Annotated in this window: 55 protein-coding genes and 1 pseudogene (2 of these 56 cut by a window edge); 31 read left to right on the top strand and 25 right to left on the bottom strand. The window is 67.4% G+C overall.

All coding sequences use genetic code 11. From position 1 onward, the window contains the following. Window positions 1–33, top strand: the 3' portion of a protein-coding gene (locus RZ1_RS19695) for a peptidase associated/transthyretin-like domain-containing protein (RefSeq protein WP_072814188.1). 939 nt of this gene lie to the left of the window's left edge; only the last 33 of its 972 coding nucleotides appear in the window; its start codon lies beyond the left edge, outside the window; the stop codon is at window positions 31–33. A gap of 29 nt (window positions 34–62) precedes the next feature. Here RZ1_RS19695 and RZ1_RS19690 read toward each other — a convergent pair whose 3' ends face one another. After that, on the bottom strand, window positions 63–1250 hold the full coding sequence (locus RZ1_RS19690; protein ID WP_072814207.1) for a serine hydrolase domain-containing protein: 1188 nt from the start codon (window positions 1248–1250) through the stop codon (window positions 63–65). A gap of 155 nt (window positions 1251–1405) precedes the next feature. Between RZ1_RS19690 and RZ1_RS19685 the strand changes: the two genes are divergently transcribed. Further along, the gene (locus RZ1_RS19685) at window positions 1406–3379 is read left to right on the top strand and encodes a M13 family metallopeptidase (protein WP_072814187.1); all 1974 of its coding nucleotides are present in this window, start codon (window positions 1406–1408) and stop codon (window positions 3377–3379) included. Between the two features lie 63 nt (window positions 3380–3442). On the opposite strand, the gene RZ1_RS19680 is transcribed toward RZ1_RS19685, so the two are convergent. Then, on the bottom strand, window positions 3443–4060 hold the full coding sequence (locus RZ1_RS19680) for a TetR/AcrR family transcriptional regulator (RefSeq protein WP_072814186.1): 618 nt from the start codon (window positions 4058–4060) through the stop codon (window positions 3443–3445). Window positions 4061–4239: 179 nt separating this feature from the next. On the opposite strand from RZ1_RS19680, the gene RZ1_RS19675 reads away from it, so the two are divergent. The 10 genes and pseudogenes from RZ1_RS19675 to RZ1_RS19630 all read left to right on the top strand — a co-directional run bounded on the left by RZ1_RS19675 (window position 4240) and on the right by RZ1_RS19630 (window position 14208). Then, on the top strand, window positions 4240–5472 hold the full coding sequence (locus RZ1_RS19675) for an AMP-binding protein (RefSeq protein ID WP_072814185.1): 1233 nt from the start codon (window positions 4240–4242) through the stop codon (window positions 5470–5472). Next, entirely contained in the window at window positions 5426–5839 is a 414-nt protein-coding gene (locus tag RZ1_RS19670) for an AMP-binding enzyme (protein ID WP_083583793.1), read from the top strand. The genes RZ1_RS19675 and RZ1_RS19670 overlap by 47 nt, the downstream gene beginning before the upstream one ends. Continuing rightward, window positions 5836–6657 carry an alpha/beta fold hydrolase gene (locus RZ1_RS19665; RefSeq protein ID WP_072814183.1) on the top strand — a complete coding sequence of 274 codons (822 nt, stop codon included), beginning with the start codon at window positions 5836–5838 and terminating at the stop codon, window positions 6655–6657. Before RZ1_RS19670 ends, RZ1_RS19665 begins: the two co-directional genes overlap by 4 nt. 29 nt (window positions 6658–6686) lie before the next feature. Continuing rightward, on the top strand, window positions 6687–7448 hold the full coding sequence (locus RZ1_RS19660; protein ID WP_072814182.1) for an SDR family NAD(P)-dependent oxidoreductase: 762 nt from the start codon (window positions 6687–6689) through the stop codon (window positions 7446–7448). Further along, complete coding sequence (locus RZ1_RS19655; protein WP_072814181.1) at window positions 7441–8823, top strand: amidase; 1383 nt, start codon at window positions 7441–7443, stop codon at window positions 8821–8823. Before RZ1_RS19660 ends, RZ1_RS19655 begins: the two co-directional genes overlap by 8 nt. Next, window positions 8820–9623 carry an enoyl-CoA hydratase/isomerase family protein gene (locus RZ1_RS19650; RefSeq protein ID WP_072814180.1) on the top strand — a complete coding sequence of 268 codons (804 nt, stop codon included), beginning with the start codon at window positions 8820–8822 and terminating at the stop codon, window positions 9621–9623. The genes RZ1_RS19655 and RZ1_RS19650 overlap by 4 nt, the downstream gene beginning before the upstream one ends. A 23-nt stretch (window positions 9624–9646) precedes the next feature. Next, window positions 9647–10814 (top strand): annotated as a pseudogene (locus RZ1_RS19645) (acyl-CoA dehydrogenase family protein). After that, window positions 10811–11608, top strand: a complete 798-nt coding sequence (locus RZ1_RS30580; protein ID WP_072814179.1) for a MaoC/PaaZ C-terminal domain-containing protein — start codon at window positions 10811–10813, stop codon at window positions 11606–11608. Before RZ1_RS19645 ends, RZ1_RS30580 begins: the two are co-directional and overlap by 4 nt. Before the next feature lie 69 nt (window positions 11609–11677). Beyond that, window positions 11678–13033, top strand: a complete 1356-nt coding sequence (locus RZ1_RS19635) for an MFS transporter (RefSeq protein WP_072814178.1) — start codon at window positions 11678–11680, stop codon at window positions 13031–13033. Between the two features lie 29 nt (window positions 13034–13062). Then, the gene (locus RZ1_RS19630) at window positions 13063–14208 is read left to right on the top strand and encodes an acyl-CoA dehydrogenase family protein (RefSeq protein ID WP_072814177.1); all 1146 of its coding nucleotides are present in this window, start codon (window positions 13063–13065) and stop codon (window positions 14206–14208) included. A gap of 86 nt (window positions 14209–14294) precedes the next feature. Here RZ1_RS19630 and RZ1_RS19625 read toward each other — a convergent pair whose 3' ends face one another. Together RZ1_RS19625 and RZ1_RS19620 are read right to left on the bottom strand one after the other, a co-directional pair. Continuing rightward, window positions 14295–15005: a M23 family metallopeptidase gene (locus RZ1_RS19625; protein WP_072814206.1), complete on the bottom strand. Its 711-nt coding sequence runs from the start codon at window positions 15003–15005 to the stop codon at window positions 14295–14297. A gap of 348 nt (window positions 15006–15353) precedes the next feature. Beyond that, entirely contained in the window at window positions 15354–16070 is a 717-nt protein-coding gene (locus RZ1_RS19620) for an enoyl-CoA hydratase/isomerase family protein (RefSeq protein WP_072814176.1), read from the bottom strand. 140 nt (window positions 16071–16210) lie between these two features. Here RZ1_RS19620 and RZ1_RS19615 point away from each other — a divergent pair, with 140 nt between their 5' ends. The 4 genes from RZ1_RS19615 to RZ1_RS19600 all read left to right on the top strand — a co-directional run bounded on the left by RZ1_RS19615 (window position 16211) and on the right by RZ1_RS19600 (window position 20786). Next, the gene (locus RZ1_RS19615) at window positions 16211–17743 is read left to right on the top strand and encodes an AMP-binding protein (RefSeq protein ID WP_072814175.1); all 1533 of its coding nucleotides are present in this window, start codon (window positions 16211–16213) and stop codon (window positions 17741–17743) included. A gap of 90 nt (window positions 17744–17833) precedes the next feature. Further along, window positions 17834–19015: an amidohydrolase family protein gene (locus tag RZ1_RS19610; protein WP_072814174.1), complete on the top strand. Its 1182-nt coding sequence runs from the start codon at window positions 17834–17836 to the stop codon at window positions 19013–19015. Continuing rightward, on the top strand, window positions 19012–20439 hold the full coding sequence (locus RZ1_RS19605) for a FadD3 family acyl-CoA ligase (RefSeq protein ID WP_072814173.1): 1428 nt from the start codon (window positions 19012–19014) through the stop codon (window positions 20437–20439). Before RZ1_RS19610 ends, RZ1_RS19605 begins: the two co-directional genes overlap by 4 nt. A gap of 116 nt (window positions 20440–20555) precedes the next feature. Further along, on the top strand, window positions 20556–20786 hold the full coding sequence (locus tag RZ1_RS19600) for a DUF3263 domain-containing protein (protein ID WP_072814172.1): 231 nt from the start codon (window positions 20556–20558) through the stop codon (window positions 20784–20786). Between the two features lie 65 nt (window positions 20787–20851). Here the strand turns inward: RZ1_RS19600 and RZ1_RS19595 are convergent, their stop codons facing one another. From RZ1_RS19595 to RZ1_RS19550, 10 genes are all read right to left on the bottom strand, one after another. After that, the gene (locus RZ1_RS19595; RefSeq protein WP_072814171.1) at window positions 20852–21670 is read right to left on the bottom strand and encodes a mycofactocin-coupled SDR family oxidoreductase; all 819 of its coding nucleotides are present in this window, start codon (window positions 21668–21670) and stop codon (window positions 20852–20854) included. After that, window positions 21667–22686, bottom strand: coding sequence for an ABC transporter ATP-binding protein (locus RZ1_RS19590; protein ID WP_072814170.1), 1020 nt, complete (start codon window positions 22684–22686; stop codon window positions 21667–21669). The genes RZ1_RS19595 and RZ1_RS19590 overlap by 4 nt, the downstream gene beginning before the upstream one ends. Beyond that, window positions 22676–23614, bottom strand: a complete 939-nt coding sequence (locus RZ1_RS19585; RefSeq protein ID WP_238071624.1) for an ABC transporter ATP-binding protein — start codon at window positions 23612–23614, stop codon at window positions 22676–22678. Before RZ1_RS19585 ends, RZ1_RS19590 begins: the two co-directional genes overlap by 11 nt. A 103-nt stretch (window positions 23615–23717) precedes the next feature. Next, window positions 23718–25280 carry an ABC transporter substrate-binding protein gene (locus RZ1_RS19580; protein ID WP_307718286.1) on the bottom strand — a complete coding sequence of 521 codons (1563 nt, stop codon included), beginning with the start codon at window positions 25278–25280 and terminating at the stop codon, window positions 23718–23720. Between the two features lie 72 nt (window positions 25281–25352). Further along, a complete protein-coding gene (locus RZ1_RS19575) occupies window positions 25353–26258 on the bottom strand; it encodes an ABC transporter permease (RefSeq protein WP_072814168.1) in 906 nt (301 codons plus the stop codon). Further along, entirely contained in the window at window positions 26255–27208 is a 954-nt protein-coding gene (locus RZ1_RS19570) for an ABC transporter permease (RefSeq protein ID WP_072814167.1), read from the bottom strand. Before RZ1_RS19570 ends, RZ1_RS19575 begins: the two co-directional genes overlap by 4 nt. A gap of 293 nt (window positions 27209–27501) precedes the next feature. Next, the gene (locus tag RZ1_RS19565; protein ID WP_072814166.1) at window positions 27502–28659 is read right to left on the bottom strand and encodes a thiolase C-terminal domain-containing protein; all 1158 of its coding nucleotides are present in this window, start codon (window positions 28657–28659) and stop codon (window positions 27502–27504) included. Then, window positions 28656–29831 (bottom strand): Zn-ribbon domain-containing OB-fold protein, encoded by a 1176-nt coding sequence (locus RZ1_RS19560; protein ID WP_072814165.1) that lies wholly within the window; start codon window positions 29829–29831, stop codon window positions 28656–28658. Before RZ1_RS19560 ends, RZ1_RS19565 begins: the two co-directional genes overlap by 4 nt. 33 nt (window positions 29832–29864) lie before the next feature. Beyond that, complete coding sequence (locus tag RZ1_RS19555; RefSeq protein WP_072814164.1) at window positions 29865–31070, bottom strand: CaiB/BaiF CoA transferase family protein; 1206 nt, start codon at window positions 31068–31070, stop codon at window positions 29865–29867. Continuing rightward, window positions 31067–32551, bottom strand: a complete 1485-nt coding sequence (locus RZ1_RS19550; RefSeq protein WP_083583789.1) for an aldehyde dehydrogenase family protein — start codon at window positions 32549–32551, stop codon at window positions 31067–31069. The genes RZ1_RS19555 and RZ1_RS19550 overlap by 4 nt, the downstream gene beginning before the upstream one ends. Before the next feature lie 197 nt (window positions 32552–32748). Here RZ1_RS19550 and RZ1_RS19545 point away from each other — a divergent pair, with 197 nt between their 5' ends. The 10 genes from RZ1_RS19545 to RZ1_RS19500 all read left to right on the top strand — a co-directional run bounded on the left by RZ1_RS19545 (window position 32749) and on the right by RZ1_RS19500 (window position 41701). Then, the gene (locus tag RZ1_RS19545; protein WP_083583788.1) at window positions 32749–33555 is read left to right on the top strand and encodes a TauD/TfdA dioxygenase family protein; all 807 of its coding nucleotides are present in this window, start codon (window positions 32749–32751) and stop codon (window positions 33553–33555) included. Continuing rightward, complete coding sequence (locus RZ1_RS19540) at window positions 33552–34274, top strand: SDR family NAD(P)-dependent oxidoreductase (protein ID WP_072814161.1); 723 nt, start codon at window positions 33552–33554, stop codon at window positions 34272–34274. The genes RZ1_RS19545 and RZ1_RS19540 overlap by 4 nt, the downstream gene beginning before the upstream one ends. Before the next feature lie 52 nt (window positions 34275–34326). Continuing rightward, complete coding sequence (locus tag RZ1_RS19535) at window positions 34327–35187, top strand: mycofactocin-coupled SDR family oxidoreductase (RefSeq protein ID WP_072814160.1); 861 nt, start codon at window positions 34327–34329, stop codon at window positions 35185–35187. Between the two features lie 79 nt (window positions 35188–35266). Continuing rightward, window positions 35267–35458 carry a ferredoxin gene (locus RZ1_RS19530; protein WP_072814159.1) on the top strand — a complete coding sequence of 64 codons (192 nt, stop codon included), beginning with the start codon at window positions 35267–35269 and terminating at the stop codon, window positions 35456–35458. 49 nt (window positions 35459–35507) lie between these two features. Beyond that, the gene (locus RZ1_RS19525; protein WP_072814158.1) at window positions 35508–36875 is read left to right on the top strand and encodes a cytochrome P450; all 1368 of its coding nucleotides are present in this window, start codon (window positions 35508–35510) and stop codon (window positions 36873–36875) included. Next, complete coding sequence (locus RZ1_RS19520; RefSeq protein WP_083583787.1) at window positions 36868–38571, top strand: thiolase C-terminal domain-containing protein; 1704 nt, start codon at window positions 36868–36870, stop codon at window positions 38569–38571. Before RZ1_RS19525 ends, RZ1_RS19520 begins: the two co-directional genes overlap by 8 nt. A gap of 20 nt (window positions 38572–38591) precedes the next feature. Then, a complete protein-coding gene (locus RZ1_RS19515) occupies window positions 38592–39443 on the top strand; it encodes an alpha/beta fold hydrolase (protein ID WP_280522833.1) in 852 nt (283 codons plus the stop codon). Between the two features lie 71 nt (window positions 39444–39514). After that, window positions 39515–40021 (top strand): DoxX family protein, encoded by a 507-nt coding sequence (locus RZ1_RS19510; RefSeq protein WP_072814156.1) that lies wholly within the window; start codon window positions 39515–39517, stop codon window positions 40019–40021. 52 nt (window positions 40022–40073) lie between these two features. Further along, window positions 40074–40892, top strand: a complete 819-nt coding sequence (locus RZ1_RS19505) for an NAD(P)-dependent oxidoreductase (protein ID WP_072814203.1) — start codon at window positions 40074–40076, stop codon at window positions 40890–40892. After that, the gene (locus RZ1_RS19500; protein ID WP_072814155.1) at window positions 40889–41701 is read left to right on the top strand and encodes an NAD(P)-dependent oxidoreductase; all 813 of its coding nucleotides are present in this window, start codon (window positions 40889–40891) and stop codon (window positions 41699–41701) included. The genes RZ1_RS19505 and RZ1_RS19500 overlap by 4 nt, the downstream gene beginning before the upstream one ends. 78 nt (window positions 41702–41779) lie before the next feature. On the opposite strand, the gene RZ1_RS19495 is transcribed toward RZ1_RS19500, so the two are convergent. The 7 genes from RZ1_RS19495 to RZ1_RS19465 are packed head-to-tail and all read right to left on the bottom strand — an operon-like array spanning window position 41780 to window position 49966. Beyond that, complete coding sequence (locus RZ1_RS19495; protein ID WP_280522832.1) at window positions 41780–43342, bottom strand: acyl-CoA synthetase; 1563 nt, start codon at window positions 43340–43342, stop codon at window positions 41780–41782. Between the two features lie 7 nt (window positions 43343–43349). Beyond that, complete coding sequence (locus RZ1_RS19490) at window positions 43350–44315, bottom strand: NAD(P)-dependent oxidoreductase (RefSeq protein WP_072814154.1); 966 nt, start codon at window positions 44313–44315, stop codon at window positions 43350–43352. Continuing rightward, window positions 44312–44752: a carboxymuconolactone decarboxylase family protein gene (locus RZ1_RS19485; protein ID WP_072814153.1), complete on the bottom strand. Its 441-nt coding sequence runs from the start codon at window positions 44750–44752 to the stop codon at window positions 44312–44314. Before RZ1_RS19485 ends, RZ1_RS19490 begins: the two co-directional genes overlap by 4 nt. A gap of 14 nt (window positions 44753–44766) precedes the next feature. Continuing rightward, window positions 44767–46203: an aldehyde dehydrogenase family protein gene (locus RZ1_RS19480; protein ID WP_072814152.1), complete on the bottom strand. Its 1437-nt coding sequence runs from the start codon at window positions 46201–46203 to the stop codon at window positions 44767–44769. 23 nt (window positions 46204–46226) lie between these two features. After that, window positions 46227–47261, bottom strand: coding sequence for an aldo/keto reductase (locus tag RZ1_RS19475; protein WP_083583785.1), 1035 nt, complete (start codon window positions 47259–47261; stop codon window positions 46227–46229). Then, on the bottom strand, window positions 47254–48663 hold the full coding sequence (locus RZ1_RS19470; protein WP_072814151.1) for an acyl-CoA reductase: 1410 nt from the start codon (window positions 48661–48663) through the stop codon (window positions 47254–47256). Before RZ1_RS19470 ends, RZ1_RS19475 begins: the two co-directional genes overlap by 8 nt. 7 nt (window positions 48664–48670) lie before the next feature. Continuing rightward, entirely contained in the window at window positions 48671–49966 is a 1296-nt protein-coding gene (locus RZ1_RS19465; protein ID WP_072814150.1) for a hypothetical protein, read from the bottom strand. A gap of 93 nt (window positions 49967–50059) precedes the next feature. Between RZ1_RS19465 and RZ1_RS19460 the strand changes: the two genes are divergently transcribed. Continuing rightward, complete coding sequence (locus RZ1_RS19460; protein ID WP_072814149.1) at window positions 50060–50734, top strand: TetR/AcrR family transcriptional regulator; 675 nt, start codon at window positions 50060–50062, stop codon at window positions 50732–50734. 21 nt (window positions 50735–50755) lie between these two features. Here the strand turns inward: RZ1_RS19460 and RZ1_RS19455 are convergent, their stop codons facing one another. Genes RZ1_RS19455 through RZ1_RS19445 form a run of 3 tightly spaced genes read right to left on the bottom strand, consistent with a single transcriptional unit; the run spans window position 50756 to window position 52650 of the window. Continuing rightward, on the bottom strand, window positions 50756–51385 hold the full coding sequence (locus tag RZ1_RS19455; RefSeq protein ID WP_072814148.1) for a TetR/AcrR family transcriptional regulator: 630 nt from the start codon (window positions 51383–51385) through the stop codon (window positions 50756–50758). A gap of 12 nt (window positions 51386–51397) precedes the next feature. Then, window positions 51398–52210 carry an SDR family oxidoreductase gene (locus tag RZ1_RS19450; protein WP_072814201.1) on the bottom strand — a complete coding sequence of 271 codons (813 nt, stop codon included), beginning with the start codon at window positions 52208–52210 and terminating at the stop codon, window positions 51398–51400. Next, window positions 52207–52650 carry a VOC family protein gene (locus tag RZ1_RS19445; RefSeq protein ID WP_072814147.1) on the bottom strand — a complete coding sequence of 148 codons (444 nt, stop codon included), beginning with the start codon at window positions 52648–52650 and terminating at the stop codon, window positions 52207–52209. Before RZ1_RS19445 ends, RZ1_RS19450 begins: the two co-directional genes overlap by 4 nt. Window positions 52651–52762: 112 nt before the next feature. Between RZ1_RS19445 and RZ1_RS19440 the strand changes: the two genes are divergently transcribed. From RZ1_RS19440 to RZ1_RS19425, 4 genes are read left to right on the top strand one after another with little or no spacing between them, the layout of a single operon-like run. Next, the gene (locus tag RZ1_RS19440; protein ID WP_072814146.1) at window positions 52763–54064 is read left to right on the top strand and encodes an acyl-CoA dehydrogenase family protein; all 1302 of its coding nucleotides are present in this window, start codon (window positions 52763–52765) and stop codon (window positions 54062–54064) included. A 26-nt stretch (window positions 54065–54090) separates the two neighbouring features. After that, window positions 54091–55083 carry a phosphotransferase family protein gene (locus RZ1_RS19435; RefSeq protein ID WP_072814200.1) on the top strand — a complete coding sequence of 331 codons (993 nt, stop codon included), beginning with the start codon at window positions 54091–54093 and terminating at the stop codon, window positions 55081–55083. Continuing rightward, entirely contained in the window at window positions 55080–55862 is a 783-nt protein-coding gene (locus RZ1_RS19430; protein ID WP_072814145.1) for an enoyl-CoA hydratase-related protein, read from the top strand. Before RZ1_RS19435 ends, RZ1_RS19430 begins: the two co-directional genes overlap by 4 nt. Window positions 55863–55865: 3 nt before the next feature. Continuing rightward, entirely contained in the window at window positions 55866–56831 is a 966-nt protein-coding gene (locus RZ1_RS19425; protein ID WP_072814144.1) for an NADPH:quinone oxidoreductase family protein, read from the top strand. Between the two features lie 63 nt (window positions 56832–56894). Here RZ1_RS19425 and RZ1_RS19420 read toward each other — a convergent pair whose 3' ends face one another. Then, window positions 56895–57265, bottom strand: partial view of a hypothetical protein gene (locus tag RZ1_RS19420; protein ID WP_371305750.1) — the 3' portion only. Its footprint extends 79 nt past the window's final position; only the last 371 of its 450 coding nucleotides appear in the window; its start codon lies off the right edge, out of view; it ends in the stop codon at window positions 56895–56897.

The raw sequence follows: 57265 nt of genomic DNA, 5'->3' as shown, positions 1-57265 counted from the left end.
CTCGCAGCCGTCAATCTCGGTATCGACGGCTGATCCGGCAGATCGGGCGGCGCGCCGGGCAGTCAGGCGGCGCGCCGCGCGATCGACACCGCATCACCACCGAGACGCGGGAATCGCGCGTCGGCGATCGTCGTCGTCAGGTTGCTCCCGAGCCGATTCGTCACGAACGCGATCGACAAACCGGTCTCGGGGTCCGCGAACGCGCCCGACCCGCCGAACCCGTAGTGTCCGATCGATCGTAACGGCTGCTCCCGCAAGGCAACCCAGCCCGGATGATAGCCGAGCCGCCAGTTCGGCCGGATTCCGAGCACGTAGTCGCGGCGCCGGGTCTGCACCTCGAGGACCTGGTCGAGGGTGTCCTCCTTCAGAAGCCGAACCCCGTCGAGCGTGCCGCCGTTCGCGAGCGCACCGTACATGCGGGCGAGCGCGCGGGCACTGAACACGCCGTTCCAGCCGGGCATCACGGCGTCGTGCGCCGACGGGCTGCGCATCAGCTCGTCGAAGCCTTCCGCCATGCCCGCTTCCGCGATGCCCCGGACCCCCGGCAACCGCGACATCACCCGCGCGGTGGCGCTCCACGACGAGGGCAGCGGGTTCACCCTGGGGAACACCGGTGCCAGTCGTCGCCTCTCGTTCTGCGGAACCCGGAACCAGAATTCGCGCAGACCCAGCGGTCCGGCGAGTTCCTGCTCGACCAGTTCCGGGAAGGTCCGGCCGGTCACTCGGCAGGCGATCTCCGCGACGAGGTTGCCGTAGGTGACCGCGTGGTATCCGGGCCCGGACAGCCTGCGCCGATCGGGTGGGGCAGCCGCGAGCGCCTTCGCGACGGCATCGGAGTCCAGCAGGTCGAGCGGACCGGGCATCAGTCCGCGCACCCGGTGCAGCCCCGCACGATGCGACATCAGTTCGCGGATCGTGATCGCTTCCTTGCCGGCGGCACCGAACTCCGGCCAGTACGCGGCGACGGGATCGTCGTATTTCACGAGGCCGCGTTCGGCGAGGCGGTGCAGCACGGTGCTGGCCACGCCCTTGCCGGTCGAGAAGGACAACGCCACCGTGTCGTGCGCCCACCGGCGGTCGCGGGTGGCCCATCCGGCCCAGATGTCGAGGACCGGCTCGCCGTACAGGTAGGCCGCCAGCGCCCCGCCGCCCTGCTGCCGTGTGCGGAACATCCGGAAGAACCGATCGGCGACCTGCAGGAATCGAGGATCGACGATCATCTGCGTCGGCGGTACTGCGTCCGCGGTCATGGCCGTGTGCTCCCGAATCTTCTCGTTCGATGCCCCGTCCACGATCGTACGACCGGTATGCAACCGCCATCGGCGCGTTCGGTACAACCAGACGAGCCACCGCTCGTGCAGCACCCGTCTGCACCGGTCTCCGTTTCGGTGTAAGGATGGTTCGCATGACCATCGCGCAGCACTCGGAGGCACGGCACTCCGGCATCGACCTCAGTCACGTCGACGAGGGCACCCGCGCCCAGGACGACCTGTTCGAGCACGTCAACGGCCGTTGGCTGGCCACGCACGAGATCCCCGCCGACCGCGCGCTCGACGGCGCGTTCCGCACGCTCGCGGACAAGGCCGAGGTCGACGTGCGGACGATCATCGAGGAGGCCGCCGCGTCCGATGCTCCGGCAGGTACCGACGCCCGGAAGATCGGTGACCTGTTCACCAGCTTCATGGACACCGAGCGGATCGAGGCGGCCGGGCTCACCCCGATTGCCGGCGAACTCGACGCGGTCGCCGATGCGGCGGACCGGGCCGAGCTGGCCACGATCCTCGGACAGTTGCAGCGGGTCGGCGCGGGCGGCGCGATCGGACACTACGTCGACACCGATTCGAAGAACTCCGAGCGCTACCTCATGCACGTCACCCAGTCGGGTATCGGGCTGCCCGACGAGTCGTACTACCGCGAGGACCGCTACGCCGAGATCCGCGACGAGTACGTCGCCCACATCGGCCGCATGTTTGCCCTGGCCGGACTGGACCACGATCCGCAGCGGGTCCTCGCGCTCGAGACGAGGCTCGCGTCCGGCCACTGGGACGTCGTCAAGCGCCGCGACGCCGACCTGTCGTACAACCTGACCACCCTCGACGCACTGCGCACCGAGCAGGCCGGGTTCGACTGGTCGGGCTGGATCGCCGGCCTCGGGTCGACGCCCGGGCAGTGGGCCGAGATCGTGGTCCGGCAGCCGAGTTTCCTGGACGTGTTCACCCGGGTGTGGACCGAGGAGTCGCTCGACGACTGGAAGATCTGGGCGGCCTGGCGTGTCCTGCGGGCTCGGGCCCCGTATCTCACCGAAGCGCTCGTGGACGAGAACTTCGCGTTCTCCGGCCGCACCATGACCGGCGCGCAGGAGAACCGCGAACGCTGGAAGCGCGGCGTCTCGCTCGTGCAGGATCTGCTCGGCGAGGCCGTCGGGAAGCTGTATGTCGAGCGGCATTTCCCGGTGGAGGCGAAGATCCGCATGCAGGTGCTCGTCGAGAATCTGCAGGAGGCGTATCGGCGCAGCATCACCGATCTCGAGTGGATGAGCCCCGAGACACGGACCGCCGCGCTGAAGAAGCTCGACAAGTTCACGCCGAAGATCGGCTACCCGGACGTCTGGCGCGACTACTCGGCCGTCATCGTCGACGCCACCGATCTCGTCGGGAACTACCGCAGCGGGTACGCCGCCGAATACGACCGGGATCTCGCGAAGCTCGGTGGTCCGGTGGACCGCAACGAATGGTTCATGACACCGCAGACCGTCAACGCGTACTACAACCCGGGCATGAACGAGATCGTGTTTCCCGCCGCGATCCTCCAGCCGCCCTTCTTCGACCTGCATGCCGACGACGCCGCCAACTACGGCGGGATCGGCGCGGTCATCGGCCACGAGATCGGCCACGGCTTCGACGACCAGGGCGCCAAGTACGACGGCGACGGCAATCTCGAGAACTGGTGGACCGATTCGGATCGCGAGGAGTTCGGGAAGCGGACCGCCGCATTGATCGCGCAGTACGACGAGTTCGAGCCGAAAGCCCTACCGGGACAGCGTGTCAACGGGAGTTTCACGATCGGCGAGAACATCGGCGATCTGGGCGGCCTGTCGATCGCACTGAAGGCCTACGAGATCGCGTTGGACGGTGAACCGGCTCCGGTGATCGACGGACTGACCGGCCTGCAGCGGGTGTTCTTCGGCTGGGCGCAGGTGTGGCGCACCAAGGTTCGCAACGAGGAGGCAACCCGCCGGCTCGCCGTCGACCCGCATTCTCCGCCGGAATTCCGGTGCAACGGTGTGGTGCGGAACATCGACTCCTTCTACGAGGCGTTCGACGTGACTCCGGGAGACGCACTGTATCTGGAACCTGAAGCGCGCGTGAAGATCTGGTGATCACCGCACACGGCGACCGTTCCCGCTGCTCGCGGGGCGGTCGCCGTTCGCAGTCGAGCCGGACTATGCCTCGGCCGTGAAGAACGTCCGAAACCAGATCCGCGTGACGACCTCCGCGGCCTGGTCGATCGGGATCGGCGACTTCTGCAGCGCGTCCTGGGCGTACCAGACATAGGCCGACTGCTCGACCATGCACGCCATCGCCTCCACGACGACCCGCACCGGCTGCCCGCCGCACTCCTCGATCCCGCACTTGAGCCGGAGCACGGTGGTGAAACGATCGATGTGCCGGTTGCGCATCTGCCACCAGAACTCGCGGAACTTCGGTTCGACGCTCGCCGCCTCCACGAGCGTCCGCATGATGTCGCGGTTTTCGTAGTAGTGCGACAGATAGCCCGTATTGGATTCGAGCAGCGTCTCGTACGGCTCGGCTTCCAGCCGGTGCTCGGTCGCCCCGCTCGCCCGGAACAGGTCGTCGTGGGTGTCGGCGATCAGCGCCGAGAACAGGTCGTCCTTGTCCTTGAAATACCGGTAGAGACCGCCGAGCGACATTCCCGCCTCCGTGGCCACCCCGCTCATCGTGGTCCCGACGTAGCCGTCGCGAGCGAATACCGAACGGGCGGCGTCGAGAAGGCGGGTCCGGGTGCGACGTCCCTTGGTGGTGTTCGGCACGTGCGTCATGACACTCCTTTTCGTTGTGGGCATCGTAACCGCTTCACAGCCCGATACGCGGAGTTTACAAAAAAGCGACGTCACTCTCTTGACTGTGGCCCGGGCAACATCCAGAATCGGTGCATCGAAGTCGCGACGCATCCACCGCCGCGCCCTCCCCACCCGACTTCTCACCGAACGGAGTCACCGTGAACTCCAGCCCATCCACCCTTGCCTGCGACACTCTCGACGAGCGTTCGACACGCGAACCCGCGAACGGAACACCCCTCGGCCTGTTCCGCGCACACCTCGACCGGGACCCCCACGCCCCAGCGGTCCGCGACGACCGGGGCAACTCGCTGAGCCGCAGGCAGCTGTGGGACCTCGCGACCGACATCGGGCGGGAGCTGTCGGACCACGGACTCGTGGCGGGCGACGTCGCCGTCCTGTGCCTGCCGAACTGGACGGAGTGGATGGCCGCATACCTGGCGGTCGTCCGCGCAGGCCTGATCCCCGGAACACTCCCGGTCACCACCGATCCGAAGTCCATCGCCTACACCGCGAATCTCGTCGGAGCTCGGGCGGTCGTGCTCCCTCGCGCACATCGCGGCCGCGACTTCGTTGCCGAATCAGATTCGCTTGCAGCGGAACTCGGAAGATTCGTCCACGTTCTGCTCATCGACGGCGACCACGAGAACCGAACCTGGCGGACGTTCGACGGCCCGCCGGCCCGGATTCCCGACTATCCGGCCGGCACTGCGCACATCCTGTTCTCGTCCAGCACCACCGGTAAGTCGAAGGCGATCGCGCACTCCGACGCGAGCCTGAGTGCCTACAACCGGTCCGTCATCGACCGGTACTCGGTTACCGGCGAACGCCCGATCTTCATGCCGTCTCCACTGGGACACAGCACCGGCTTCTGGCACGGCGCGCGGATGTCGATGATGACCGGCGCGACGCTGATCCTGCAGGACGCGTGGAACGCCCGGCAGGCCCTCGAGCTCGTGGACCGGTATGGGTGCGAAATCACCGTCGCAGCAACTCCTTTCCTCAAGGATGTGGTCGACGCCGAGTGGAATGCCGATGCACCCAAGCTGAACGGGATGCGGGTATTCCTCTGCGGCGGGGCACCGGTCGCCCCGAGCCTGATCGCATCGGCCCAGAAGCAGATGCCCGGCACCCGGATCGCGGCGATATGGGCGATGAGCGAGGGTGGAGCGACCTCCAGCCTCCCGGACGACACCGTCGAACTCGTCGCCCGGACCTGCGGACGGACCATGCCCGGAGTCGAGCTCGAGACGATCACTACCGGCGGCGAACTCGCCCCCCGCGGCACCGACGGAGAGATCGTCATGCACACCGTCGCTGTTCCTCGGATACATCGGGCAGAACGAGATGTATCGCGAATCCTTCACGGCGGACGGCTGGTTCCGGACCGGTGACACCGGAATCGTCGACGACGACGGCTACCTGCGGTTGACCGGCCGCATCAAGGACCTCATCATCCGCGGCGGGGTGAATATCTCCCCTGTCGAGATCGAGAACGCACTCGCCGGCCATCCGCAGATCGCCCGTATCGCCGTGATCGGAAGCCCCGATGACCGGCTCGGAGAGCGCATCTGCGCCGTGATCGAACCCCGTGGCACAGCACCCGAATTCGCGGAGTTGCTCGACTGGCTCGCCGACAACGGCGTACCCCGCCGGCTGTGGCCGGAATCCGTTCGCGTGATCGACGGCATGCCGGAGACGCCGGCCGGAAAGATCCGCAAGAACATTCTCAGAGAAATGATCACGGAGGAGATCGCATGACCAGCGGCATCGAGGAAGCCTTGTCCACCCACACCGCAACGCTCGGCGACATCGATGTCACCTACAGCCGTTCCGGCACCGGCCCGGCCGTGGTCCTCATCCACGGGCTCGCCGAGGATCACCTGAGCTGGCGCAAGGTGCAGGAGGCCGACCTCGGAGTCACCACCTACGCCTACGACCTGCGCGGACACGGCAGTACCACGGTAGGGACGCCCGACGGTTCGCTCGCCCAGCTGCGCGACGACCTGATCGCTTTCCTCGAGAACGTCACCGGTCCCGCGATCTGTGTCGGTTTCTCGCTCGGGGGCACGGTCGTCCTTTCCGCCGCTGCCGTCCGCCCGGACCTGCTGCCGACGGTCGTCGCCCTCGGCACGTCGAGCGTCGTCGGACGCGGCGCAGCCTCCTTCTATGCCGGCCGCATCGAACTCTTCCGTGGCACAGACCGTGCCGAACAGCGCGACGCTCTGCGCGCGGACACCGCTGCAGCGCTTCACAATCCTGCCTCCGACGTCGACGCCGTCACCGAGGCCCGGATCGCCGCGGTCGGCGACGCCGCCGGCTACATCAACGCCTCGACCGCGATGGCAGCTCTTGTCGAATCTCCCCTGACCCCTGAACTGACGAAGATCGGCTCCGACGTCGAGGTGACCATCATCGGCGCCGATCACGACAGCTTCTGCCCGAAGAAGGCCGCCGACATCATCCTCGGCGCCGTCGAACACGCCGCCTACGCCGAGATCACCGACGCCGGCCACCTGATGCTCGTCGATCAGCCCGAGCAGACGGTCGCGCTGCTCGAACGCATTATCGGTCACTGACTTCCACTGCTCCATATCCGAAAGGCCTCATGATGCAAGAACGCCCCACCGCCCTCGTCACCGCCGCCGCGGGCGCCGGTATCGGCGCAGCCATCGCGACCCGCCTCGCGGCGGACGGATTCGACGTCGTGATCACCGACATCCACGAACGCCGCCGCCAGGAACTCGCGGACAAGCTGGCCGCCGAGTTCGGCCGTGAATTCACCCACCACGCCCTCGACGTCACCGACGAGGCACAGGTGGAGTCCGTCATCGGCGAAATCGCCTCGACGAAGGGGCGGTTGGACGTCCTCGTGAACAACGCCGGCTGGAGCAAAATCGAACCCGTCGCCGAAATGTCCTCCGACACTTGGCGACGGTGCCTCGACGTCGACCTGAACGGCACGTTCTACACGATGCGTCACGCCCTGCCGATCATGCAGCAGAACAATTCCGGCGCGATCGTCAACATCAGCTCGATCGCGGCGTACGAGACCAGCACCGAGCACGGCGCCGCCTACTCGGCCGCCAAGGCGGGCGTCCTGGCACTGACACGGGTCGCGGCCGCCGAGAACGGCAAGTTCGGTATCCGTGTCAACGCCGTCACCCCCGGTCTGATCTACAACGACTTCCTCCGGAAGATCTACCCCGACGAGTTCTTCTCCGGCTACGCCGAGAATCGGTCCCTCGTGGGTCGTGTCGGCCGTCCCGAGGACGTCGCCGGTCTGGTCTCCTTCCTCGTCGGCCCGGACTCGGGCTACGTCACCGGTGAGGTGTACGGAATCAGCGGAGGGGTGCATCCGCATGGCTGACCAGCATCTGTACCTTCCGGTCCGCGACCTCACCGACGCCTTCGCCCGCGGCGACCTCAGCCCCGTCGACGTCACCGAAGAGGTCCTCGAGCGCATCGAGCGGGTCAACCCGCAGGTGCACGCGTACGTCACCGCCCTCCCGGAGCTCGCCCGCGTGCAGGCCGCCGACGCAGCCGAGCGTTACCGACGCGGCGACCGGGCCCCGCTGCTCGGAGTGCCGGTGTCGATCAAGGACGCCTTCCACCTCGCCGACACCGAGACCACCCTCGGGTCACTGACGCAGCGCGGCCGCATCGCCCGATCCGATTCCGGGGTCGTGGCGCGACTGCGTGCCGCCGGGGCGGTCATGCCCGGCAAGACGAACGTGCCGGAGTTCTGCCAGTCCGCCACGAGCGACAATCTGCTCGGGCCGGACACCGGCAACCCGTGGGACGTTTCCCGGACTCCGGGTGGCTCGAGCGGTGGCGCCGCCGCATCCGTCGGCGCCGGGCTGGCCACGATCGCGCTCGGATCGGACGGCGGCGGATCCATTCGGATCCCGGCCGCGTTCTGCGGACTCGTCGGATTCAAGCCCACCACCGGGCTGTGTGCGGACGAGCGGGGCTTCCGAGCCATGACGGACTTCGTCACCGCGGGCCCTCTGGCCTGGACCGTCGACGACGCCCGCCTCATGGTCGAGGTCCTCGCGGAGACGACGTTCGAGCGCGTGGCCGTGTCCCGTCAGCGGATCGCCTACTGCCCGCGACCGGACGGACGCCCTGTCGATCCCGCGATCGCCGACCGGCTCGCCGCAGTCGCGGCGACATTGTCCGATCTCGGGCACGAGGTCGTCGAGACCGAAATCCCGATCGAGGGCTGGAACGAGATCTTCGGACCCCTCGTCCTCGACGACGAACTGCGCGAACGTGGGCATCTGCTGGACCGGCCGGAGTTGCTCACCTCGTACGAGCACGCCAGCCTGCGTGCCGCCACGAAGCTCCGCAGCGCAGACGTCGCGGCCGCCAGGGAAGCACTGCCCGTGTTCCGCCGCCGGATCGGCGAATTCCTGCACGGCTTCGACGCGATCCTCACTCCCACCGTCGCCTTCCCGCACGGCGAGCGGCCGGCAACCATCGACGGGACCGACGTCGACTGGCTGTGGGGAGCGTTCCCGTTCACCTCGCCGTTCAACGTGGCCGGGACACCCGCGATCACTCTGCCGGCCGGACTCTCCGACGGCCTGCCGATCGGCGCGCAACTCGTCGCTGCTCGCGGTCGTGATGCCGCGCTGCTCAACTTGGCCGAATCTCTGGAAGCCTCATTGAATTTCGACTACTCGCCGGTGCGGTCCCGCTGGGACCTGGCGTACCTGCCGCAGCCGGAGCCGGTGTCGTGACCGCGCCCGGGCTCGCATTCCACCGGCAGGGCGACGACGTCCTCGAGGTCGTCCTCTCCCGGTCAGAGCTGCGAAATGCACTGTCCCGGAGTCTTCTCCGGGAGATCCGCGCGACGTTCGACGCTCTTCCGGACGGTGCTCGCGCCGTAGTGCTCACCAGTGCCGGATCGGTCTTCAGCGCCGGGGCGGACTTCGCGGACCTGACGGGCACCTCCGCCGACCTGGAGTACGACCGGGACCTCGACGCGGCGTGCACCGCGATCCGGCGCAGCGCTGTTCCGGTGATCGCCGCCGTCGACGGCCCGTGCGTCGGTGCCGGCGTCGAGCTCGCGCTCTCGTGCGATGCCCGAGTCGTCGGCGCCGGTGCCTGGTTCCGGGTTCCCGCAGTCGAACTCGGTCTGCTCTACAACCCGACATCGATCCGGCGGATCCACGCGACCCTGCCCCGCGCCACGGTCACCCGGTTGCTGGTCCTCGCGGAGAGGTTCGACGCCGACGATTCCGTGCGCAGTGGTCTCGCGACCCATCGGGCCGTCGGCGATCCCCGCGACCGGGCGATCGCTCTCGCCGGAACACTCACGCGGACACCACAGGACGCTCTCGCCGCCACCCGCGCACTGCTCCACGAACTCGACAACGGTCACTACGACGACGCCGAATGGCAGGCCACCCGAATCCGCCTGCTCGACAGCACCGCCCGCCACGATGCGGTCGCGTCCGCCGCCGAACGCCACGGCGTCACCGCCGCCGAACGCCACGGCGTCACCGCCGCCGAGCGGCACGGCGTCACCGCCCGTTGATCCCCACCGACCCAAGGACTTCCATGACCAACACGTCACTCGCCCCCGACCCCCGCGACTTCCTCGCCCTCGAACAGCTTCTCAGCGACGAGGAGCGGATGGTCGCGCAGACCGTCCGCCAGTTCGTCGACGAGAAGATCAAGCCGAACGTCGGCGAATGGTTCGAGAACCACGACTTCCCGAAGGAGATGGCCCTCGAGTTCGGCAAGCTCGGCATGCTGGGTATGCACCTCGAAGGCTACGGCTGCGCCGGCATGAGCGCCGTCGCCTACGGAACAGCATGCCTCGAGCTCGAGGCAGGAGACAGCGGCGCCCGCAGCTTCGTCTCCGTCCAGGGCTCGCTCGCGATGTTCCCGATCTGGAAGTTCGGATCCGAGGAGCAGAAGCGGGAATGGTTGCCGCGCATGGCAGCCGGGGAGGCCATCGGCTGCTTCGGACTGACCGAACCGGACTCGGGCAGCGACCCGTCCAGCATGCGCACCACCGCTCGTCGTGACGGTGACGACTGGATCCTCAACGGCACCAAGATGTGGATCACCAACGGCAGCCTCGCCGATGTCGCCGTCATCTGGGCGCAGACCGACGAAGGCATCCGCGGTTTCGAAGACCGAGGGCTACCGGGCCCGCAAGATCGAGAAGAAGCTGTCGCTGCGCGCATCGGTCACCGCGGAAATCGTGCTCGACAATGTCCGCCTGCCCGGCTCCGCGGTTCTGCCCGGCGTCACCGGGATCAAGGGCCCGCTGTCATGCCTGAACGAGGCCCGCTTCGGCATCCTGTTCGGCGCAGTGGGCGCAGCCCGCGACTGCTACGAGACGGCCCTGGACTACACGCTGAGCCGTACCCAGTTCGGCAAGCCTCTTGCCGGATTCCAGCTCACCCAGGGCAAGCTGGCGGAACTGCTGATCCGGGTCAACCGAGCGCATCTGCTGGCCATCCACCTCGGCAAGCTCAAGGACGCGGGCAACCTCACCCCTGCGCAGATCAGTTTCGGCAAGAAGGACAACGTCGCGCAGGCCCTGCACGTCGCCCGCGAGGCTCGCGGCATGCTCGGCGCCAGTGGCATCACCCTGGAGTACCCGGTGATCCGGCACATGAACAATCTCGAATCCGTCTACACCTACGAGGGCACCAACGAGGTCCATACCTTGGTCCTCGGCCAGGCCGTCACGAACATCGGAGCGTTCCGGTGAACGCCGTCGCCGCCCTGAAGGGACACGACCTCGGCACCCGGGTCGTCTCGTACGACGAGTCCGACGCGATCCTGTACGCACTGTGCGTCGGGGCCGGTCCGAACCAGTTGCCTCTGGTGTACGAACGCGACCTGCATGTTCTTCCCACGTTCGGGCTCGGGCTGGGTCTGTGGGCCGTGGAGGAAGCCGGGACTCTCGGCGCCTACGACCGCCTGAAGTCGTTGCACGCCGCCCAGCAGCTCACCGTGCACGACCCGCTGCCGCGCGCCGGGAAGCTCGAGATGCGCGCCCGCGTCGCGGAGGTCTGGGACAAGGGTTCCGCGGCGACGATCGATATCGCCGTCGAATGCGAGCAGTTCACCGCGACCTACGCGATCCACCTGCCCGGGTCGGGCGGTTGGGGTGGTGAGCGCGCTCCGTCGTCTCCGCGCGTCGACCTCGACGGCGCCGAGTTCGAGGACCGGTTCCGGATCGAACCGAACCTTCCTGCCCTGTACCGTCTCACCGGCGACCTGCACCCGGTGCACATCGACCCCGCGGTGTCCGCCGGCTACGGATTCGCCCGGCCCATCCTGCACGGCTTGTGCACTCTCGGGATTGCCGCACGGTCGGTGGCCGCTGCGTCCGGCGCACAGCCGTGGGAGTTGAGCGAACTGCGGGCCCGGTTCGCGGCGCCCGTCCTGCCCGACAACACCCTCACCGTCCGAGCGCAGGCCGGCGCCGACGGCACCGATTTCGATGCGCGTATCGATGGCACCGGCGTGATCTCCGGCGGCCACGCCCGATTCCGATAGGTCGATGTCCGGTTCTACCGAAGGAATCTCCCCCGCACCACGAGAAGTCCCCTCCGAAAGGGCACCCCCATGACCACACACTCCCCCTCCACCTTCGGGACCAAGCAACAGAAACGCGCGTTCCTGGCGAGTCTCGTCGGTACGACCGTCGAATGGTTCGACTTCTTCATCTACGCCACCGCAGCAACGCTGGTCTTCTCCAAGATCTTCTTCCCGTCCTTCGACTCCAACGTCGGGACACTCGCGTCCTTCGCCACCCTCGGCGTCGCGTTCCTCGCGCGGCCCGTCGGCGCGTTCGTCTTCGGGCACCTCGGTGACCGGCTGGGCCGGCGTGCAACCCTCATCACCACGCTCACCGTGATGGGTGTGGCCACCGGCCTGATCGGTCTGCTGCCGACCTGGAACCAGATCGGGATCTGGGCCCCGATCCTCTTGACTGCCTTGAGGTTTCTCCAGGGTGTCGCGGTCGGCGGCGAATGGGGCGGTGCCGTCCTGATGAGCGTCGAGAATGCACCCGCGTCCCGGCGCCGGTTCTACGGATCGGCACCGCAGATCGCGAGTCCGCTGGCACTGGTGCTCGCGACGGTCGTCATGTACTTCGTCGCCCGCCTGCCCGAAGAGCAGTTGATGTCGTGGGGCTGGCGCATTCCGTTCCTGGCCGGATTCGTCCTCGTCGTCATCGGCATGATCATCCGCCTCGGCGTCGAGGAATCGAGCGAGTTCACCGAGGCGAAGGAGACCGGTGACGTCACGAGCCATCCGATCCTGACCGTGCTGCGTACGATGCCGGGCAAGGTTGCCGCCGGAATCGGACTGCAGGCCAGCGTGATCGTGCTGTTCTACCTGATCACCACGTACATGCTCACGATGGCCACGAACATCCACGGATTCGCCAAGAGCGAGACCCTGATGATCCTGCTGATCGCCGCGGTGGTCGACCTGATCGCGATGGTCGGTGTCGGAATTCTCTGCGACAAGCTGTCCGCCTGGACGGTGTTCGTCGGTGGCGTCGTGTTCACCGCGGCGTTCGCCTTCCCGCTCTTCGCGCTGTTCAACACCGGCAATATCGTCCTGATGATCATCGCGTTCACCGCGGCTCTCGTCCTCGGCCACGCGACGACCTACGCGGTGGTCTCGAGCATGACGGCCGAACTGTTCCCGACCGCGATCCGCTACAGCGGTGTGGCGCTGTGCAGCGCTTTCGCCGGTGTCGTCTGGGCGGCGCCGACGCCTCTCGTCGCCGCCGCGCTCGTGCCCACGGACGGTTCGCGACACTGGTGGCCGCTCCCCGCGATCCTCGTCGTCACCGCTGTCATCTCGTTCGTGTCCGCCTACGCGACGCGTGGCAACTTCCGCTCCGGTGCGGAGTCCACGGACGAGAGCGAAACCCACGGCGTCCGGGCTCCGGTCGGCGACCTGGTCTGACCGAACCCCTTCCATTCCAGGAGAAGAAGATGACTGTGATGCTCACCGATGAACAGCTCGAGTTCCGGTCGGCGGTCCGCGAGTTCTGCCGGCGCGAAGTCGGAACCCGGGAGCAGCGGGAGAAGCTGACGGACGGGGGCCGCGAGGGCCACAGCCTCGAGATCAACCGTCGGATCGCCGAACTCGGCTGGGCCGCGATCAATGTGCCCGAAGAGTACGGTGGCGCCGGCGGCAACCATGTGGATCTGTGTGTCCTGCTTCAGGAACTCGCCCGCGGGATGGCACCGGTTCCGTGGCACGGCACCACCCTCATCACCGGTGGTATCTACACGAAGTTCGCGAGCGAGGAACTCAGGAGGTCCGTCCTCGGTCGCCTGGCAGACGGTGCGGCACTGGCGATCTCGATGTCGGAGCCGGGTGCGGGTTCCGATGTCGCCGCCCTGACGTGCCGTGCCGAGCGAACTGCCGAGGGCTGGGTGATCAACGGCCAGAAGACGTGGTGCACCAATGCCCACCTCGCCGACAGCATCCTGCTCGTGGCCCGCACCGAACGCGGCGAGAAGAAGCACCAGGGCCTGACCATGTTCCACGTGCCCGCGGACACCCCGGGGCTGTCGATCAAGAGCATCGACACGATGAACGGAACCGAGGTCAACGACCTGTACTTCACCGATTGCGAACTGCCGGCCGACGCAGTGGTCGGCGAGGTCGGACAGGGCTGGTCGCAATTGATGGCGGGTCTGGCGACCGAACGCCTGATCCTCGCCGCGCAGATGCTCGGTACCGCTGAACGCACCTTCGACGACTGCCTGAGCTTCGTCACCGAGCGCACCCAGTTCGGTCAGCCTGTGGGATCGTTCCAGGCCGTCAAGCATCGGCTCGCCGATCTCGCCACCGAGATCGAATGCGTGCGACTACTGGTCTACAGCGTCGCGAAGCAGGCCGACGATCCTGCTCGGGCCGGGGACCTGGCGCGGGCGTCGTCGATGGCGAAATTGAAGGCCACCGAGGTCGCCAAGGCGATGTCACTCGAAGGCATGCAGATGATGGGCGGCTACGGCTACTCCACCGAGTTCGACATGGTGCAGCACGTGCGTGCGTCGCTCGGAGCCACGATCTACGGCGGTACCAACGAGATTCAGCGCGAGATCATCGGCCGCTCGTTCGGTCTGTAGCTCAGCGCTCCCACGAATACGGGCGGCCTTCCCTCCTCGTGAATGTTCCGACGAGGAGGGAAGGCCGCCCGATCGTGTTCCGGCGCTCAGCCGAGATGCGCTCCCGGGATCGGGATCCCGCGTGCGGCGAGCCACGGCGCCGGGTCGATCTTGGCGCCGTTGGGCTGCCATACCTCGAAGTGCAGGTGCGGTCCGGTGGACTGGCCGCGGTTGCCCATGGTGGCGATCTGGTCTCCGGCACGGACCGGCTGCCCGGCCGAGACGAGCAGCTGGTCGACGTGGCCGTAGACGCCGATCGTGCCGTCGTCCTGCTGGACGCGCACCCACAGTCCGAATCCGGACGCCGGACCGCTCTCGATCACGGTTCCGTTGGTGACGGCCAGGATCGGGGTTCCGATCGCGTTGGCGATGTCGATGCCGTTGTGGTTGGTTCCCCACCGGGGGCCGAATCCGGACGTGAAGGTACCGGCGGCCGGGAACGCCACTGCCGGACGACGCGCCGCTTCCTCGCGGGCGAGGCGTTCCGCTTCCTCCCGCGCGAGGCGCTCCGCTTCCTCGCGGGCGATGCGTTCGGCCTCGGCCGCCTGCGCGATCCGCTCGGCTTCGCGTTGCGCTGCCTGCCCGAGCTGCTCGACGTAGACGGACAGGTCGGTGCGGGGCACGGCGAGCACCTGCGGGGCGGTGACGCTCGGCGCAGCCGTCGGACTCCAGCCCGCTGCTTCGATGGACGCAGCCTTCGGAGTTGCGTGCGCCGCGACGGTTCCGGCGCCGAGGAAGGCACCGACGGTCAGCGGTATCGCGACGAGCCCACCGGCGAGTCGGCCCTTCCTGGAACGGGTGGGGCAGGACTGGTTACTGCTCGGGTTGAAACGCAAAACAAATCCCTTGTGTCGAACGCCGATCTGGTAACAAACAGATCACAGTTTCGTCACAGGCTACAACGACTTCAAAGCTTTCGGCGTGTTGCTCTTGACACGAGACGATTGCATCGCCCGATTTTCCCGGAATTGCTTGACTCGTCGACCACACCCGTCCCCAGTTGGTCACAGAAGCAACACGAGTTCAAACGCAGCTGTGGCTGACGTCACAGGCAGCTGACGATCCGGCTTCGGGAATCCGTCTTCCCGAAGCAGGGCGGCGCTCGCTCACTTGCTCCGATTCAGAACCTTGTCGGCAGCCAACCAGTGCTCGTCCTTCACCCACAGGTGCGCAAACGCCGAGATCGCCTCCTCAGCGGACACCCCAGCCAGTACCCGCTTGATCTCCCCCGCCGGATCGTTCGCGAGCGCGCGAGCGAGTGAACGCCAGCCCTCGTCGAATGCGGCGCGCGGCAGCACCCGGTCCAGGAGACCGAAGCGCTCCGCCTCGGGAGCATCTAGCACGGTGCCCGAACCGGCCAGCATGAGCGCGCGGCCCCGGCCGACCAACGCAGAGAGCCGCTCCGCGCCACCCCACGCGGGCATGATCGCGAGCGAGACCTGGTTGAACCCGATCTTGATGTCGTCGGCGGCGATCCGAATGTCCGCGGCCACCGCGACCTCGGCGCCCCCGCCCAACGCGTGACCGTTGAGCGCAGCGACGACCGGGGCGGGGAACGCCGCGATCCGGTCGCACACCGTCCGCATCTGCCGCGCCATCTCGGCCGCCTGCTCCACGGTCCGGAGCTTGCTCAGCTCCTTGAGGTCACCACCCGAGACGAACGCGCGGTCGCCACCGCCGCGGATCACGAGAGCCTTCGCGCCCTCGGCCTCGTCCAGAGCCTTCTCCAACTGGTCCATCGTCTCCGGCGCGATCGCGTTGCGCGCCTCCGGCCGGTCGATGGTGACGACCGCCAGGCCCTGTTCAAGCTCGAGATCGACCATGCGCTGCTCTCCGTCGTGATATTGGCATTCTGATTTTTGGAGAATAACATGCTCGCACAGCTGAACATCGATCGAACCGACGCCCGGCGAGGCTCCGTGCAGCCTCGGCGCGGCCCCATCTCGGGCATTGGAGCTCACGCATGCGGCATATCCCCACCGAACTGGTCACGCGCTACGAACAGGAGGGGTGGTGGACGAACGACACGCTCGGGGACATGCTCGGCCGAGGTCTCGCGGCCGCACCCGACGTCGAGTTCCGGGTCCACTCGGCCGTGCGTCCCTGGTCCGGAACCTTCCGGGAAGTCGAACTGGTTGCTCGCCGGCTCGCCGGCGGACTCCGGGCCCGCGGCGTCGGCCCCGGTGACGTCATTGCCTTCCAGCTTCCCAACTGGATGGAGGCGGCCGCCGTCTTCTGGGCCTCGTCCCTGTTGGGCGCGACCGTGGTCCCGATCGTCCACTTCTACGGACGCAAGGAAGTCGGCTACATCCTCGAGCAGACGAACCCCCAGGTGTTCATCTCCGTCGAGCAGTTCGGGCGGGCCGAGTTCCAGCCCGACCTGTGCAAGCACGTCCCGATCGTCGGCGTCGTCGGACGCGACTTCGACGACCTGCTGAGCGACGAACCCATGGAGGGCATCGTCGCGACGGACCCGGACGCCGCCGCGCTGATCGCGTTCACCTCCGGCACCACGCGCGCCCCCAAGGGCGTCGTACACAGTCACCGCACGCTCGGCTGCGAGACACGGCAGCTCTCGGCCCGCTACCCCGCCGACCGCGGCAAGCAGCTCACCGCCGCCCCGGTCGGCCACTTCATCGGCATGGTCAACGCCTTCCTCATCCCCGTGCTCGACGGCTCGCCCATCAATCTCGCCGACGTCTGGGACCCGGGACAGGCTCTGGCACTGATGAAATCGGACGGTCTCACCGTCGGCGGCGGCGCCACATATTTCGTCACGAGCCTCATCGACCACCCCGATTTCAGCGACGAGCACCTGCCGTTCATGCGGTATGCGGGCCTGGGTGGCTCCTCCGTCCCGGCCACCGTGACCACGCGGCTCGCGAAGATGGGCATCTGTGTCTTCCGCGCCTACGGCAGCAGCGAGCACCCGTCGATCACGAGCTCGCTCTCGACCGCCCCCGAGGACAAACGCCTGTTCACCGACGGCACGCCGGCACCGGGCGTGGAGATCCGCCTGGCCGAGGACGGCGAGATCCTCAGCCGCGGACCGGACCTGTGCATCGGCTACACCGATCCCGAGCTCACCGCCGCGGCGTTCGACGACGACGGCTGGTACCACACCGGCGACGTCGGAGTGCTCGACGACGACGGCTACCTGACGATCACGGATCGCAAGTCCGACATGATCATCCGCGGCGGCGAGAACATCGCCGCACTCGAGGTCGAAGAAGTGCTGCTCTCGATCCCCGGGGTCGCCGAGGCCGCGGTGGTCGCGGTGCCGGACGACCGCCTCGGTGAGCGCGCCGCCGCCGTTCTGCGCCTGCAGCAGGGCGCAACGATGCCGACGATGGACGAGATCCGCGATCACTTCGACCGGGCCGGGATGGCCAAGCAGAAGTGGCCCGAGCAGTTGCACCGGGTCGACGACTTCCCTCGCACCGCGAGCGGGAAGGTCCAGAAGTACCTGGTGAGGCAGGGCATCAGTACCTCGTAGGTCAGGGCCTTGCCACACCACGGTGAGGCTGGGCATTGCCACACCCCAAGAATGAGAATAGGATTCTCGTACAAAGAAAGGGAGGATTCCATGGCACCGAAAGAGCTGCCGTATCAGCTGTTCGACGCTGACAACCACCTGTACGAGACCGAGGAGGCCTTGACCAAGTTCCTCCCGGACAAGTACAAGGACGCGATCAAGTACGTGCAGGTCGACGGCCGCACGAAGATCGCGATCCGCGGCCAGATCAGCGACTACATCCCCAACCCCACCTTCGAGGTGGTCGCGCGGCCGGGCGCGATGGAGGACTACTTCAAGAACGGCAATCCCGAGGGCAAGAGCAAGCGGGAGATCTTCGGCAAGTCGATGAAGTCGATCCCGGCGTTCCGCGAGCCGGCCGCGCGCCTGGAGCTGATGGACGAACTCCAGATCGAGCGCACCCTGATGTTCCCGACGCTCGCGAGCCTCGTCGAGGAGCGCATGCGTGACGATCCGGACCTGATCCACGCGGTCGTGCACTCGCTGAACCAGTGGCTGTACGAGACCTGGGGTTTCAACTACAAGGACCGTATCTTCACCGTTCCGGTCATCAGCCTCCCGATCGTCGAGAAGGCGATCGAGGAACTCGAGTGGTGTGTCGAGCGCGGCGCGAAGGCCATCCTCGTCCGCCCGGCTCCGGTCCCCGGTTTCCGTGGCCCCCGCTCGTTCGCCCTGCCCGAGTTCGACCCGTTCTGGAAGCGCGTCGTCGAGCTCGACGTTCTCGTCACCCAGCACTCCTCGGACAGCGGCTACGCACGCTACAACCAGGAGTGGGACGGCACCGGCGCCGAAATGCTCCCGTTCGTGACGAACGCATTCCGAATGGTCAGCGAGTGGCGCCCGATCCAGGACGCGGTCGCTTCGTGGGTGTGCCACGGCGCGCTGTTCCGCTTCCCGGAACTGCGAATCGCGGTCATCGAGAACGGTGCATCCTGGCTCCCGCACGTGCTGGAAACGCTCAGGGACGTCTACAAGAAGGCCCCCGAGGGCTTCGGCATGCAGGATCCGGTCGAGGCCATCAAGCGCAGCATCCACGTCAGCCCGTTCTGGGAAGAGGACTTCAGCAAGCTCACAGCGCTGATCGGTGCTGAGCGCGTGCTGTTCGGCTCCGACTACCCGCACCCGGAGGGTCTGGCCGAGCCGACCACGTACATCGACCACATCCAGCACCTCCCCTTCGAGGATCAGAAGCTGGTCATGGGCGGTAATCTCGCGAGGCTCCTCAAGGTATGACCTTCAGGACCATCCCCGAGATGGTCCTGAGCGTGGGCGACCGCTTCGGTGATGCCGAAGCGGTCGTCGACGGGGACCTCCGGATCACCTTCACCGAACTCGTGGACCTGGTTCGGCGCGCCGCCGGAGCACTCGCCTCCGCCGGCATCGACAAGGGCGACCGTGTCGCGATCTGGGCGCCGAACTCCGCGGAGTGGATCGTCGCGGCATTCGGAATCCTTACCGCCGGTGGCGTTCTCGTTCCGGTCAACACCCGGTACAAGGCGCAGGAAGCGAACGACATCATCCGTCGCAGCGGCGCGAAGGCGGTCCTGGTCCAGCGGAGGTTCCTCGGTCTGGACTTCCAGACCCCGGACGACATCCCCGTCATCGATCTGAAGTCCGGATTCCTTTCCAGTGGAGCACAGTTCGAATGTGCGGTGGACGGAGAGGACATCGCGGACATCATGTATACGTCCGGTACCACCGGGCGGCCCAAGGGCGTCATGATGAACCACGCCCAGACGCTCCGGATGTTCTCGGAGTGGTGCGATCTGGCCGACCTGCGTAAAGGCGACCGCTATCTGGTCGTCAACCCGTTCTTCCACATGTTCGGGTACAAAGCAGGTTTGATCGCATCCATGATCCGCGGCGCCACCGTCCTGCCGGTGCCGGTCCTCGACGTCGACGAGGTACTGGCACTGGTGGAACGGGAGAAGGTCACCATGCTCCCCGGGCCGCCCACGCTCTACCAGTCGCTGCTGTCCGCATCGGGAGGCCACGACCTGTCGTCCCTGCGGGCAGCGGTGACCGGTGCCGCCGACATCCCCGTCGAACTGATCCGGCGGATCCGGAACGAACTGCCGTTCGAAACGATCATGACGGGGTACGGACTCAGCGAAGGCGGCACCGCGACGGCATCGCGACGGGGCGACAGCTTCGAACAGATCGCGACCACCGTGGGCCGGCCGTGCGACGGCATCGAAGTGCGCATCGCGGACGACAACGAGGTCCTGATGCGCGGATACAACGTCATGCAGGGCTATTTCGGCGATCCCGGCGCCACTGCCGAGGCGATCGACGCGGACGGCTGGCTGCACACCGGCGATCTCGGGGAGATCGACGACGACGGCCGGCTCCGCATCATCGGCCGCAAGAAGGACATGTTCATCGTCGGCGGGTTCAACGCCTATCCCGCCGAGATCGAAGGCTTTCTGCTCGCCCATCCCGCAGTCGACCAGGTGGCGGTGATCGGCGTTCCGGACGAACGTCTGGGACAGGTGGGCAAGGCCTTCGTGGTTTCGAAAACAACTGTGGCACCGGATGATCTGATTTCCTGGAGCCGCGAACGCATGGCCGGTTTCAAGGTTCCGAGGTTCGTCGAGTTCCTCGACGCGCTCCCCCTCAATGCCACCGGCAAGGTGATGAAGGACCAGCTGCGCTGAATCCGCACCGTTGTCGAAACGGAGCCGATTCGGGCCGCTGCAGACGTCGGCTGGGTGCGGGCGACGCCACCCCGCACCCAGCCGAACCCTAACCCCGCGAACGGAGGGACTCCGAAATGACCGACGACACCGCAATGCTCGCATTCGCCTCGAAGTGGCGGCACTGGAACGGCGGGCCCGACGAGGACATCTTCGTCGAGTTCGGGATCAGTCCCACCGTCTTCTTCCACCGCCTCCGGGCGATCCTGAAGAGCCCGCGCTGGAGTCAGCTCACCCCGCTCCTCGCGCAGGAACTGCTCGACATCTGCGACCATCGGTTGCGCGGCCCCGAGACCCGCGCGAGCTGACCGGACCGGCCGGCTCCCACACGATCGTGGGAGCCGGCCGGTGCGGAATCCCGGACAGCGATCGATCAGTACTCGGTCACACCCGCATCGGGTGCGAGTTCGTGCGCGGTAATGTACTTCGACTCGTCGGATGCCAGGAACAACACGGTGTCCGCGACATCCTCGGGCTGGACGATCTCGACCGGCATCATGTTGATCATCATGGCGCCGAGCCGCGTGTTGCCTTCGAGCGCGCGCGAGATCTGCGCACCGAGCGCACCGTCGTTCACCATCGGCGTGTTCACGCCCGTGGGATGAACGCTGTTGACCCGGATATGGTGCTGCGCGAGTTCGGCGGCGAAGGCCTTCGCCATGCCCCGCACCGCGAACTTGCTCGTGGTGTACGGAATCGCGAACGGCTGCACCTTGATTCCCGCGGCCGAGCTGATCAGGATGATCGACCCCCCTCCGGCATCGACGAGATGCGGGGCACCGGCCATGATCGTGTTCCACACGCCGGTGACGTTGGTGCCGATCGTGTCCTCGAAGATCTGCGGGGTCATCTCGTTCCACGGTGCGGACGAACAGATCGCCGCGTTCGCGACGACGACGTCCAACCGGCCCAGCTGCCGCACCGCATCGTCGACGATGCCGCGCAACGCGTCCAGGTCGCGCACGTCCACGATTCCGGACACGACGCGGCGCCCGGTCTTCTCCACCAGCCGGACTGTTTCCTCGAGATCCTCGGGGGTCGCCGGCGCGTAGGCGACGTCCCCCACCTTGCCGCACACGTCGACGACGACGACGTCCGCTCCTTCCTCCGCCAACCGGAGCGCGTACGCGCGACCCTGCCCTCGCGCCGCACCGGTGACAAACGCAACCTTGCCCGCTACCCGTCCGCTCATGCGACCGACACCTTCTCCTTCGAATCGTCCTCGGCCCCACCGAGGGGATAGTGACACGCGACGAACTGTCCCGAGCGTACCTCGCGCATCTCCGGTTCCTCTGTCACGCACCGGTCCTGCACTGCCGGGCAACGGGTCCGGAACCGGCACCCGGTCGGCGGCGCCAGCGGCGACGGCACGTCACCTTCCAGCGCCGGCCCGGCGAACGCCTTCTCCGGGTCCGTCAACGGCACCGAATCGAGCAGTGCTCGCGTGTACGGGTGCGCGGGGTTGTCGTACACCTCGACCGAGTCACCGAATTCGCACACCTTGCCGAGATACATGACCATGACGTTGTCGCTGACCGTGCGCACCACCCCGAGGTCGTGCGCGATGAACACGACGGTCAGGTCGAATTCGGATTTGAGTTCCTCGATCAGGTTCAGGATCTGGGCCTGCACGGACACGTCCAGGGCGGAGACCGGTTCGTCGCAGATGAGCAGGCGCGGATTGAGCGCCAGCGCGCGCCCGATCGCGACGCGCTGGGCCTGGCCGCCCGACAGCTGACGCGGCAGCATGTCCGCGAAACGATCACCGGGCAGCCCGACCTGGTCGAGCACCGACGCCGAGGTCGCCTCCAGTTCCGACTTCGGGGCTCCCGACACGGCCAGACCCTCGACCACGATGTCCTTGACACTGCGCCGCGGATTCAGCGAGGCCACCGGATCCTGGAAGATCATCTGCATGTCGCGCCGGAGCGAACGCATCTGCTTCTCGCCGGCCTTCTCGATCCAGTCGTCACCGAACCGGATCCGGCCGGCCGTCACCCGGTCCAGGCGCAGTACCGCCCGGCCGGTCGTCGACTTGCCGCATCCGGATTCTCCGACGATGCCGAGGGTCTCCCCCGGCAACACGTCGAAGCTGATCTTCGACACCGCCTGCACCGTCCCCGAATCCGTCGGGTACTCGACGACGAGATCCTGCACACTCAGCAGCGCCTGCTCCCCGCGCAGGTGTGCGGTACCACTACCGGCCATCCGATCGACCTCCCGAAAGTGCCGGTGCCGCAGCGGCAACCGGGTTCAGACACGCCACGACATGGTCCGCGCCCACCGATTCGAGGCTCGGACCGGTGGTGCTGCACGCGTCGTCGCTGTGCGCGCACCGCGGTGCGAAACGGCATCCCGGCTGCGGATCGGTGGGATCCGGCAGAGAACCGCCGATCACCTGCAGCGGCGCGTGCCGCTGGTGGTCGATGGTCGGGGTGGCGCCGAGCAACGCGTGGGTGTAGCGATGCCGCGGCGCCTCGAACACCTCCCGTGTGGAGCCGACCTCCGCGAGCTTGCCGGCGTACATGACCGACACCCGGTCCGTGCGCCCGGCCACCACCGCCAGGTCGTGACTGATGAGCATCATCGACATGCCCCGCTCCCGCTGTACTCGTCGCAGCAGGTCGAGGATCTGACGCTGGACCGTGACGTCCAGCGCGGTCGTCGGTTCGTCGGCGATGAGCAGGTCGGGTTCGCACGCAAGCGCGATCGCGATCATCACGCGCTGACGCATGCCGCCGGACATCTCGTGCGGGTAGTTGCGCAGACGCCGTTCCGGGTCGGGCACTCCGACCTCCTCGAGGAGGCGGAGAGCCCGGCCGCGCGCCTCCGAACGGCTGACCCCCAGATGGCAGCGCATGCCTTCGGTGAGCTGCCGTTCGACCCGGACCACCGGGTTGAGCGAACGGCCGGGGTCCTGGAAGACCACGGCGATCTGCTTGCCCCAGACCTCGCGCTTCTCCTTCTTGCTCAGCGCGAGAAGGTCGCGGCCCTGGAAGGTGACCGCGCCGGACCGGCCGGACCGCGGAGGCATCAACCCCATGATGGCGCGGGCCATCACGGACTTGCCCGAGCCGGACTCACCGACGATGCCCAGGGCCCGCCCGGCGTCCAGATCGAGGGACACGTCGTCCACGGCCCGAACGGTCCCCCGTGGTGTGCCGATATAGGCACGGAGATTCCTCACCTCGAGGAGTGGCTGAGTGTTCATGGTGAGCCGGACCTTTCCTGACGTCGGGCTACTCGGAGATCCACATCTCTTCGGGCAGAGGGGAACCGAGGGTGTACAGCTGCACGTTGTGCAGTTCCTTGCCCACCGTCACCGCGGGAACCGCTCGGTAGTACCAGATTCCGGGGACGACCTCGGCGAGGCGTTCCTGGACGGTCGTGTACGCAGCGACACGCTCGTCGGTGGAGGTGGCACGGCGTCCGACGTCGAGCGCGTCGCTCATCGCCTGGTCCTGGACTCCGGTGAAGTTGCCGGTCGAATCCTTGTGGAAGGCCGTCCACAGCCCGAAGTCGGGATCCTGGACGATCGCGGACGTCACGACCATGTCGAAGTCGCGTGCGCCGGCACGAGCGGTCGCGGCCGCGAAGTCGACGACCTCGACATTCGCCTCGACGTTCGTGAACGCGCTGAGCTGGGCCTGGAGCGCCTCGCCCAAGGTCTTGCTCTCCGTGGTCGGGTACGACATGTAGGTGAACTTCACCGGCTTGCCTTCGGCGGCGAGCTCGTCGAACAGGCGCTGGGCCTCTTCCGCGTCGTGCCTGTCGAGTGCGACGTCGGCGTAGTACGGCGAATCCTCCTGGAAGAGCTTGCGCGGGATCTTGCCCTCACCGTTGTAGACGGCGGTGTTGATCGCGTCGAGATCGACAGCGAGCGACACGGCCCGGCGGGCACGCACGTCGTCGAACGGTGCGCGGCGCGCATTCATACCCAGCATCTGACCGCCGCCGGTCGACACCACGTCGTACGAGAAGCCGGCCGCCTCGACCTTGTTCAGGCTCTGCCAGTTCGTCTCGGACGCGAGGTCGGAGCCGCCCGTGACGATGCTGTTGACGCGCTGGTTCGTGTCGGCGACGGTGCGGATCGTCAGGCCGTCGAGATAGGGCTTGGGCGCGTCCCAGTAGGTGGGGTTGCGGGTGAGCTCGATCGAGTCCTGACGGGTCCACTTCACGAGCGTGAACGGACCTGCGCCGATGGGATTCTCGTCGAACGCGGCCTGCCCCCGGGCGAGAGCGGCCGGAGACGCGATCCAGTTGAGCGCACCCGCGATCAGGGCCTGCGCGAAGTGCGGGTTCGGTGCCGTCATCCGGACCGTGAGGGTCGTCGGGTCGACCACCTGCGTGTCGGCGATCTGGACCGCCTGACGGATCGTGGTGGAGCCGAGCGCCGGATCCTTGAGGCGATCCCAGTTGAACTTCACCGCGGCGGCGTCGAGCGGAGTGCCGTCGCTGAACTTCAGGTCGGGGCGCAGTTTCAGGGTGAAGGTCGTGCCGCCGTCGGTCGTCGAGAACTCGGTCGCCATCCGGTATTCGATCTCGAGCGTGTCGAGATTGTTGATCATGAGCGAGCCGTACAGCGCGTTGCCGAGCGTCGGCTGGTGTGCCCAGGTGTTGGACAGGTTGGCGGGATCGAGCGAACGCGGCTCGCCGGTCTGCAGGACTCGCGCGACGCCGCCGGAAACCGGGTCACCCGCGTCGACGTCTGCGCCACCGCCCGCCGAGTCCGCCCCACCGCATGCGGTGAGGAACAGCGCCGCGATACCAGCCGCGGCGATCAACTTGGGGGAGCGTTTCATTCGGAACATCTTGACCTCTCGGATCACGAAGGGGAGGGCAGAGCGGGTTGTTCGGGACGACGCGATCCGAAGTCAGTCGTGCAACGTTCGGTCGTACTTGGTCCGCAGATGATCGCCGACCTGATTGAGGGCGAACACGGTGAAGAAGATGGTCAGGGCGGGAACGAACACCAGATGCGGGTAGGTTGCGATCGCATCCTTGCCGTCGCTGATCATTCCGCCCCAGCTCGGCTGCGGCGGCGGGATCCCCAGGCCGAGGAAGCTCAGCGACCCTTCCGCCACGATGAGCGCCGCCATGACGATGGGCAGGTACGCGGCCAGCGGGGCGATGACGTTCGGCAGAATCTCCTTGAAGACGATCCTCCCGTTCCCGGCACCCATGTTCCGCGCGGCACGGACGAATTCACGGGACGTCCATGCCATGGCGTTCGCCCGGGACAGCCTGACGAACGAGGGAACCACCATCAGGGTGAGGCCGAGGAGCATCGTCTGGACACTCGGTGTCAGGATGGACGCCAGTGCCAGCAGCAGGATCAGCGGCGGGAACGCGAGCATCGCGTCGGTCAGGAGCGTGACGACGGAATCGAGACGCTTTCCGAAATAGCCGGCGATCAGGCCGATCAGCGAACCGACCACGAAGCCGATGAGACCGGCAACGGCACCGATCACCAGCGAGACACGTGCGCCGTAGACGATTCTCGAGAGCATCGACCGCCCGAGGGTGTCGGTTCCGAGCAACAGATCCAGGGAACCCAACTGTGGTGTCATCCTGGGTTTTCCGACCGGAGTCGCATACGAGGCCAGGGGCAGCAGGTCCGCGAACACGGCAGCCGCGATCAACACGATCAGCCAGATGATCGACAGGTACACCAGGATCGAACGCTGCTTCCGCGCCGCCGGCACGACCGGCATCGCACCGTCGACGCCCACTTCCTTGCGGGTTTCGGCGACCGCGTCCTCCATTGCCGTCTGGCTCATGCTGCCGCCACCTTCCTGACCCGCGGGTCGATCACTTGGTAACTGAGGTCCACCAGGGTGTTGATGCACACGTAGACCACGGCGATGAACACGACGATCCCCTGAACCATGATCACGTCACGGGAGGTGATCGACGACGCGACCAGCTGACCCAAACCCGGAAGCCCGAACAGCGTTTCGACGATCACCGTGCCGCCGATGAGCCGGCCGAGGTTGATCCCGGCGAGGGTGATCAAGGAGAACGACGAAGGCCGCAGCGCGTGCCGGAACATGACGTAGCGCGACGACAGTCCCTTCGCCCTGGCCGCGGCGACGAAGTCCTCGCGCAGCGTTCCGATCAGGTCGGTGCGCAGCAGGCGGTGGAATGCCGCGATCTCGGTCAGGGCGATCGCAATCGCCGGCAGGAACGCGCTCCGGAGGTTCTCACCCAATCCCTCGCTGATCCTCGACCATCCCATCACCGGGAAGATCTGCAGCTGGATCGCCAGGAAGTAGATGAGGATCGGGCCGGCGATGAAGGCCGGGACGGACAGGAACACCGCGGATACCGCGTTCGTCGAACGGTCCAGTCCGCTTCCCGGCCGGGAAGCGGACGCGATGCCCATGAGAATCGCCACGACCAGTGCGATCACCAGGCCCATCACGGCGAGCTGGAGCGTCACGGGAAGACGTTCACCGATCGCTTCGCTCACCGATTGCCCGGTCAGCGGCGAGGTTCCGAGGTCTCCCTGGACGGCGTTCCCGAGCCAGGCCGTGTGCTGCGACCAGAACGGCGCATCCAGGCCCAGTTCGGCGTTCAACGCAGCGACCGCTTCGGGGGTTGCGTTCTCCCCCAAGATCACCTGAGCGACCGATCCCGGTGCCAGGCTGAGCAGCGCCACCACCGCGATCGTCACCAGGAGAATGACGAGCACGCTGCGACCCACTCGGCTCGCGACAGTGAGAATCATCCAACTCAACTTTCATCGGAGACAGGGACGGTCAGCACTCACCGGTTCGAGCAGGCAAGGGCTACGCGGAATTTCAAACAAACGACAGCTATCGTGACTGGATTCACATCACCGATAAGATTGTGACTCCTGCAATATAGGCGACCGGGCCACTTGTGACAAGAACACGACCCGCGGGTCATGTTTTCGTCGAAAAGACTCTATACAAGCACCTTTCGTTATGCCGGAGAACGCAGAACGCCCGCACCGCCGACAGGCGATGCGGGCGACAGTGCCGCGATGCGGGTGGGCCGTCAGGGTGCCGTACCCTCGAGAATCGTCACCGCGGATACCGCCGTGGGACCACCGATGTTGTGCGCGAGACCGATTCGCGCACCGTCCACCTGGTTGACCGCGGTACCGCGCAACTGCTCGAAGAGTTCCACGCACTGCGCGACCCCGGTGGCGCCCGGTGGGTGACCTTTGGAGATCATTCCGCCGCTGGGGTTCACCGGCAGCGTCCCACCCACCCCGGTCGCACCCGACTCGATGAGTTTGTACGCTTCGAACCGGTTCGCGAAACCGAGGTCCTCGTAGCTGATCAGCTCGATCCCGGTGAAGAAGTCGTGCACCTCGGCAACATCGACGTCCGAAGGTGTCAGGCCGGCCATCCCGAACGCCTGCTTTGCTGCCCGGACGGTTGCCGGGAAGCTCGTCATGTCCTTCTTGTGCTGGTGCATAACGGAATCCAAACCGAGGCCGACCCCTCGCACCCACACCGGCCGATCGGTGAAACGGTCCACGACGTCCTCGGAGGCGAGCACGAGCGCGGCGGCGCCGTCACTCTGGGGCGCGCAGTCGTAGACACCGAACGGAGTCACGACGGTCTGCGCGTTCAACGCCTCCTCGACGGTGATCTCGAAGCGCCGGAACGCCTTCGGGTTGTTCAGGCCGTTCCGGTGGTTCTTCACCGCGACCATCGCCATGTGTTCGCGGGTCGCCGGCGACTCGTGCAGGTAGCGCCGCACGTGCAGCGCGAAACCCGCCTGTGCGAGGCCGAGCGGATAGTCCCAGGCCATGTCGCGGGTCATGGCCTCCCATTCCCAGATCATGTCCTTCGACGCGGTCTCGCGGACCTTGTCGGCACCCATCACCAGCGCCACGTCGCATGCTCCGGAGGCGATCCCGAACAGCGCGTTGCGAATCGCGTCGTGCCCGGTGGCACACGAGTTCTCGACTCGTGTCACCGGAATGTCGGGTACACCCAGCGTGTCGGCGAGTATTCCGGCGGGGAATCCGTCGGTCGTTCCCATCGCACCGAACCACGCAGCCTGCAGGTCCGATGCGCGAATGCCCTTGTCCACCGTGCCCGCACACTCCGCGTATGCCATCGGAAGCAGCTCGCGGATTCCGAGGGAGAAGTGCTCGGCGAAGGGCGTCATTCCCGCGCCGACGATCGCGACCTTCCTCATGACGCCTCACTTTCGGGTTGGAACGCGTAGCCGTAGTCCGGCACACCGGACCGCACCGCGACGCGGCGCAGCACCATACGGCCGCGGTCGCCGATGTCGACGGTGCCCGGTTCGACTCCGGTCACCTTGACCAGCGCCCGCACGTCGACGTCGTCGAGTTCGACGAGGACGAGCGAGTACGGCGTGTCCAGGCCCGGGACCGGAACACGCACGGTGACCTCGGTGTAGACGCTCCCGGTTCGTGGCAGTGCCACGAATTCGTAACTGCTGCCGAGTGTTCCGTCCTCACCCACCCGGTACCGCGGCGGAAAGTCCAGGTCCTCGGCACCGGGATGACGACCCGCTTCCCAGCGAACCTTCGCTTCGAACGCCCGCTCGTACGCGGCGAGAGAGATCGGAATGTCCGGTCCGGGCACGTGCACCGGCGCGATGCGTTCACGTGCCGGCGGCTCCCGGCGATGGATCTCGGTGACACCGTGGGCGACGGTGATCGCCGACAGGCTCGCCTGCTCCACTCCCACCAGGGGTCCCGTCGTCTCCGATTCGGCCATCGCGGCGAGCGCGAACAGGGGCGAACTCGCCCCTGTGGTCGGCAATTCCACCGGAACTCCCGTGCACAACGCGGCCGCGTCCTTGTGCTCGACGCCGGCCACGGTGACCGGATCGTCGACCCACGACGACGCGAGCGAGGCGAGGAATCCGCGCTGTTTGACCAGGCGCGGATCCCCGTAATCGTGCACCACGCCGCTCTCCGTCCGGGTCCGGACGGGCAGGCTGCGCGCGACCCGCGCCGCGGTACGCACCTGCAGGCCCTGATCCGCGGTCAACGCGGCAGCCGCGCCCGCCGCGTCGAGATCGACACCGATCACGAGTGTCCGCGGCCGGGCCGATCCGAGCGAGTCCAGCGTCGCGGGCGCCCCGCCGAGACGCTCGGTCACCTCGATCTCCGGGTCGAGTCCGAGGCCCGCGAGCAACACCGCGGCGTTGCTGCTCTCGAGCAGCGGCAGATCCCGGCTGACCAGGACCACGTACTGGACCGAGCCGTTCTCGGCCACCGCGGCGCGGCCCGCTTCGACAGCGAGGGTGATCGCGTCCTCGTCGTCACCGGGCACGCGGGCCTCGGGTGATCCCCAGCACGGCAGGTAGGTACCTATCGAAGCGATGTATGGCATGTGATTCTCCGGTGTTCTCGGGCAACCGCAGTTCTAGGTGACTGCGCCTGCCGTCTTCAACGCGATGATGCGGTCCCAATCCAGACCGAGTTCGAGCAGTACCTCCTCGGTCTGCGCCGCGAATTCCGGTGCGGGACCGATCTCGGCGGGAGTGAGGTCGAACTGGACGGGGTTGGCGACCAGTTCGAGTTCGCCTGCCTTGACGATGTATTCGTTCGCGCGGATCTGGGCGTCGTCGGAGACCTGGAGCGAGTCCTGCACCGGCGCCCACGGGCCGGCGAGCGTCGCGAACCGCTCGGTCCACTCGGCGAGAGTCCGCTGCCCGATGACCTCACGCAGAATCGCCACCGCCGCTTCGGTATTGGCGGCGATCTGCTCGGCATTCGCGAACCGCGGATCGTCGACGAGTTCGGGCCGGTCGATGTGGCGGCACACGTCGGCCCAGAACTTGGCGGGCTGGAGCATCACGAACGACAGGTAGCGGTCGTCCGACGTCGCGTAGAGGCCCGACAGCGGATTCGTCACTGCACCGTGGGCCCCCGGCACGGGTGCGACCATGTGATCGTCGAGATGCAGGGACAGCGCGATGCCGTGCCCCATCGCCCACAGGCCGCTGCCGAGCAGCGACACGTCCACCACCGACGTCTCCCCGGTGCGTTCACGCTTGAACAGCGCGGCGGCGACACCGCCGGCGAGGTTGGTGCCGGAGATGGTGTCGCCGAATGCCGGTCCCGGCGGCGCGATCATGCCCTCGACCCCGGGCGGGGTGATCGTCGCGGCGATACCGCCGCGCGCCCAGAACGCGGTCATGTCGTAGCCACCGCGGTTCGATTCGATGCCGCGCGGGCCGAGCGCGCTGCCGCGCGCGTAGACGATGGACGGATTGACCGCGCGGATGTCGTCGACGTCGATGCCGAACTTGGTGCGGGCCTGCGGCAGGAAGCTCGTCAGGAACACATCCGAGCGGCGGGCCAGCTCGAGCAGGACCTCGCGGCCCTCGTCGCTGCCCATGTCGAGGCCGATGCTGCGCTTGCCGCGGTTCGCGTGTTCGACATTCGGATTCGGGTCGCCCTCGACCCGCATCCGCCCCACCTGACGCAGACCGCGCTGGGGGTCGCCGGTGACCGAGTGCTCGATCTTGACGACGTCGGCGCCCCACTCGGCGAGCACGGCGCCCGCCGAGGGGACGAAGCCGTACATCGCGACTTCGAGAACGCGGATCCCTTCGAGGGGCTTCACTTGACGACCGCCGCGAATGACTTGATCTGCTGGAACTCGTGCAGTCCCGCGACACCCATCTCGCGGCCGATGCCGGACTGCTTGTATCCGCCGAACGGCACCTCGGGCGTGAAGTAGTTTCCGCCGTTGATGCTGAAGGTGCCGGTGCGGATGCGGCGGCCGATCGCGATCGCGCGGTCGTCGTCGGCGCTGAGCACACCGCCGGAGAGGCCGTAGATCGAGTTGTTGGCGATGCGGACGGCGTGGTCGTCGTCGTCGAACGGGATGACCGCGAGGACCGGACCGAAGACCTCTTCCTGGGCGATCTCGCTGTCGGGGTCGACGTTCGCGAGCAGCGTCGGCTTGTAGAACCAGCCCGGATCGACGGGCTCGCCGCCGGTCACCAGGGTGGCGCCTTCCTCGACCGCGCGCTGCACCATGCCGTGGATCTTCTCGCGCTGACGCTCGTTGATGACCGGGCCCATGTAGATCTTCGGGTTGGCCGGATCGCCGTAGGGGACGTTGCTCATCATCGCGCCGACCGCCGCGACGATCTCGTCGTGCTTCTCACGGGGCACGAGCAGGCGCGTGGTGAGGGCGCAGCCCTGGCCGGCGTGCGAGCAGATGCTGAATGCAGCGAACTGTGCGGCGGTCGGAATGTCGGCGTCGTCGAGCACGATGAGTGCGGACTTGCCGCCGAGCTCGAGGAACACGCGCTTGAGGGTGTCGGACGCGGCTGCCATGATCTTGCGGCCGACCGGCGTGGAGCCGGTGAAGGTGACGACGTCGACGTCGGGGTGGGTCGTCATGATCTCGCCGGTCGCCACCTGGGTGGACGAGAGGATGTTGACGACGCCGGCCGGGATGTCGGTGTGGTCGGCGATGATCTCGCCGAGCGCCTGCGTGACGAGCGGGGTGTCCGGCGCGCCCTTGAGCACGATGGTGCAGCCGGCGGCCAGAGACGGGATGAGCTTCGCGAGGGCGAGCTGCGTCGGGTAGTTGTAGGCGACGATCGCGGAGACGACACCGGCCGCCTCGCGCTCGATCCAGCGGCGATGCTTCTGCCCGCGGATCTCCATGACGCCGAGTTCCTCGGTGAGCGGGTGGGTGCGGAGCAGGTCCGCGTAGTACTTGACGATGCCGATGGGGGCGTCGAGCTGATTGCCGTGGGTGAGCAGGCGCGGGGCGCCGACCTCGGCGATGGTCAGCTCGCGCAGTTCCTCCACGTTGTCGAGCAGTGCCTGGTGGAGCTGGTCGAGACACTTGATGCGGAACTCCACATCGGTGGACCAGGTCGTGGTGTCGAAGGCGCGGCGTGCCGCCTCGATGGCGGTTTCGGCCTCGGCGAACCCGGCATCGGGTGCATAGCCGACGAGATCGCCGGTCGCGGGATTGTAGGACGGGAAGGTCGCCTCGGTGGTGACGAGCTGCCCGTCGATGAGCAGCCTCTTGTGGACGTCGGTGGTGGCGCCCTCGGCCTGCACGGTGTCCTGCGATGACATCTGAATCTCCTCATGTTGGAAATGAGATTCTCACAACGGAGAATTCTGCATTCGTCACTGTGAAATGTAGCAATACCCGGTCTGTTCGCATACCCCGAATCGAAGTCCGAATTGTCCTGACCAGCGGGTGATCCAACCTTGCGGGCAACTCGGAGTGGAGAGTATGGTTCTCAAAAACCGGAAGGGAGCTTCTTGTGATGAAGACTACAGCAATCACCCCAGCACTGGGAGTGGAGGTCGGCGGAGACGTCGACCTCGAGAACCCGGAAGTGGTGGGCCGACTGACCGAAGCCCTGAAGTGGCGCGGCGTGCTGCTGTTCCGCGGCCTGAACCTCGACGACGAGGGCCAGCTCGCCTTCAGCCGCAAGCTCGGGCAACTCGTCCAGCCGGTTCCCGGCCAGGAGATCTTCACAGTGTCGCTCGACCCGGCGAAGTCGCCGTCGGCCGAATACCTCAAGGGCACGTTCAGCTGGCACATCGACGACACCACCAACGACGTCCCCGCCAAGGCGACGGTGCTCAGCTGCCGCCACGTCGCCGCCGTGGGCGGTGGCACCGAGTTCGCGAACACCTACGCCGCGTACGAGAACCTCTCCGAGGCCGAGCGCAAGCGCTACGACGGCCTGCGCATCGTCCACAGCTTCGAAGCCGCGCAGCGCACCGTCTACCCGGACCCCAGCGACGAGCAGGTCGCCCGCTGGCGCCAGCTGCCCACCCATGAGACCTCACTCGTATGGGAGCGCCGCGACGGTCGCCGTTCCCTCGTCATCGGCGCGACCGCCGATCACATCGTCGGCATGGAACCCGACGAAAGCCGCGCGCTCATCGACGAACTGCAGGCGTGGGCCACGCAGGAACGCTTCTGCTACGCCCACGACTGGGAGATCGGCGACCTGGTCGTGTGGGACAACACCGGCATGCTGCACCGCGCGCTCCCCTACGACCCGTCGTCCGAGCGCCTCATGCGCCGCATCACCATCGTCGGAGACGAGGCGTGGCAGTGACAGACACTTCCACGGTCAGGACCGCCGTCGTCACCGGCGGCGGTTCCGGGATCGGCGCGGCCATCGCCGAGCGCCTGCGCAACGACGGCCACCGGGTCGCGATCCTGGACCTCAACCCGTCCGACGCCAAGTTCTCCTACGTCGCCGACGTGTCCGATCGTGCGTCGGTCGACGCCGCGCTCGACGAGATCCGCAAGGAACTCGGCCCGGTCACGATCCTCGTGAACGCCGCGGGCCGGGAGCTGTACAAGCGCTTCCACAACATCGACATCGAGACGTGGAACCAGATCGTCGCGGTCAATCTGAACGGTGTCTTCCACTGCGTCCAGGCCGTGCTCCCCGACATGCGCGACGCACAGTGGGGCCGCATCGTGAACATCTCGTCGTCCAGTGCGCAATCCGGCCAGCAGTTCATGACCGCATACGTCTCCTCGAAGGCCGGCGTCAACGGGCTCACCAAGTCGCTCGCCCTCGAGTACGGGCCCGACGGCATCACCGTCAACGCCGTCCCGCCCGGATTCGTCGACACCCCGATGTTGCGCAAGTCCGAGGCTCAGGGCCTGCTCGGTGGAACCGTCGAAGAACACATCCAGCGGACCCCGGTACGCCGGGTCGGCCGCCCGGAGGACATCGCCGCGGCATGCGCATTCCTCGTCTCGGAGGAAGCCGGCTACATCACCGGCCAGATCCTCGGCGTCAACGGCGGACGCAACACCTGATCCGACCGTCCGCGAATCTCCCGACAGAGAAAGCAAGCGAAAGGAAACAACAGTGGGGCGTGTAGAAGGCAAGGTCGCGTTCGTCACCGGTGCCGCTCGCGGGCAGGGCCGCAGTCATGCGGTGCGTCTGGCCGAGGAGGGCGCGGACATCATCGCGGTGGACCTGTGCGAGGACATCCCGTCGATCGGGTACTCGATGGCCACGCCCGAGGATCTCGAAGAGACCGCGCGTCTCGTCGAGAAGCAGGGCCGGCGCATCGTCACGGCCAAGGCCGACGTACGCGAGGCCGCGCAGGTGCGTGCCGCACTCGAGCAGGGTCTCGCCGAGTTCGGCAAGCTCGATATCGTTGTGGCGCAGGCTGGTGTCGCCGGAATGAAGGGCGAACCACAAGTTCAGGCATGGGCGGATGTGGTCAATACCAATCTCGTCGGCACGATCAACGCCGTGCAGGCCGCGCTGCCGCACCTGACCGACGGCGCATCGATCATCGCGACGGGCTCGACGGCGGCGCTGATGGACATCGCCAAGGTCGACCAGCCCGGCAAGGATCTCGGCGGTGTCGCCTACGTGTACTCGAAGCGCGCGCTGTCCCAGTTCATCCACGAACTCGCAACTCACCTGGCCCCCCGCAACATTCGCGCCAACGTCGTACATCCGACCAACTGCAACACCGACATGCTGCAGAGCGAGCCGATGTACCGGTCGTTCCGTCCCGACCTCGAGCACCCCACCCGTCAGGACGCCGAGCCCGCATTCGGTGTGCAGCAGGCGATGCCGGTCCCGTACGTCGAGCCCGGCGATATCAGCAACACCGTTCTGTTCCTCGCTTCCGACGAGGCACGGTACGTGACGGGCATGCAGATGCGCGTCGACGCCGGCGGCTACCTGAAGTGGTACGACTACCACATCTGATCGCTGCTACCGTCCCCGGAGGATTCCGACGAACGGGATCCGATTCACCCCGGATACAACGGAAGTCTGGAGGAAAATCTTGAAGGTCCGCGTCGATCCCGAGAAGTGCCAGGGCCACACCCTTTGTGCCATGGCCGCACCGGACATCTTCGAACTCAGTGAGATCGACGGCCACGCCTCGGTCGCAAACGAAGAGGTTCCCGCCGATCAGGAGGCAGCGGTGAAGGAGGCCGCCCGCTCGTGCCCCGAGCAGGCGATCACCATCTTCTGATCTGCCGTTCCGAAATCCCAAGCTCGACGTGCAAGAGAGGACAACGCCCATGAGCGTTGACGACGTCGTCACGGACGACGACCGCAAGACGAACAGGTTCGATTTCGACCGCCACGCCGCCGACTACCGCGACAACTTCCTGCCGATCACGCAGGAGATGCAGTCGAAGTGCCCGATGGCGTGGTCCGAGACCCACGGTGGCCACTGGGTGGCCGCCGGCAGCAAGGAGGTGTTCGCGCTCGCCCGATCGGCGGACGTGTCCACCGATCACGACATCCACGGAAAGCGCAAGGGATACAAGGGTATCGCCGTCCCGACGATGGATCGCGCCTCGGGTGTCCGCGGCGGCATCCTGGAGATGGACGACCCCGAGCATCACGAGTTTCGGGCCCTGCTCAACCCGTACCTGTCCCCCGCCGCGGTCAAGCGCTGGACGCCGTTCATCGACGAGATCGTGCGGGCCAGCATCAACGAGAAGATCGAAACCGGCAGCATCGACTTCGTCGACGATCTGGCGAACATCGTGCCGGCCGTGCTCACCCTCGCGATGATGGGCATCCCGATCGCCAAGTGGACCATCTACAACGAACCGGTCCACGCCGCGGTCTACACGCCACCGGACTCGCCGGACATCCCGCGTATCAGCGAGATGCACCGCACGATGGGCATCGACCTGCTGACGAACCTGTTCGAGATCCGGGAGAATCCCCGTCCGGGCCTGATCGACGCGCTCGCCCAGGCCACCGTCCTCGGCGAGAAGCCCGACGACATGGAGCTGCTCGGCATCCTGAGCCTGCTCATCGGCGGCGGCTTCGACACGACGACAGCGTTGACCGCGCATTCGCTCGAATGGCTCGCACACAATCCCGACAAGCGCACGATCCTCAGCGAGGAGCGTGACACCCTGCTCGATTCGGCAACCGAGGAGTTCCTTCGGTACTTCACCCCCGCACCGGGTGACGGACGCACGTTCTCGGCGGACTGCGCCTTCGACGGCACCGAGTTCAAGGAAGGCGAGCGGCTGTGGCTGTCGTGGGCGATGGCCAACCGCGACCCGGAACTGTTCGACGATCCGAACGAGGTCGACCTGGAGCGTCGCGGCAACCGGCACTTCAGTTTCGGGCTCGGTATCCACCGGTGCATCGGGTCGAACATGGCCCGCCAGGTGTTCAAGCGCATGCTGCTGGCCGTGCTCGACCGCATGCCGGACTACAAGTGCGACCCGGCGACCGCGGTCCACTACGACACGATCGGTGTCATCCAGGGCATGCGGCACCTGCCGGCGACGTTCACGCCCGGACCGCGCATCGGCCCGGGTCTCGACGAGACGCTCGAGAAGCTCCAGAAGATCTGCGACGAACAGCGTCTCGCGGAGCCCATCACGGTGAAGAAGTCGGAGGCGCAGATCGGTGACTGACACAGCGGTGGTGGACCCTGCAGACAAGGAGAAGGGCAAGGCACCGAAATCGGGCCGTCCCCTTCCCCAGGTGACGGAGCAGAACCGGTTCTTCTGGACCGCCGGTGCGGACGGGATCCTGCGCGTCCAGGAATGCGAATCGTGTTCCGCGCTCATCCATCCGCCGCAGCCGGTGTGTCGATACTGCCGCGGTCACCGGATGGGCGTGCGCGAAGTATCCGGTACGGCCACGCTCGCCGGCTTCACGGTCAACCACCGCTTCGGTCTACCCGGCCTGCCGCCGCCCTATGTGGTGGCACAGGTCGCGATCGACGAGGATCCCCGGGTACGGCTGACGACCAACATCGTCGACTGCGACCCGGGGACCCTCGAACTCGGGCAGCGGCTGGAAGTCGTCTTCCGGCAGGACGACGACGTCTGGCTGCCCCTGTTCCGTCCGGCAGCCGAGCAGGGCGCACCTGCCCGGCTGCCGGTGGACGAGATCGAACCGGGCGATTTCCGGAAACACGTGCGTCCCATGGTCACCCGCGAGAAGTTCGAGGACCGCGTGGCCCTGACCGGTGTCGGCATGTCCGAGATCGGGCGCCGGCTCATGCGCGGCCCGCTCGACCTGACGATCGAGGCGTGCGAACGTGCCGTCGCCGACGCCGGGCTCACGCTCGACGATATCGACGGGATCGCCAGCTACCCCGGCGCCGGCCAGGTCGGCGGTTTCGGCGAGGGCGGCGTCCTGACCGTCGAGGCCGCACTCGGGCTCAACCCGACCTGGCACAACGGCGGCATCGAGACGTTCGGCCCCGGCGGCTCGGTCATCGCCGCGATGATCGCGGTGTCCAGCGGACTCGCGCGGCACGTGCTGTGCTACCGCACCCTGTGGGAAGCGACCCACGGGGAACTGATGAAGAACGGGGAGATCCGCCCGTCGGGCGGGCGCACCGCAAGCTGGATGATGCCGTTCGGTGGCATCTCCGCCGCGCACACCCTCGCCCAGAACGCCCAGCGTCATTTCCATCGCTACGGCACCACCCGCGAGACCCTCGGCTGGATCGCGCTCAACCAGCGCGCCAACGCGGCGCTGAATCCGACGGCGATCTACCGCGATCCGATGACGATGGACGACTATCTGAACGCCCGCGCCATCACCACCCCGTTCGGCCTGTACGACTGCGACGTTCCGTGCGACGGCTCGGTCGCGGTGATCGTCTCTGCGGTCGACGCGGCCCGAGATCTGGCCAAACCACCCGTTCTCGTCGAAGCGGTGGGCACGCAGATCATCGAACGGATCGAGTGGGACCAGAGCACCCTCACCCACGAACCGCAGGTGCTGGGCCCCGCCGCGCATCTGTGGTCGCGGACCGACCTGCGGCCGGAGGACGTCGACGTCGCCGAACTCTACGACGGGTTCACGTTCAACTGCCTGTCGTGGATCGAGGCGCTCGGTTTCTGCGGCATCGGTGAGGCCAAGGACTTCCTCGACGGCGGCCACAATATCGCCCGCGACGGTGCGCTGCCGCTCAACACCCACGGTGGTCAGCTCTCGCACGGCCGCACCCACGGTATGGGGCTGATCCACGAGGCCGTCGTGCAGTTGCGCGGTGAAGGCGGAGACCGGCAGGTACCCGGAGCCCGAGTCGCGGTCGCCGCGACCGGCGGTCTCTCGCCCGGCGGCGCGATGCTCCTGCGGGCGGACTCGTGACGACAATCGAATCCACCCCTGTGGCAACAGAAGTCGAGATCGATGGTGTCCCGATGTCCGGGTTGCTGGCTGTCGCGGAGCTACCGCGCGCAGTTGTCGTCGCCCTGCACGGCGGTGCGACGAACAGCGCCTACTTCGACTGCCCCGGTCATCCCGAACTGTCGCTGGTGCGCACCGCGCCCGCCCTGGGATTCACCGTGCTCGCGCTCGACCGTCCCGGCTACGGCAGCTCACGCCCTCACGCGGACCGATTCGCTCGGCCCGAACAGCGGGTCGATGCCGCGCTGGCCGCGATCGACGCCCACCTCGGCTCGCTCGACCGGGGCGCCGGGATCTTCCTGTGGGGCCATTCGCTCGGATGCGAACTCACCGTTCGGCTGGCGGCGGATCCGCGGAGCACCGGTCTGCTCGGGATCGCGCTGGCCGGAACCGGACGCGAGCACCACGCCGAGGCCCGCGACATCCTGGGCACGGCAGCGAAGTACGCCGATCCCAAGGGCGTGTACGCGCTGCTGTGGTCGCACCCGGAGATCTACCCGCCGGATCTGGTCGGGGGCGCGCCGATCGCGTCCCGTACTCCCGCGTACGAAGCGACGGTGACCGCGCGCTGGCCGCACACCGACTTCCCGGCTCTCGCGGCGCAGGTCCGTGTGCCGGTGCACTTCACCGCCGCCGAGCACGAGAAGGTGTGGCGTGGTGACCCGCAGGCCCTCGACGACATCGCGGCGATGTTCACCGCCGCTCCCCGGGTCGAGCTGCACACCGAACCCGATGCGGGCCACAACCTCGCCCTGGGCTTCGCGGCCACGTCGTACCACTCGACGGTGCTGTCGTTCGTGCAGGAATGCATCGACGGACGTTCGACACCATGAACAGACTCTGATCGATTTACAGGAACCAGAACAGGATTCGACGGTGCCGCGCGGCGGCAAGGAGGTAAGCGATGGATCCCATCGATGTTGCGCTGCTGCTGGTGCGGCTGGTGCTCGGTGCGACGATGATCGCGCACGGCGTCAACCACTGGGTGGGCGGCGGACGCATTGCCGGTACCGCACGCTGGTTCAGTGGGCTGGGCCTGCGGAACGGCACGTTGCAGGCGTGGACGAGCGTCGTCGTCGAAATCGGCGCGGGTGTGCTCGTGATCCTCGGACTGCTCACGCCGCTCGCATGTGCCGCGGTCATCTCGGTGATGCTCGTGGCCGGACTGCTCGCGCATCGACCCAACGGCTTCTTCGTGTTCAAGGAAGGCTACGAGTACGTCCTCGTGCTCGGTGTGGTCGCGCTGGCGCTGGCGCTGGCCGGGCCCGGTGAGATCTCGATCGATTCGGCCGCGGACATCGCGATCGTCGGATGGGCGGGAGGCGGCATCGCGCTCGGCGTCGGTGTCGCCGCGACCGCCGGTCTGCTCGCCACGTTCTGGCGTCCGCAACCGCAGGAGGTCCCGGCATGATCGCCGGGCGTACGACCCTCTCCGTCGCATGTCGCGGATCGGAGGACCACTGATGCGTGTCGGATTCATCGGGCTCGGCAGCCAGGGCGGGCCCATGGCGCGTCGCATCGCCGAAGCGGGATACGACCTCACACTCTGGGCCCGGCGCCCCGAAACGCTCGAACCGTACGCGGACACCGCGGCGAAAACCGCGCAGACGCCTGCCGAACTCGCGGCCGTGAGCGACCTGGTCTGCATCTGCGTCGTCGCCGACGACGATGTGCGGCAGGTCGTCACGGGTGAGGACGGCGTGCTGGCGGGCCTGCAGCCCGGCGGGGTCATCGCGATCCACAGCACCGTTCATCCCGACACCTGCCGGGAACTCGCCGAGCAGGCGCGCGCGGCCGGGGTTGCCGTCGTCGATGCACCCGTCAGCGGCGGCGGCATGGGAGCCGCAGCGGGTACCCTGCTCGTCATGGTCGGTGGCGACACCGAGATCGTCGAGAAGGTCCGGCCGGTATTCGAGACCTACGCGAATCCGGTCGTGCACCTTGGTGATACCGGTTCAGGACAGGTCGCAAAGCTCCTCAACAACCTGCTGTTCACCGCGAATCTCGCGACCTCCGCGAGCACTCTGGAACTCGGCGAGTCGCTCGGTGTCGATCCCACCAGACTCGGTGAGGTCATCACGCACGGAACGGCGAACAGCTTCGCGCTCGGCCGGGTCGTGTCGGCCGGCGGCACACTCGACCGCATCGCGACGCATGCCGGTGAACTGCTGCGCAAGGACGTCGGGCTCGTGGTGGGTCTCGCGACCGCGGCGGACGCGACGCCGGGAGTGGTACTGACCGCAGCCGACACCACCCTCGCGATGATGGAGCACCCGCGGTGACCCGGGTCGGGTTCATCGGGGCCGGACGGATGGGGTTGCCCATGGTACGGCGGCTCGCCGCGGCCGGGCACCAGGTGCGGGCTCTGGGCCGTTCGGCGGAAACCCGTGCGGCGCTGGCGGATGTGGGTGTCACGGCGGTCGCGGAGGCGGCCGAAGCCGGTGTCGGCGCCGACCTCGTGCTCGTCTGCGTGTTCACCGACGAGCAGGTCCGCGAGGTGTGCCTCGACAGTGCTCTCTTCGAGACGATGCCGCGCGGTTCGGTCGTGGCGATCCACACGACCGTCAGCCCGCGGACGATCGAGCAGATCCGGGACGGCGCGAACGACCACGACATCGACGTGATCGACGCTGCGGTGAGCGGCGGGCCGCACGACATCGCGGCCGGCAGTCTCACGCTGTTCCTCGGCGGCGCCGCCGGCGCCGTCGCGCGGGCGACGCCCGTGCTGCGCAGTTACGGAGACCCGGTGCTCCACGTCGGGCAGGCCGGAAACGGGCAACGCGTCAAGCTCGTCAACAATGCGCTGTTCGCGGCGCAGATCGGCCTCATCGCCGAAGCCGTGGCCCTGGGCGCGCAACTCGGTGTCGAGGAGCCGGCGCTGCTCGAGGCGCTGCCGCACGGCAGCTCCGCCAGCAAGGTGATGGGCAACATCGCCGCCCGCGGCTCCGTCGCCGGATTCACCGGTGCGGTCAGGGAATTCCTCGCCAAGGATGTCGCCGTGGTCCGGGACACCGTCGCCGAACTCGGGGGCGATCTCGGAGCGCTCGACCCGGCCATCGACGCCGGCCGACCCCCCGAGAACGCTCGCTGATCCGACGAAGCGATGCCCCGGACCCGCGGTGCGGGGCCGGGGCATCGCTCTCGCAACCGCTGCGGGCCGTCGTGAGGGTCAGACGACGCGTGTTTCGCGACCGGCCCAGTACTGTTCGCGCAGCAGCCTCTTGTGGAGCTTTCCACTCGGATCACGGGGCAGCGAATCGACGAAATCGACGCTGCGGGGACATTTGTACGACGCCAGCTCCGATCGGCAGAAGGCGACGAGTTCCGCCGCGAGCTCCGCGGAGGCACGGGCCGGGTCCACGGCCTGCACGACCGCCCGGACCGCTTCTCCCATCTCGTCGTCGGGAACACCGATGACCGCCACATCCGCGACGGCGGGATGCCCGGACAGGACGTTCTCCGCCTCCTGCGGGTAGATGTTCACGCCACCCGAGATGATCATGAACGCCTGGCGGTCGGTGAGGTACAGGTAGCCGTCCTCGTCGAGGTAGCCCATGTCGCCGAGGGTTCGCCAGCCCCTGTCATTCGATGCTGCAGCGGTTTTGGCGGGATCGTTGTGATATTCGAAGGGGCGGCCACCCGCGAAGTAGACCACGCCCACCTTGCCGGGGGGCAGCTCGTTGCCGTCCTCGCCGACGATGTGGCATTCCTGCATCGGTCTTCCGACCGACCCGGGGTGAGCCAGCCATTCCTCCGGGGTGATCGAGGCGGTTCCGATGTCCTCGGTGCCGGAATAGTATTCGTGGATGATCGGCCCCCACCAGCTCATCATCTGGCGTTTCACCGGGACCGGGCACGGCGCGGCACCGTGGATGACGCTGCGGAGGGTGGACAGATCGCGGCGGCGCCGCTTCTCCTCGGGCAACCGCAGCATGCGCACGAACATCGTCGGCACGAACTGCGCGTCGGTCACACCGTGCCGCTCGATCAGTTCCAGGCACAGTTCCGGATCGAAGGATTCCATGACCACGACGGTCGCGCCCAGCCGCTGCCACGACATCGAGAACACCAGCGGGGAACCGTGATACAACGGTGCCGGTGACAAGTAGACGGCGTCGTCGAGGGCACCGCGCATCTCGAGGCCTTTCGCGATGAGCACCGGGGGCGCCGCGGGATCGCCGAAGGGCGCGGCGACGAGCGGCTTGCGGACCCCCTTCGGCCGGCCGGTCGTTCCCGACGAGTACAGCATCTCGCGGCCCTCGCGGGCCTGATCCTCCGGCATCGGCTCGCTCGCGGCGAGCACGTCGTCGTACCGTTCGAATCCGTCGATGTCCCCGGACACGCTGATGCGCACGGCGATTCGGGACAGATCCAGGTCCGTGACGGCGTCGGCCAGCGCCTCGCTGGTCACGAGTGCGACTGCGCCGCAGTCGTCGAGAATGTACTGCACCTCGCCGGGCCGCAGGTGCTTGTTGATCGCGGTGTAGCACAGGCCCGATCGCTGTGCCGCCCAGGTCACCTCCAGGTAGGCGCGGTTGTTCTCCATGAGGATCGCGATCTGATCCCCCTCGCCGATTCCCCGATCCCGCAGCGCCTGCGCGAGGCGCGCGGAACGCTCGTCGAGCTGCGCGTAGGTGACCACCTCGCCACCGGCGCCCATGATGATCGCCGGTTTGTCCGGGGTGCGTCGGGCGTGTTCGGCCGGGGTGGCCAGAACGGCGGGCAGTGCCACGGAATCCTCACTCTCTCGGGGACTTCGGCCCCGGCGTGTCCTCCCCCACAGGACGCACAGCCCCGAGGGCTCCTTCCAGATAGCGGACCACCTCGGTCTGGTCGGCCCCGGGATCGAGGGCTTCGGTCGCCTCGTTCCAGATCCGGCCGAGTTCCTCACCGAGTCCGATCGTCATACCTTGCTCGCGTGCGAGATCCAGTGCGATTCCCACATCCTTGCGCATGAGCTGCGCGGTGAAACCTGATGCGAACGATCGCGACAGCACGAACTTTTCGTATTTGGTCTCGGTCGTGTTGTTCCGTCCGCTGCCGGCGTTGATCACCGCAAGCAGCGTCGCCTGATCGATCCCGAACTCGGCGCCCACCAGCATGGCTTCGGCAGCGGCGACGAGACCGGACGCAGCGAGAAGGTTGTTGAGGGCCTTGGCGGCGTGCCCGGAACCGGCCGGGCCGACGACGATGACCTCACGCGCGGTGGCTTCCAGCAGCGGGCGGACCCGTTCAACGGCGTGTGCGTCGCCGCCGACCATCACGGCGAGGTCGGCCTCGCGGGCCCGTGCGACGCCGCCGCTGACGGGGGCGTCGACCAACGCGACGCCCCGCTGCGCGGCGAGTTCGGCGAGCCGCTGGGTGCGGGCCGGAACACTCGAGCCCATGTCCACGACGACCGATCCCGGCCGCAGGAGCGCGAGCAGCCCCTCGTCGCCGAGTACGACGGCATCGACGATGTCGCTCGTCGGCAGGCTCAGTACGACGACATCGCACCCGGCGAGATCCGCGAGCCCGTTCGCGCGTACCGCCGACGGGTTCTCGGCGACGAACCGGTCCACCGCCGCCGCGTTCGCATCGAACACTCGCAGTCCCGGGATCGCGTTCGAGAAGTTGTGTGCGATCGGTGATCCCATCGCACCGAGCCCGACGGATCCGACCCGAGCGTCCGCAACGCCGGGTAACGTGACGGGCGCGATGCTCATGCGTCGTCCTCCCCACCGAGGGGACCGAGTTCGGCGACCAGCGTGTCCTGCACGACGCGCATCGCCGCGACCCCGGCGGGGCATCCGACGTACGCGGTCGCGTGGACGACGGCCTCGGTGATCTCCTCCCGGCTCAGCCCGTTTCCGAGGCCGGCCCGCACATGCACCGCGAGTTCCTGGTGGTGACCCATCGCGATGAGGATGCCGAGGTTGAGCAGCGATCGGCTGCGGCGGTCGAGACCGGGCCGCGTCCACACCGATCCCCACACCGATTCGGTGACGTAGTGCTGCAGTGCTTCCCCGTCGGTGCCGATGCCGCGTGCGAGCGCCGCGTCGACGTACGCGTCGCCGAGCACTTCCCGCCGGACGGCCAGACCTGCATCGAAGAGCGCCGTGCGCGCGTCTTCGACGGTGTGTGCCGTGAGTTCGTCTGACATTGCGGATGTTCCCTTCACGCCGACGGCGCAGCGTCGAGCTTGATCGTCACGCATTTGGTCTGGCTGTAGTGGTGGAGCGCCTCGACGCCCTTCTCGCGTCCGTAGCCGCTGTGTTTCCACCCTCCGAACGGGGTCTGCACCGACCCGGTGGACCACGTGTTCACGAACACCTGACCGGCGCACAGTCGTTCGCTCACCGTGACGGCGCGGCTCACATCGCGGGTCCACAGTCCCGCGACGAGTCCGTAGTCCGAGTCGTTCGCGATCGCGACCGCCTCGTCGTCGGTGTCGAACGGGATCACGACGAGGACCGGACCGAATATCTCCTCGCGGGCGATACGCGCGTCGTTGCCGACCCCGGTGTAGACAGTGGGTTCGACGTAGAAACCTCCGGTTTCAGCGGCGAGTGCCGCAACCCTACCACCGGTGACCGCCTGTGCACCTTCCGATTCCGCGATCTTGAAGTATTCCTGGACGCGCTCGAACTGCGGTGCGGTGATGAGAGGGCCCATGTCCTCCCCGATCCGAAGGCACGCGGCCCGTTCCGCGACCGCCTCGACCACCCGATCGAACACCGACCGGTGCACGAGCAGCCGGGTACCCGACGAGCACACCTGCCCCGTGTTCGACGTGAACGCCTGTACCGCACCGGCGACTGCAGCGTCCAGGTTCGCGTCCGCGAACACGATGTTCGCGGACTTGCCGCCCAGTTCGAGGGTGAGGGGGATGATCCGGTCCGCAGCGACAGCACCGATGGCTCGCCCGGTACGCACCGACCCGGTGAATGCGACCTTCGCGACCGATGGGTGTTCGACGAGGGCCGCACCGGCGACGTCGCCGGTGCCGAGCACGACGTTGAACACCCCGTCCGGGAAACCGGTCTCGGTCGCGAGCCGCGCGAGCCGCACCGACGACGAGGACGTGAACTCGGACGGTTTGACGACCACGGTGTTTCCGGCGGCGAGCGCGGGCGCGACCGCCCGGCACGCCTGGTTGAGCGGCAGGTTCCACGGGGTGACGACACCGACGACACCGAACGGTTCGCGCCGGGTGTACACGTGCTGGTCGGGTGCGACGTCGAGGATCTCCCCGGCCGGGCCTCCGACGAGGCCGCCGTAGAATTCGAAGTATTGCGCGGAGTTCTCGACCTCGGCGAGCGCGACCCGGTCGGGTTTGCCGGTCTCGCCGATCTCGAGTGCCGCCAACGTCTTCGCGTCCGCGCGCATCGCCCGGGCGAGATCGGTGAACAGCCTGCCGCGGGCGAGTGCACCGAGGCGGCGCCATCCGCCGGCGGCGGCTTCCGCGGCGCCGACGGCCGCGTCGACGTCGGCGCCGGTTCCACGCGCGATCCGGTGCGTGACGCGCCCGGTCGCGGGATCGGTGACCGGCAGGGAATCTCCGGTCGCCGCGGTGGCCGGCGCCCCCGCGATCCAGTGGTCGAGTGTGTCCATCGAGCTCACAGCCCTTCGTAGCGTCAGGTTCGGAGCCGCGCGGGAACCGTGGATGTCGTGTTTTCGCGCGGGGCGACCGGTGGGGGCAGAGTGCGCCTCTCGTACAGGCCGTCCAGGAAGTCGTGTGGGTAGCCTAGACGGATCCGGGTGGCGTCGTCGAGCCGGGCGAGATGATTCTCGTCGAGGGCGACGGCAAGCGCTCCGATGTTGTCCCGCAACTGTTCCCCGGTGCGTGCCCCGATCGATGGGAGCAGGCCGCGGCTGCGCACCCAGGCGATCGCGACGCGGGCCGGTGTGGTGTCCAGTTCCGCCGCGACCTCCCGTATCGTGTCGCGGGCGCGACGCACGACCGGCGTGAGCCGTTCCTCCCGTTCTGGTGGAAGCTCGCGGGCGAGCAATCCCCGCGCGAGCGGGCTCCACGCACACACCGCGAGATCGTGGGCCTGTGCCATGGGGAGCAGCTCCCGCTCGGGTGTCCTTGTGACGAGGGAGTATTCGACCTGCAGGGCGCAGAACGAGGTCCAGCCGCGCAGTTCGGCGATCGCGGCGGACCGCGCGACCACCCACGCCGGCGTGTTCGTCACGCCGATCGCGAGGATCTTGCCGGCACGCACCAGATCGTCGAGCGCACGCAGCGTCTCGTCGACGGGGGTGAACGGGTCCCACGCGTGCACCCACAGCAGGTCGAGGTGGTCGGTGCCGAGTCGGCGCAGGCTCGTCTCGACGCTGCGGCGCATGCTCTTGCGATGGTTGCCACCGGAATTCGGGTCGTCCGGGTCGGTGCACAGCGTGTACTTCGTGCTCAGGACCACGGAGTCGCGTTCCCCGGCGACGAGACGGCCCAGGATCTCCTCACTCGCCCCGTTCGTGTAGTTGTTCGCGGTGTCGACGAAGTTTCCGCCGGCTTCCCGGTATTGCCGGTAGATCGCGCGTGAGGTCTCCTCGTCGGCACCGAAACCCCAGTCGGTTCCGAAGGTCATCGCGCCGAGGCAGAATTCGCTGACGCGCAGGCCCGAGCGGCCGAGGACCCGGAGCGGCATGGGACTGTGTTCAGGCATCGTCGTCGACCACCCAGTTCACGAAGCGGTGCAGTGGATACATACCGTCGTGAGGGCTGCCCATGCTGCCGGTCAGGGCACTGCCCAGGTTGACGATCCGCTGGACTCCCGCGGTCGCGAGCAGGTCGCGCACCTCAGGCTTACGGTGGCTCGGATAGACCCCGACCGTCTGGGTCGCGACCGTCGCGTAGGACGCGGCGTCGCGCATGTTCGAGACCGGAATGACGTTGACGGTCTTGTTCGTCGGGTGGAAGTCCACCATCTCCGGGGAGCGGACCACGAGGCCGCTGCCGTCGAACGTGCCCCACACTCGGTAGTCCGGCTCGAGGAAACGCATTCCCTCGACGGCCTCGCGGATCTCGGCGTCGGGTCTGGGCCCGACGCCTTCCGCGAAATCGCGGTCGACACCGAGCCGCTCGTGCAGCAGGGCGCAGAATCGGTCGACCTGTTCGATGTCGCCCTCGACGCAGATGTGCCGGGCCGCGAGGCATGCGTCCTGATTGAAGATCGTGGCGTCGAGGGCCGCCTGTTCGGCGACCGCTCGCAGTGTCTCGTCGGATCCGAACGCCTCCCGGCCGACGATGGACATCGACACCTTGGGATCGAAGGAGATCAGCTGGAATCCGGGTCCTGCGTACTTCGCGGCGTTCTCGATGGCGGAGCCACCGCCCCATGCGACGAGCTTGTCGAAGTACTGCGATCGGTACAGGATGTTCTCGACCTTCTCGTCGCCGCCGCGCCAGTACACCGCGGACATCGATCGGAGCACCGGATGGCCGGGTGCGATGTCGGCCATCGTGCGCAGCACGGCGACGGTGGTGAACGGGTCGGCGGACGGCATCTTGAACAGGTTGACGCCCTTGGTCAGTGCGGCGTCGGCGATGGTGGTCATCGCGGCGCTCGGCGAGTTGCCCGCCATCATGTGGACCAGACGCGGCGGGAACGCCCGCACCCGGCTGACACTGCCGTTCGGGTCGGTGCGCTCGGTCCAACCGTCGAGGACGTCGAGTCCGCCGAAGGTACGTTCGAGACGGTATTCGAGGGCGGTACGGGTGAGGAACTGGCCGGGCCGCGCGAAGGTGTTCTCGATGATCCGCCGCGGGAGCGCGCTGACCTGCACGGTCATCTCGAGTGATTCCTGCAGGTATTCGTTCTTGTCCAGGGTCAGGTACTGCGCGGTTTCGACGAGGAAGTCGATGATCTCCGAGACCGGGACGCCGAACGCCGGGCCGAGTTCGGAGCGTGGCGTGAACAGGTCGTTGTACTCGAGTTTCGGTGTCACGAACGGAACACCGAAGTCGCGGGAAAGGTATTCGCTGTCCTCGCCCCAGAGCAGCTTGCCCCGGACGAAGTGGGGTACCCGGATCTTGGATGCGGCCGGCGCGGTAGCAGTGGCGGTCATGGCAGTCCTATTCCTCGATGAAGCCGCGGACGTACGCGTCCATGGTTCCGGCGCACGTGATCTTGTCGTCGTTGCCCAGGTCGGAGAACCGGGCGATGTCGGGCAGGATGGTCTCGCCGGAGCGACCGCACGGGCAGTCGCGGAGGTCGACGGTGATGCGGTCGCCGGAGATCGTTCCGCCCCAACGTCCGTCGACCGTCGTGTCGAAGAATGCGGCGCGACCGGTGACGGTGCCGCGCTCCGGCTCTGCGAGCTTCTCCCCCTCCTTGTCGAGCACGAACAGGCAGATCTCCTCGGGCACGTGGTAGCGGCCGCCGAGGCACCGCGGCATGCGGAGGTTGAGTTCCTGCATCGAGTAGTAGTGGAAGAACCGCTCCGATGCGATGTTCAGCATGCGGAAGATCTGTTCCTGGTAGTCGTCGGGCAGGGTGCTGCCCTTGAGTCCGCCGCCGACGGTCAGCGCGTTCGCCCCGGTGATGTCGCCGTCCCGCGCGCCCTTCTCCCGCAGGATCTCGACGAGCCGGAACAGCTGGGCGAACTGGGAATTGAAGAAGACCCGCTCGGTGGGACGGGCCAGAATATGGTCGGCCCAGTGATGCAGCCGCCGCTCTTGTTCCGCTGCGCGCGCCTGTCCCTCGGCCTCGAACGCGGCCACTTCGTCGGGTGCGGCGGTACCGTCCGCCATGGCCCGCCGCATCGCCTGCAGTCGTGCCATGTAGCGATGATGACCGGTCGGCGGTGTGCCCTCGAACAGTGGGATGCCGTCGGGCCGCCGGTACTTGTCGATGATCATGTCGCGCATCGCAACGTGCGCGCTCTGACCGGTGTCGGGGCCGACGGGAATGACATGCCACGTCCGTTCCGGTGGCAGTCCCATCTCACTCAGGCCGTCGATCATGTTCTGCATGTTGGCTTCACGGTCACGCACGGATTTGTTGAGGAATGAGCCCTTCCCGCTGGTTCCACTCGAGCTGGATACGAGGTGGCCGGCGGCCTCCAGTGCCTCGATCCACCCGTCCACGTCCGTGACGTCCGAGACGTCGACGTCGGTCACGCGGTGGGTCGATACGGAGTCGATCCACCGATTCATGGTGGCCCACTGTCCCTTCGCGATGAGGGATTCCGGGTAGCTCTTGTACGTCGTGTGGGGGAAGAGCAGCGGGATCATGTCCTCACGGGAGGCGATCTGCGTGATGCCCTCCGCCTCGGCGCGCTGCGCTAGGACCGGGACCTGCTGCCTGCGCTGCTGGAAGTGTGCGTCCAGCGTCTCGATGACGTCCCGTTGCTTCGTCGTTCCTGACATTGAGCCCTCCGGCGTTGTGGGATTCGCAGCCATAACTTTACCCACCGGTCTAATTAGATGTCCAGGGTGGAATCGCCTGGCACACTTCAGGACATGGAATCGCAGAAATCCCCGGATCGCCCGGGACCTCGGCGCGGTGGCCGGCCCACCCGGGAGCAGGCCACCCAGCTGGATCGCGACGTTCGCGAGGCCGCACTGCACCTGTTCCTCGAGAACGGCTACGAGGGCACGTCGATGAACGCGATCGCCGCGGCCGCCGGCACCACCAAGCCGTCGCTGTACGCCCGGTTCCCCACCAAGGAGGACGTCTTCCGGTCCGTCCTCGAATGGGCGATCCAACGCCCGGACTGGCCCGTGGCCGAACCGGAAACCCCGGACCTCGACGACCTTCCGGGTGCACTGACCGCGATCGCACAGACGGCGCTGCGCCGCGCGCTCGATCCGTCGATGATCAAGCTCGAGCAGATCGCCATCGCGCACGCGTCGCGCTATCCCGACCTCGCCCGCCGCACGTACGGCACCGGCTTCTGGCCACGCAGGCAACTCGTCGCCGATCTGCTGCGCCGGCACGCCGCCACCGGGGCGATCCAGGCCGACGATCCCGACATCCTTGCCGAACACTTCCTCGGAATGGCGACCGGCGCTCCGTCACGGCTCGCCTCGTTCGGGATCCTCCGCACCGCCGACGACCAGGAACGGCACACGGAGATGGCCGTGGAGATCTTCCTGCGCAGCCTGCGGCCGGACGCTCCCCCGGATCACCCGTAGGTCAGCGCCCGGAGGCGGCGATCAGCCCTCTGAGGCGGCGGCGCGCAGGCAGAACGCGGTGATCCGGTCGATGTCACGACGGGCCGGCGAGACCCGTCGCCACAGGTGATCGACCAGGACACCGATCGTCGCGTGCGCGGCGAGGGTCGCATCGAACTCCGGGTCCGCGCTGCCCAGTTCGGCGAAGGGCGCGCGCAACAGGCCCGCCAGTGGGCCGCTGGGCGAAGGCGGACCGGCCTCACGGTTCTCCCCGAGACTGCCCGTGTTCCACAGCACCGCCCGGGTGGCCGCCCCGACGTCGTCGACGCCCTGCGACATCACGCCCTCGACCCAGCGCCGAACCTGCCCCTCGGGGGTGGTCTCCTTGCTCATCTGGTGCGCGACATAGGCGCACAGGCGTGCGGTGCCGTCCTCGAGGATCGCGGCGACGAGCGCATCCTTCGACCGGAAGTGCCGGTAGAAGGCGTCGTTCGACAGACCGGATTCGGCAACGATGTCCGCGACCCGCGCACGGGAGGCCGTGCCCGATCTCTTCATCACCGCGACCGCGGCGTCGAGGAGCAGGCGAACCTCGTTGGCGTAGTTGTCTCCTCGTTTCGCCAGCGTGCGCTGTGCGATTCGGTGGGCGAGATCGTCGGCCGGTTCCGTCATGCCAATCCCTGTCTATGTGCTCATCGCGGCACAGACGCCTCCATCGACGAGAAGATCTGCGCCGCTCAGGAAGCCCGCGTCGGTCGAAAGCGCGAACGCTACCACGGCCGCGACCTCGTCCGCACGACCTGTCCGACCCAGCGGAGTCTGCTGCACGAACTGCGCCATCCGGGGATTGTTTTCCGCCTCCTGCCGACCCTGCGGGGTGTCGATGATGCCCGGCGACACCGAGCAGATCCGGGCCCTCAGCGGACCGAGCCGCACGGCTTCACGCCGGACGAACCGCTGCACACCGAGCTTGGCCAGCGCATACGCCGCGCCGGTGTGTTCGATGCCCGGGCCCACAGCATCGCGGATCCGGTCCAGGAACCGATCACCGAGTGGGTCGTCGAGTACCGCCGCGACCTCCGGTGTCAGGCCGGGCTGCGCGAGGGATGCGGCCATCGATGCGAAGCACACGGTCGCGGTCCCGGCCGTGGCGAGCGGGCGCAGCGCGTCGGCGAGCATCGCGGTCGCGACGAGATCGACGGTGAAGATCTGCCGCCAACCGGCCATCGTGGGCGAGATTCCCGCCGCGTGCGCCACCGCGCGCAGTGTGCCGAGTCCGGACACCCGGTCGGCGAGGCGTGCCAGCGCGTCACCGTCGGTGATGTCGAGGACCATCGGCTCCACCGCACCTGCGGAGGCCAAGGTTGCGGCGGCGGCAGCAACGGTGGCGGCATCGCGATCGGCGAGCAGCAGGACGTCCACCGTCCCGGAAAGACGTTGCGCGCAGGCGTAGCCCATTCCGCGTCCGGCGCCGGTCACGACGCCCACCGTGGTCATGCGCCGGCCCCCCAGCACCGCTGCAACCCTTGCTCCGCGGCGCGGGTGACGAGTTCGATCCGCAGACCGGTCGTGCCGCGGAGGAACGCGAAGAACATCCCGCCGTCGGGGCCGGTTCGGGTGGCCTCGGTGACGAATCCCCGCGCGGACAGGTCCGCGGCGTCGGCCGCGACGTCGTCGGACCAGTATCCGGCGTGGTGGATGCCCCCGCCGGCCTCCCACATCGTTCCGGGGATGCCGCGCACGATCTCGATGCGGGGTTCGGTGACCGAGTAGGCGCACCGCAGATCCAGCGTGCGGTCGCCGGCCGGAAGCGTCACGGGCAACGGCCCGCCGATCTCCGGCCCCCACTCGTACCCGAAGAGCGCTGTGAACTCCTCGCGGGCCGACTCCGGGTCGTCCGTGACGATACCCAGGTGGAACAGGTCTTCTGCCTTCATCCCTCACCCTTCCGCACACCCGATCCGACACCGCGCCCCGGTGTCGATCACCGCTCAGAATTGCATTCTTGATTGTAAGAGTCATATTCTCAAACGCGGAGAGGAGACGCAAATGGCATGGGATTTCGAAACCGACCCCGACTACCAGGCGAAACTCGACTGGGCCGACGCGTTCGTACGCGAAGAGGTCGAACCCCTCGATCTGGTGTGGGAGCACGAACAGTTCGTCCCGCTCGACGGCGCCCGCCGCAAGGCGATCGACCCGCTCAAGCAGGAGGTCCGCCGGCAAGGACTGTGGGCCACCCACCTCGGCCCCGAACTGGGCGGTCAGGGATACGGGCAGCTGAAGCTCGCTCTGCTCAACGAGATCCTGGGACGGTCGAGCTGGGCACCGATCGTGTTCGGCTGCCAGGCACCGGACACCGGCAACGCCGAGATCATCGCCCACTACGGCACTCCCGCACAGAAGGAGCGCTACCTGCAGCCACTGCTCGACGGCGAGGTGTTCTCCTCGTACTCGATGACCGAACCACAGGGCGGGGCCGATCCCGCCCAGTTCCGGACCCGGGCCGTCAAGGACGGCGACCACTGGGTGATCAACGGCTGGAAGTACTTCTCCTCCAACGCCCGGACCGCCGAGTTCCTCATCGTGATGGTCGTGACGGACCCCGACGTGCCGGTCCACAAAGGCACCTCGATGTTCCTCGTCCCCACCGACATCCCGGGTGTCGAGATCGTCCGCAACGTCGGGCTGTACGGCGAACCGATCAACGACGGCACCCACGCGCTGATCCACTACAACGACGTGCGGGTGTCCGCCGATGCGCTGCTCGGCGAGGAGGGTGGCGCGTTCGCGGCTGCCCAGGTGCGACTCGGCGGCGGCCGTATCCACCACGCGATGCGCACCATCGGCCTGGCGCAGAAGGCGATCGACATGATGTGCGAGCGCGCCCTGAGCCGCGAAACCGCCGGCAGCCGTCTCGCCGACAAGCAGACCGTGCAGGGTTACATCGCCGACTCCTACGCGCAGCTCGCCCAGTTCCGGCTGTTCGTGCTCAACACCGCGTGGAAGATCGACAAGTACAACGACTACAAGAAGGTGCGCAAGGACATCGCGACCGCGAAGATCGTGATGCCCACCGTTCTGCACGACATCGCTTGGCGCGCAATGCAGGTACACGGCGCACTCGGTGTCACCAACGAGATGCCGTTCTTCCGGATGATTCACGGAGCCGCGGTGATGGGTCTGGCCGACGGACCGACCGAGGTGCACAAGACGACCGTCGCCAAGCAGGTGCTGCGCGACTACCGGCCCAACGACGACATGTGGCCGTCGGAGTGGATCCCGAAGAAGCAAGAAGCCGCCCGGGCGAAATTCGCCGACTACCTCGAACTCGAAGTGGGGAACCTGTGATCGACACCGAACGCCTCGCCGCATGGATGGACGAGCAGGGCCTGCCCGGCAAGGGCGCGCCGCTCGAGGCCGAGTACCTGTCCGGCGGGACCCAGAACGAGATCTACAAGCTCACCCGCGACGGCTTCACGTGCGTCATCCGGATTCCTCCGGCCGGCGCCCCCGCCGACCGCGACAGCGGAATCATGCGTGAGTGGCGAATCATCCAGGGACTGGACGGCACCGACGTCCCGCACACGAAAGCTGTGGCCGCGTGTGAGGACACGTCCGTGCTCGGGCGCTCCTTCTATCTCATGGGCTACGTCGACGGCTGGTCGCCGATGGATCACCGGGGCACCTGGCCGGCGCCGTTCGACACCGACGTCGAGGCACGAAAAGGCCTGGCCTACCAGCTCGCAGAGGGGATCGCTCTGCTCTCGAAGGTCGACTGGAAAGCCCAGGGCCTCCACGATCTCGGACGCCCCGACGGCTTCCACGATCGGCAGGTCGAGCGCTGGACCCGCTTCTTCGAGCGGATCAAGGGCCGCGAGATCGAGGGCCTGGACGTCGCCACCAAGTGGCTGCAGAACCACCGTCCGCTCGACTACATCCCGGGCCTGATGCACGGCGACTACCAGTTCGCGAACGTCATGTTCGAGCACGGCGCCCCCGCGAAGCTTGCGGCACTCGTCGACTGGGAAATGGGCACGGTCGGTGACCCCAAGCTCGACCTCGGCTGGATGCTCATGAACTGGCCCGAGGACACGAACGCCATCGAGGACAGCGCGGTCGGCTACGTCGATCTGAGCGGGATGCCGAGTCGCTCGCAGATGGTCGCGCACTACGCCGAAGTCTCCGGCCGCCAGGTCGACGACCTCGACTACTATCTCGTGCTCGCGAAGTGGAAGCTCGCCATCGTCCTCGAACAGGGCTTCCAGCGCGCCGGCGACGACATCAAACTGCAGGCCTACGGTCCGGTCATCGTCGACCTCATGAAGTCGGCGGCGGAACTCGCCGAATCCACGGGATACCGGGGATGACCGGCGGATACGACGGCCTCGTCTCGGAGAGGCGCGGGCAGCTCCTGATCCTGCGCCTCGACCGCCCGGACGCACGCAACGCCCTCACCGGCGAGGTGATGCGCGGCCTGGGTGCGGGCGCCATCGAAGCCGAGAAGAATCCCGACATCCGCGCGGTGGTCCTCACCGGCACCGGAGACCGGGCGTTCTGCTCCGGCATGGATCTGCGGATCTTCGCGGCGGGCGGAGCGGTCGGGTTCGACTCGGACGAGGACGCGGACGGGTACCGTCGCCTGACCGCCGGGGAACTCACCGTCCCGGTCGTCGGCGCCGCCAACGGCAGCGCTGTCGGCGGTGGGCTCGAACTCTTACTGGGCTGCGACCTCATCGTGGCGTCCGAAGACGCGAAATTCGGTCTGCCCGAGGTGAAGCGGGGCCTGTTCCCGGGCGGTGGCGGCACGACGATCGGGACCCGCATCCCGATCGGAGCCGCGCTGGAGATGACATTGACGGGAGACCCGATCAGCGCCGCGCGCGGCTACGAACTCGGCCTCCTCAACGCGGTCGTGGCATCGGACCGGGTCCTGGACACCGCGATCGGGTACGCCGAGCGGATCGCCGCGAACGCGCCGCTCGGCCTCGCCGCGTGCAAGGAGTTGGTCCGGCTGTCGGTGTCCGCCCCCGCGCTCGCCTCGTCCCGCCTGAGCGAATGGCGGTCCATCGTGTTCGCCAGCGCGGACGCGAAGGAAGGCGCGACGGCATTCGTCGAGAAGCGCGCCCCGGCCTGGCAGGGGCGGTGACGCATGCGCGCTGCCGTCTGCCCGGCGTACGGGCCACCCGAGGTCGTCCGGATCGAGTCCGTGCCCCCGCCCACCCCGGGCACGGACCAGGTGCGGATCCGGGTCGCGGCGGCCGCCGTCAACTTCCCGGACGTCCTGCTCATCGCCGACAAGTACCAGATCAGCGTGCCTCCCCCGTTCGTTCCCGGTAGCGAATTCGCCGGTGTCGTCGAGGAAGTCGCCGACGGTGTGGCGGGCGTCGCGGTCGGCGACCTGGTCACCGGCACCGGTCTCGTCGGCGCGTTCGCGGAGGAGATCGTCGCGAACACGCGGTCGTTGTCGCCGGTTCCCGCCGGGGTCGACGCGCGCGTCGCCGCGGCGTTCGGGGTGGCGCACCGCACCGCCTTCCACACCCTGCGATCGGTCGCGCGGGTACGCCCCGGCGACGACGTGATCGTGCTCGGCGCCGGTGGTGGTGTCGGATTGGCCGCCGTGCAACTTGCCGTGCTGCTGGGTGCGACGGTGACCGCGGTCGCCTCGTCTCCCGAAAAGCTCACGGTCGCCGCATCATACGGTGCCCGCCATCTGGTCGATCACCGCGCCGACGACGTGCGGGGCGCTCTCCGTAGTGTCCTGCCCGAGGGTGCTCACGCGGTGATCGATCCGGTCGGCGGTGATCTGTCGGAGACGGCGCTGCGCGCACTGCGCCGCGGCGGACGGTTCGTCACGATCGGCTACGCATCGGGCACCATCCCGCGGATTCCGTTGAACCTCGTGCTGGTGAAGGGTGTGCAGATCCTCGGATTCCAGTTCCAGGACCTTCCGGAAGACGAATTCGCCAGCGGTGAAGCAGAATTGCGCGAACTACTCGCCAGCGGTCGCGTGGTCCCGCACATCGGGGCCGCGCTGCCGCTGGACGACACGGTCGCGGCTCTTCGCCTGGTCGCCGATGGCCGTGCCGTCGGCAAGGTTCTCATCGAGATGGCGTAGCCGCCCGGTGTGTCTCTTGGTGGCTGGAGCCGACCGAGAGACACACCGGCGGCGAAGCCGCACCTATCCGACCGACGCGAGGCCGCGCACCGAACGGGACCCGCCGCTGCGGAACGTCTCGGTGGCGCCCAGCGCATCCGAAGGAGCCGATGCCGCAGCCAGCGCGTGGGCCTTGAACGCCCGCGCCGCGACACTGAGCCGGTGCTGCAGCGGGCCGAACTCGCGGTCGATGCCGGACGGCAGATTCTCGCCCCACAGTGCGAATCGGGTCAGACCACCCTCGAGAGCGTCGAGCATGCCCTCGCGGATTCGGCTGTCCTTCTCGTACAGATCCACCGACATCGCAATGGATTCCGGTATCGGGCCGCGCGGCGACGACAGCGCCGACTCCAGGTCGACGGTGGTCGCGCCGAGGATGCGAATCGGACGGACGT

Source organism: Rhodococcus zopfii NBRC 100606 = JCM 9919, assembly GCF_001895025.1.
GTDB lineage: Bacteria > Actinomycetota > Actinomycetes > Mycobacteriales > Mycobacteriaceae > Rhodococcus > Rhodococcus zopfii.
Note: the sequence above shows the minus strand (reverse complement) of the source record. Positions and strands in the feature narration are given on the sequence as shown.

Coding starts and splice junctions, on each gene's coding strand:
- RZ1_RS19440 (WP_072814146.1), top strand. CDS start 52,763: ATGGCATGGGATTTCGAAACCGACCCCGACTACCAGGCGAAACTCGAC.
- RZ1_RS19525 (WP_072814158.1), top strand. CDS start 35,508: ATGAGCGTTGACGACGTCGTCACGGACGACGACCGCAAGACGAACAGG.
- RZ1_RS19690 (WP_072814207.1), bottom strand. CDS start 1,250: ATGACCGCGGACGCAGTACCGCCGACGCAGATGATCGTCGATCCTCGA.
- RZ1_RS19575 (WP_072814168.1), bottom strand. CDS start 26,258: ATGAGCCAGACGGCAATGGAGGACGCGGTCGCCGAAACCCGCAAGGAA.
- RZ1_RS19615 (WP_072814175.1), top strand. CDS start 16,211: ATGCGGCATATCCCCACCGAACTGGTCACGCGCTACGAACAGGAGGGG.
- RZ1_RS19580 (WP_307718286.1), bottom strand. CDS start 25,280: ATGAAACGCTCCCCCAAGTTGATCGCCGCGGCTGGTATCGCGGCGCTG.
- RZ1_RS19680 (WP_072814186.1), bottom strand. CDS start 4,060: ATGACGCACGTGCCGAACACCACCAAGGGACGTCGCACCCGGACCCGC.
- RZ1_RS19485 (WP_072814153.1), bottom strand. CDS start 44,752: ATGTCAGACGAACTCACGGCACACACCGTCGAAGACGCGCGCACGGCG.
- RZ1_RS19665 (WP_072814183.1), top strand. CDS start 5,836: ATGACCAGCGGCATCGAGGAAGCCTTGTCCACCCACACCGCAACGCTC.
- RZ1_RS19465 (WP_072814150.1), bottom strand. CDS start 49,966: ATGTCAGGAACGACGAAGCAACGGGACGTCATCGAGACGCTGGACGCA.
- RZ1_RS19635 (WP_072814178.1), top strand. CDS start 11,678: ATGACCACACACTCCCCCTCCACCTTCGGGACCAAGCAACAGAAACGC.
- RZ1_RS19590 (WP_072814170.1), bottom strand. CDS start 22,686: ATGGCCGGTAGTGGTACCGCACACCTGCGCGGGGAGCAGGCGCTGCTG.
- RZ1_RS19455 (WP_072814148.1), bottom strand. CDS start 51,385: ATGACGGAACCGGCCGACGATCTCGCCCACCGAATCGCACAGCGCACG.
- RZ1_RS19425 (WP_072814144.1), top strand. CDS start 55,866: ATGCGCGCTGCCGTCTGCCCGGCGTACGGGCCACCCGAGGTCGTCCGG.
- RZ1_RS19480 (WP_072814152.1), bottom strand. CDS start 46,203: ATGGACACACTCGACCACTGGATCGCGGGGGCGCCGGCCACCGCGGCG.
- RZ1_RS19505 (WP_072814203.1), top strand. CDS start 40,074: ATGCGTGTCGGATTCATCGGGCTCGGCAGCCAGGGCGGGCCCATGGCG.
- RZ1_RS19460 (WP_072814149.1), top strand. CDS start 50,060: ATGGAATCGCAGAAATCCCCGGATCGCCCGGGACCTCGGCGCGGTGGC.
- RZ1_RS19595 (WP_072814171.1), bottom strand. CDS start 21,670: ATGAGCGGACGGGTAGCGGGCAAGGTTGCGTTTGTCACCGGTGCGGCG.
- RZ1_RS19510 (WP_072814156.1), top strand. CDS start 39,515: ATGGATCCCATCGATGTTGCGCTGCTGCTGGTGCGGCTGGTGCTCGGT.
- RZ1_RS19430 (WP_072814145.1), top strand. CDS start 55,080: ATGACCGGCGGATACGACGGCCTCGTCTCGGAGAGGCGCGGGCAGCTC.
- RZ1_RS19445 (WP_072814147.1), bottom strand. CDS start 52,650: ATGAAGGCAGAAGACCTGTTCCACCTGGGTATCGTCACGGACGACCCG.
- RZ1_RS19435 (WP_072814200.1), top strand. CDS start 54,091: ATGGACGAGCAGGGCCTGCCCGGCAAGGGCGCGCCGCTCGAGGCCGAG.
- RZ1_RS19655 (WP_072814181.1), top strand. CDS start 7,441: ATGGCTGACCAGCATCTGTACCTTCCGGTCCGCGACCTCACCGACGCC.
- RZ1_RS19570 (WP_072814167.1), bottom strand. CDS start 27,208: ATGATTCTCACTGTCGCGAGCCGAGTGGGTCGCAGCGTGCTCGTCATT.
- RZ1_RS19490 (WP_072814154.1), bottom strand. CDS start 44,315: ATGAGCATCGCGCCCGTCACGTTACCCGGCGTTGCGGACGCTCGGGTC.
- RZ1_RS19605 (WP_072814173.1), top strand. CDS start 19,012: ATGACCTTCAGGACCATCCCCGAGATGGTCCTGAGCGTGGGCGACCGC.
- RZ1_RS19565 (WP_072814166.1), bottom strand. CDS start 28,659: ATGAGGAAGGTCGCGATCGTCGGCGCGGGAATGACGCCCTTCGCCGAG.
- RZ1_RS19545 (WP_083583788.1), top strand. CDS start 32,749: ATGAAGACTACAGCAATCACCCCAGCACTGGGAGTGGAGGTCGGCGGA.
- RZ1_RS19550 (WP_083583789.1), bottom strand. CDS start 32,551: ATGTCATCGCAGGACACCGTGCAGGCCGAGGGCGCCACCACCGACGTC.
- RZ1_RS19450 (WP_072814201.1), bottom strand. CDS start 52,210: ATGACCACGGTGGGCGTCGTGACCGGCGCCGGACGCGGAATGGGCTAC.
- RZ1_RS19475 (WP_083583785.1), bottom strand. CDS start 47,261: ATGCCTGAACACAGTCCCATGCCGCTCCGGGTCCTCGGCCGCTCGGGC.
- RZ1_RS19560 (WP_072814165.1), bottom strand. CDS start 29,831: ATGCCATACATCGCTTCGATAGGTACCTACCTGCCGTGCTGGGGATCA.
- RZ1_RS19670 (WP_083583793.1), top strand. CDS start 5,426: ATGTATCGCGAATCCTTCACGGCGGACGGCTGGTTCCGGACCGGTGAC.
- RZ1_RS19660 (WP_072814182.1), top strand. CDS start 6,687: ATGATGCAAGAACGCCCCACCGCCCTCGTCACCGCCGCCGCGGGCGCC.
- RZ1_RS19470 (WP_072814151.1), bottom strand. CDS start 48,663: ATGACCGCCACTGCTACCGCGCCGGCCGCATCCAAGATCCGGGTACCC.
- RZ1_RS19685 (WP_072814187.1), top strand. CDS start 1,406: ATGACCATCGCGCAGCACTCGGAGGCACGGCACTCCGGCATCGACCTC.
- RZ1_RS19630 (WP_072814177.1), top strand. CDS start 13,063: ATGACTGTGATGCTCACCGATGAACAGCTCGAGTTCCGGTCGGCGGTC.
- RZ1_RS19610 (WP_072814174.1), top strand. CDS start 17,834: ATGGCACCGAAAGAGCTGCCGTATCAGCTGTTCGACGCTGACAACCAC.
- RZ1_RS19600 (WP_072814172.1), top strand. CDS start 20,556: ATGACCGACGACACCGCAATGCTCGCATTCGCCTCGAAGTGGCGGCAC.
- RZ1_RS19620 (WP_072814176.1), bottom strand. CDS start 16,070: ATGGTCGATCTCGAGCTTGAACAGGGCCTGGCGGTCGTCACCATCGAC.